51 protein-coding genes and 1 riboswitch (2 of these 52 cut by a window edge) are annotated in these 56,602 nt (G+C 65.6%); of the genes, 25 read left to right on the top strand and 26 right to left on the bottom strand.

What is annotated here, in order from left to right; all coding sequences use genetic code 11:
- The 6 genes from N4G42_RS01330 to N4G42_RS01305 form a co-directional block, all read left to right on the top strand.
- Nucleotides 1-895, top strand: the 3' portion of a protein-coding gene (locus tag N4G42_RS01330) for a Bug family tripartite tricarboxylate transporter substrate binding protein (protein WP_056057208.1). The gene continues 95 nt to the left of window position 1, outside the view; 895 of the gene's 990 nt are visible here — the last part of the coding sequence; the start codon falls outside the window, past its left edge; the stop codon is at nt 893-895.
- A 123-nt stretch (nt 896-1,018) separates the two neighbouring features.
- Nucleotides 1,019-2,746: an acyl-CoA dehydrogenase family protein gene (locus tag N4G42_RS01325; protein WP_260665877.1), complete on the top strand. Its 1,728-nt coding sequence runs from the start codon at nt 1,019-1,021 to the stop codon at nt 2,744-2,746.
- Between the two features lie 423 nt (nt 2,747-3,169).
- Nucleotides 3,170-4,885, top strand: a complete 1,716-nt coding sequence (locus N4G42_RS01320) for a tannase/feruloyl esterase family alpha/beta hydrolase (RefSeq protein WP_260665876.1) — start codon at nt 3,170-3,172, stop codon at nt 4,883-4,885.
- 569 nt (nt 4,886-5,454) lie between these two features.
- A complete protein-coding gene (locus N4G42_RS01315) occupies nt 5,455-6,345 on the top strand; it encodes a sce7726 family protein (protein WP_260665875.1) in 891 nt (296 codons plus the stop codon).
- On the top strand, nt 6,345-7,280 hold the full coding sequence (locus N4G42_RS01310) for a sce7725 family protein (RefSeq protein WP_260665874.1): 936 nt from the start codon (nt 6,345-6,347) through the stop codon (nt 7,278-7,280). Before N4G42_RS01315 ends, N4G42_RS01310 begins: the two co-directional genes overlap by 1 nt.
- A gap of 158 nt (nt 7,281-7,438) precedes the next feature.
- Nucleotides 7,439-8,302: an RES family NAD+ phosphorylase gene (locus N4G42_RS01305; RefSeq protein WP_260665873.1), complete on the top strand. Its 864-nt coding sequence runs from the start codon at nt 7,439-7,441 to the stop codon at nt 8,300-8,302.
- 315 nt (nt 8,303-8,617) lie between these two features.
- Here N4G42_RS01305 and N4G42_RS01300 read toward each other — a convergent pair whose 3' ends face one another.
- A complete protein-coding gene (locus tag N4G42_RS01300) occupies nt 8,618-8,860 on the bottom strand; it encodes a hypothetical protein (RefSeq protein ID WP_260665872.1) in 243 nt (80 codons plus the stop codon).
- Nucleotides 8,861-9,193: 333 nt separating this feature from the next.
- On the bottom strand, nt 9,194-10,366 hold the full coding sequence (gene pobA / locus N4G42_RS01295) for a 4-hydroxybenzoate 3-monooxygenase (RefSeq protein WP_260665871.1): 1,173 nt from the start codon (nt 10,364-10,366) through the stop codon (nt 9,194-9,196).
- Between the two features lie 103 nt (nt 10,367-10,469).
- Between pobA and N4G42_RS01290 the strand changes: the two genes are divergently transcribed.
- The 3 genes from N4G42_RS01290 (at nt 10,470) to N4G42_RS01280 (ending at nt 12,290) form a co-directional block, all read left to right on the top strand.
- Nucleotides 10,470-11,351, top strand: coding sequence for a helix-turn-helix domain-containing protein (locus tag N4G42_RS01290; RefSeq protein WP_260665870.1), 882 nt, complete (start codon nt 10,470-10,472; stop codon nt 11,349-11,351).
- Between the two features lie 94 nt (nt 11,352-11,445).
- Complete coding sequence (locus N4G42_RS01285; RefSeq protein WP_260665869.1) at nt 11,446-11,823, top strand: VOC family protein; 378 nt, start codon at nt 11,446-11,448, stop codon at nt 11,821-11,823.
- Between the two features lie 38 nt (nt 11,824-11,861).
- A complete protein-coding gene (locus N4G42_RS01280) occupies nt 11,862-12,290 on the top strand; it encodes a VOC family protein (protein WP_260665867.1) in 429 nt (142 codons plus the stop codon).
- Between the two features lie 8 nt (nt 12,291-12,298).
- On the opposite strand, the gene N4G42_RS01275 is transcribed toward N4G42_RS01280, so the two are convergent.
- Nucleotides 12,299-12,748, bottom strand: coding sequence for an Lrp/AsnC family transcriptional regulator (locus tag N4G42_RS01275; protein WP_260665866.1), 450 nt, complete (start codon nt 12,746-12,748; stop codon nt 12,299-12,301).
- Nucleotides 12,749-12,849: 101 nt separating this feature from the next.
- Between N4G42_RS01275 and N4G42_RS01270 the strand changes: the two genes are divergently transcribed.
- Entirely contained in the window at nt 12,850-13,470 is a 621-nt protein-coding gene (locus N4G42_RS01270) for a LysE family translocator (protein WP_260665865.1), read from the top strand.
- 101 nt (nt 13,471-13,571) lie between these two features.
- Nucleotides 13,572-14,111 carry an EVE domain-containing protein gene (locus N4G42_RS01265; protein WP_260665864.1) on the top strand — a complete coding sequence of 180 codons (540 nt, stop codon included), beginning with the start codon at nt 13,572-13,574 and terminating at the stop codon, nt 14,109-14,111.
- Nucleotides 14,112-14,685: 574 nt separating this feature from the next.
- On the opposite strand, the gene N4G42_RS01260 is transcribed toward N4G42_RS01265, so the two are convergent.
- The 13 genes from N4G42_RS01260 to N4G42_RS01200 all read right to left on the bottom strand — a co-directional run bounded on the left by N4G42_RS01260 (nt 14,686) and on the right by N4G42_RS01200 (nt 30,829).
- Complete coding sequence (locus tag N4G42_RS01260) at nt 14,686-15,396, bottom strand: hypothetical protein (protein WP_260665862.1); 711 nt, start codon at nt 15,394-15,396, stop codon at nt 14,686-14,688.
- Nucleotides 15,397-15,558: 162 nt separating this feature from the next.
- Nucleotides 15,559-19,314: a molybdopterin-dependent oxidoreductase gene (locus N4G42_RS01255; RefSeq protein WP_260665861.1), complete on the bottom strand. Its 3,756-nt coding sequence runs from the start codon at nt 19,312-19,314 to the stop codon at nt 15,559-15,561.
- A complete protein-coding gene (locus N4G42_RS01250) occupies nt 19,311-19,817 on the bottom strand; it encodes a (2Fe-2S)-binding protein (protein WP_260665860.1) in 507 nt (168 codons plus the stop codon). The genes N4G42_RS01255 and N4G42_RS01250 overlap by 4 nt, the downstream gene beginning before the upstream one ends.
- 21 nt (nt 19,818-19,838) lie before the next feature.
- Nucleotides 19,839-21,011 carry an ABC transporter substrate-binding protein gene (locus N4G42_RS01245; protein ID WP_260665859.1) on the bottom strand — a complete coding sequence of 391 codons (1,173 nt, stop codon included), beginning with the start codon at nt 21,009-21,011 and terminating at the stop codon, nt 19,839-19,841.
- Between the two features lie 120 nt (nt 21,012-21,131).
- Entirely contained in the window at nt 21,132-21,857 is a 726-nt protein-coding gene (gene pncA / locus N4G42_RS01240; RefSeq protein WP_260665858.1) for a bifunctional nicotinamidase/pyrazinamidase, read from the bottom strand.
- A 75-nt stretch (nt 21,858-21,932) separates the two neighbouring features.
- Nucleotides 21,933-22,676: an ABC transporter ATP-binding protein gene (locus tag N4G42_RS01235; RefSeq protein WP_056743121.1), complete on the bottom strand. Its 744-nt coding sequence runs from the start codon at nt 22,674-22,676 to the stop codon at nt 21,933-21,935.
- A gap of 2 nt (nt 22,677-22,678) precedes the next feature.
- Nucleotides 22,679-23,461, bottom strand: a complete 783-nt coding sequence (locus tag N4G42_RS01230) for an ABC transporter ATP-binding protein (RefSeq protein ID WP_056742258.1) — start codon at nt 23,459-23,461, stop codon at nt 22,679-22,681.
- Nucleotides 23,458-25,365 carry an ABC transporter permease gene (locus N4G42_RS01225; protein ID WP_260665857.1) on the bottom strand — a complete coding sequence of 636 codons (1,908 nt, stop codon included), beginning with the start codon at nt 25,363-25,365 and terminating at the stop codon, nt 23,458-23,460. The genes N4G42_RS01230 and N4G42_RS01225 overlap by 4 nt, the downstream gene beginning before the upstream one ends.
- Before the next feature lie 176 nt (nt 25,366-25,541).
- Nucleotides 25,542-26,753 carry an ABC transporter substrate-binding protein gene (locus N4G42_RS01220; RefSeq protein WP_015012054.1) on the bottom strand — a complete coding sequence of 404 codons (1,212 nt, stop codon included), beginning with the start codon at nt 26,751-26,753 and terminating at the stop codon, nt 25,542-25,544.
- Nucleotides 26,754-26,833: 80 nt separating this feature from the next.
- Nucleotides 26,834-27,418 carry an amino acid synthesis family protein gene (locus N4G42_RS01215; RefSeq protein ID WP_063461058.1) on the bottom strand — a complete coding sequence of 195 codons (585 nt, stop codon included), beginning with the start codon at nt 27,416-27,418 and terminating at the stop codon, nt 26,834-26,836.
- Between the two features lie 55 nt (nt 27,419-27,473).
- Nucleotides 27,474-28,115, bottom strand: coding sequence for an amino acid synthesis family protein (locus N4G42_RS01210; RefSeq protein ID WP_110960508.1), 642 nt, complete (start codon nt 28,113-28,115; stop codon nt 27,474-27,476).
- 21 nt (nt 28,116-28,136) lie between these two features.
- Nucleotides 28,137-29,057: a UPF0280 family protein gene (locus N4G42_RS01205; protein ID WP_260665855.1), complete on the bottom strand. Its 921-nt coding sequence runs from the start codon at nt 29,055-29,057 to the stop codon at nt 28,137-28,139.
- 152 nt (nt 29,058-29,209) lie between these two features.
- On the bottom strand, nt 29,210-30,829 hold the full coding sequence (locus N4G42_RS01200; protein WP_260665854.1) for a 6-hydroxynicotinate reductase: 1,620 nt from the start codon (nt 30,827-30,829) through the stop codon (nt 29,210-29,212).
- 175 nt (nt 30,830-31,004) lie between these two features.
- Here N4G42_RS01200 and fdxA point away from each other — a divergent pair, with 175 nt between their 5' ends.
- The 4 genes from fdxA to N4G42_RS01180 all read left to right on the top strand — a co-directional run bounded on the left by fdxA (nt 31,005) and on the right by N4G42_RS01180 (nt 34,201).
- The gene (gene fdxA / locus N4G42_RS01195) at nt 31,005-31,334 is read left to right on the top strand and encodes a ferredoxin FdxA (RefSeq protein ID WP_056057161.1); all 330 of its coding nucleotides are present in this window, start codon (nt 31,005-31,007) and stop codon (nt 31,332-31,334) included.
- Between the two features lie 66 nt (nt 31,335-31,400).
- Nucleotides 31,401-32,177 (top strand): ferredoxin--NADP reductase, encoded by a 777-nt coding sequence (locus N4G42_RS01190; protein ID WP_056742273.1) that lies wholly within the window; start codon nt 31,401-31,403, stop codon nt 32,175-32,177.
- Nucleotides 32,178-32,228: 51 nt separating this feature from the next.
- Entirely contained in the window at nt 32,229-32,945 is a 717-nt protein-coding gene (locus N4G42_RS01185; RefSeq protein ID WP_056742275.1) for a TetR/AcrR family transcriptional regulator, read from the top strand.
- Between the two features lie 68 nt (nt 32,946-33,013).
- Entirely contained in the window at nt 33,014-34,201 is a 1,188-nt protein-coding gene (locus N4G42_RS01180; RefSeq protein WP_260665853.1) for an amidohydrolase family protein, read from the top strand.
- A gap of 84 nt (nt 34,202-34,285) precedes the next feature.
- Here N4G42_RS01180 and N4G42_RS01175 read toward each other — a convergent pair whose 3' ends face one another.
- Together N4G42_RS01175 and N4G42_RS01170 are read right to left on the bottom strand one after the other, a co-directional pair.
- Nucleotides 34,286-35,080 (bottom strand): glycine zipper 2TM domain-containing protein, encoded by a 795-nt coding sequence (locus N4G42_RS01175; RefSeq protein WP_260665852.1) that lies wholly within the window; start codon nt 35,078-35,080, stop codon nt 34,286-34,288.
- Nucleotides 35,081-35,396: 316 nt separating this feature from the next.
- The gene (locus N4G42_RS01170) at nt 35,397-36,401 is read right to left on the bottom strand and encodes a YihY/virulence factor BrkB family protein (RefSeq protein ID WP_409557786.1); all 1,005 of its coding nucleotides are present in this window, start codon (nt 36,399-36,401) and stop codon (nt 35,397-35,399) included.
- Between the two features lie 301 nt (nt 36,402-36,702).
- On the opposite strand from N4G42_RS01170, the gene N4G42_RS01165 reads away from it, so the two are divergent.
- The 4 genes from N4G42_RS01165 (at nt 36,703) to N4G42_RS01150 (ending at nt 41,374) form a co-directional block, all read left to right on the top strand.
- Nucleotides 36,703-37,476, top strand: a complete 774-nt coding sequence (locus N4G42_RS01165; RefSeq protein WP_056742279.1) for an SDR family oxidoreductase — start codon at nt 36,703-36,705, stop codon at nt 37,474-37,476.
- A 146-nt stretch (nt 37,477-37,622) separates the two neighbouring features.
- Nucleotides 37,623-39,314 carry a long-chain fatty acid--CoA ligase gene (locus N4G42_RS01160; RefSeq protein ID WP_260665851.1) on the top strand — a complete coding sequence of 564 codons (1,692 nt, stop codon included), beginning with the start codon at nt 37,623-37,625 and terminating at the stop codon, nt 39,312-39,314.
- A 106-nt stretch (nt 39,315-39,420) separates the two neighbouring features.
- Nucleotides 39,421-40,590, top strand: a complete 1,170-nt coding sequence (locus tag N4G42_RS01155) for a serine hydrolase domain-containing protein (protein ID WP_260665850.1) — start codon at nt 39,421-39,423, stop codon at nt 40,588-40,590.
- A gap of 241 nt (nt 40,591-40,831) precedes the next feature.
- A complete protein-coding gene (locus N4G42_RS01150) occupies nt 40,832-41,374 on the top strand; it encodes a shikimate kinase (protein ID WP_056057143.1) in 543 nt (180 codons plus the stop codon).
- Nucleotides 41,375-41,526: 152 nt separating this feature from the next.
- Here the strand turns inward: N4G42_RS01150 and N4G42_RS01145 are convergent, their stop codons facing one another.
- The 3 genes from N4G42_RS01145 to N4G42_RS01135 form a co-directional block, all read right to left on the bottom strand.
- Nucleotides 41,527-41,889, bottom strand: coding sequence for a hypothetical protein (locus tag N4G42_RS01145; RefSeq protein ID WP_146185468.1), 363 nt, complete (start codon nt 41,887-41,889; stop codon nt 41,527-41,529).
- 109 nt (nt 41,890-41,998) lie between these two features.
- Nucleotides 41,999-42,469, bottom strand: a complete 471-nt coding sequence (locus N4G42_RS01140) for a penicillin-insensitive murein endopeptidase (protein WP_082522291.1) — start codon at nt 42,467-42,469, stop codon at nt 41,999-42,001.
- Between the two features lie 157 nt (nt 42,470-42,626).
- The gene (locus N4G42_RS01135; protein ID WP_260665848.1) at nt 42,627-43,556 is read right to left on the bottom strand and encodes a LysR family transcriptional regulator; all 930 of its coding nucleotides are present in this window, start codon (nt 43,554-43,556) and stop codon (nt 42,627-42,629) included.
- A 160-nt stretch (nt 43,557-43,716) separates the two neighbouring features.
- On the opposite strand from N4G42_RS01135, the gene N4G42_RS01130 reads away from it, so the two are divergent.
- On the top strand, nt 43,717-44,118 hold the full coding sequence (locus tag N4G42_RS01130) for a RidA family protein (RefSeq protein ID WP_260665847.1): 402 nt from the start codon (nt 43,717-43,719) through the stop codon (nt 44,116-44,118).
- 75 nt (nt 44,119-44,193) lie between these two features.
- On the opposite strand, the gene metH is transcribed toward N4G42_RS01130, so the two are convergent.
- From metH to N4G42_RS01115, 3 genes are all read right to left on the bottom strand, one after another.
- The gene (gene metH, locus N4G42_RS01125; protein WP_260665846.1) at nt 44,194-46,947 is read right to left on the bottom strand and encodes a methionine synthase; all 2,754 of its coding nucleotides are present in this window, start codon (nt 46,945-46,947) and stop codon (nt 44,194-44,196) included.
- A 20-nt stretch (nt 46,948-46,967) separates the two neighbouring features.
- A riboswitch (S-adenosyl-L-homocysteine riboswitch) is annotated at nt 46,968-47,067 on the bottom strand.
- A 41-nt stretch (nt 47,068-47,108) separates the two neighbouring features.
- On the bottom strand, nt 47,109-47,864 hold the full coding sequence (locus N4G42_RS01120; RefSeq protein ID WP_409557785.1) for a hypothetical protein: 756 nt from the start codon (nt 47,862-47,864) through the stop codon (nt 47,109-47,111).
- 91 nt (nt 47,865-47,955) lie between these two features.
- On the bottom strand, nt 47,956-48,408 hold the full coding sequence (locus N4G42_RS01115) for a PACE efflux transporter (protein WP_260665844.1): 453 nt from the start codon (nt 48,406-48,408) through the stop codon (nt 47,956-47,958).
- 74 nt (nt 48,409-48,482) lie between these two features.
- On the opposite strand from N4G42_RS01115, the gene N4G42_RS01110 reads away from it, so the two are divergent.
- Nucleotides 48,483-49,424 (top strand): LysR family transcriptional regulator, encoded by a 942-nt coding sequence (locus N4G42_RS01110; protein ID WP_260665843.1) that lies wholly within the window; start codon nt 48,483-48,485, stop codon nt 49,422-49,424.
- Between the two features lie 33 nt (nt 49,425-49,457).
- Here N4G42_RS01110 and N4G42_RS01105 read toward each other — a convergent pair whose 3' ends face one another.
- Nucleotides 49,458-50,294 carry an MBL fold metallo-hydrolase gene (locus N4G42_RS01105; RefSeq protein ID WP_260665842.1) on the bottom strand — a complete coding sequence of 279 codons (837 nt, stop codon included), beginning with the start codon at nt 50,292-50,294 and terminating at the stop codon, nt 49,458-49,460.
- 98 nt (nt 50,295-50,392) lie between these two features.
- Between N4G42_RS01105 and N4G42_RS01100 the strand changes: the two genes are divergently transcribed.
- Nucleotides 50,393-51,382, top strand: a complete 990-nt coding sequence (locus N4G42_RS01100) for a GlxA family transcriptional regulator (RefSeq protein ID WP_260665841.1) — start codon at nt 50,393-50,395, stop codon at nt 51,380-51,382.
- 315 nt (nt 51,383-51,697) lie between these two features.
- Nucleotides 51,698-52,609 (top strand): PPK2 family polyphosphate kinase, encoded by a 912-nt coding sequence (locus N4G42_RS01095; RefSeq protein ID WP_056057123.1) that lies wholly within the window; start codon nt 51,698-51,700, stop codon nt 52,607-52,609.
- A 57-nt stretch (nt 52,610-52,666) separates the two neighbouring features.
- Here the strand turns inward: N4G42_RS01095 and N4G42_RS01090 are convergent, their stop codons facing one another.
- Nucleotides 52,667-53,419 (bottom strand): hypothetical protein, encoded by a 753-nt coding sequence (locus tag N4G42_RS01090; RefSeq protein WP_260665840.1) that lies wholly within the window; start codon nt 53,417-53,419, stop codon nt 52,667-52,669.
- A 282-nt stretch (nt 53,420-53,701) separates the two neighbouring features.
- Here N4G42_RS01090 and N4G42_RS01085 point away from each other — a divergent pair, with 282 nt between their 5' ends.
- Together N4G42_RS01085 and N4G42_RS01080 are read left to right on the top strand one after the other, a co-directional pair.
- Nucleotides 53,702-55,009 (top strand): Glu/Leu/Phe/Val family dehydrogenase, encoded by a 1,308-nt coding sequence (locus N4G42_RS01085; protein WP_056057120.1) that lies wholly within the window; start codon nt 53,702-53,704, stop codon nt 55,007-55,009.
- Nucleotides 55,010-55,304: 295 nt separating this feature from the next.
- Nucleotides 55,305-56,602: the 5' portion of a class I adenylate-forming enzyme family protein gene (locus N4G42_RS01080; protein ID WP_260665839.1), read on the top strand. Its footprint extends 391 nt past the window's final position; only the first 1,298 of its 1,689 coding nucleotides appear in the window; its start codon is at nt 55,305-55,307; its stop codon lies off the right edge, out of view.

Genomic DNA, 56,602 nt, shown 5'->3' with positions numbered 1-56,602 from the left:
GGTGAAGGTGTACTTCGGCTTCCCCGCCGGCAGCTCGGGCGACACCGTGGCCCGCCGCGTGGCCGAGAAGTGGGCTGGCAGCGCGTTCAGCAAGAACCCTGGCGTGGTGGAAAACAAGCCCGGCGCGGGCGGCCGCATTGCGCTGGAGACGCTCAAAGCTGCGCCCGCGGACGGCTCGGTGCTGGCCGTGGCACAGGTGTCGGCCCTGGCCAACTACCCGCACATCTACAGCAAGATGAACTACACCGACAAGGACTTCGCGCCCGTGTCGATCGCAGCCATCATGCACCACGGCCTGGCCGTGGGCCCCATGGTGCCCGCCAGCGTGAAGAACGTGAAGGACTTCCTGGCCTGGGCCAAGGCCAACCCCAAGGACGCCAGCTACGGCTCGCCCGGCGCGGGCTCCACGCCCCACTTCCTGGGTGCGCTGCTGGGCATCAACAGCGGTGTGGACCTGCGTCACGTGCCCTACCGTGGCTCCATCCCTGGCGTGACGGACGTGGTGGGCGGTCAGGTGGCGGCCATGGTCACGCCACATGGTGACTTCATCGCCAACTACAAGGCCGGCAAGCTGCGCATCCTGGCCACCTCGGGCCCCAAGCGCTCCATCTACGTGCCGGATGTGCCCACGTTTGCCGAACAAGGCTTTCCTGAGCTGACCACCGAAGAATGGTTTGGCTTCTACGCCCCGGCCGCCACGCCCAAGCCGGTGATTGCTGCTGCCAACGCCGCCATCAACGCTGCGCTGAAGGAAAAGTCGGTCATCGACAGCCTGGCCATCGTGGGCCTGATGCCCCATGGCTCCACCCCTGAAGAACAGGCCCGCTGGCAAAAGGCCGAGTACGACAGCTGGGGTCCGCTGATCAAGAAGATCGGCTTCACCGCAGAGTCCTGATCCCTCCTGCGCCGCAGTTCCGGACTGCCCCCAGTCCGGGCTGCCGCATGGCAAAAAATACAAGAAATCAGCCGCTAGCGCCCATTCAATCAGCGCAGACAGCTACCAATAAGAGAGCACACCATGCAAGCCCGCCAGACCCTTGCCGACATCCAGCACCTGCTGACCACCGTGCTGAAGGCGCCCACGCGCTGGCAGGGCCTGGCGCCGTTTGCGGATACCGACGGCGACCTGGCGGCCCAGGTGCTCGACAAGGCGGCCAAGTTTGTGGACAGCGCCATCGCCCCGCTGCAGCGCAGCGGCGACGAAGAAGGCTGCCGCTTTGACGGTGGACGCGTGCACACCCCCGCAGGTTTTCGCGATGCGTACCAGGCCTTCTGGCAGGCGGGCTGGCCGTCGCTGTCTTGCGCGCCCGACGATGGCGGCCAGGGCCTGCCTGCGGTGCTGGAGTGTGTGCTGTTTGAATGGCTGGCCGGCGCCAACCACGGCTGGACCATGGCGCCCGGCCTGCTGCACGGCGCATACGAGTGCATCAAGCACCACGCCAGCGATGCCCTGAAGGCGCAGTACCTGGAGAAGGTCGCCACCGGCGAATGGCTGGCCACCATGTGCCTGACCGAAGCCCACGCAGGTAGCGACCTGGGAATGGTGCGCACACGCGGTGTGCCCCAGCCCGACGGCAGCGCGCGGGTGAACGGCAGCAAGATTTTTATCTCCGGCGGCGAACACGATCTGACGGACAACATCGTGCACCTGGTGCTGGCGCGCCTGCCAGACGCACCGGCGGGGCCCAAGGGCCTGTCGCTGTTCCTGGTGCCCAAGGTGCTTCAGGATGGAACACGCAACGCCGTGGTCTGCGAGCGCATCGAAGAAAAAATGGGCCTGCACGGCAGCCCCACCTGCGTGATGCGCTTTGACGACGCCACCGGCTGGCTGGTGGGCGAGCCCAACAAGGGCCTGAACGCCATGTTCGTGATGATGAACGCTGCCCGCTTGCACGTGGGCCTGCAAGGCATTGGCCTGCTGGAGGCCGCGTGGCAAAAGGCCAGCGCCTACGCCGCAGAGCGCCGCCAGATGCGCGCGCCCGGCGCCAAGGACACCAGCCTCATTCAAGACCACCCCGCCATCCGCCGCATCCTGCACACACAGCGCGCCTGGATCGACGGCGGCCGCGTGCTGGCCTACCACACGGCCCTGCAACTCGATGTGGCCAAACACAGCACCGACGCGGGTGAACGCGCCGCCGCGCAGCGCTGGTGCGCGCTGGTCACGCCCGTGCTCAAGGCTGCACTCACCGACCAGGCCTTTCACGGCGCCAGCGCCTGCCTACAGGTGTTTGGCGGCCACGGCTATGTGCGTGAATGGGGCATCGAGCAGATCGTGCGCGACGCGCGCGTGGCCATGATCTACGAGGGCACCAACGAGATCCAGGCCATCGACCTGCTGGTGCGCAAGGTGCTGGCCGATGGTGGCCAGGGCCTGGCAACGCTGCTGACCACACTGCCCGGCGCAGCCCCCAGCGCCGCCGCCAGCGCTCGCCGCCATGCCCTGGTGGAGATCACGCAGACCCTGGCGATTGCCGCCCAGTCCGACCCCGAACTGCCCTACTGGGCGGCCGACGACTACCTGCGCGCCGTGGCGCTGGTGCTGCTGGAATGGGCTTGGGCCCAGATCGGCCCCGCCCGCCCCCACCGCGCGGACCAATCCACGGCCGCCACAGACCGCTGGACCACACCCGCCCAGGCCTTCGCCCAGTGGGTGCTGCCCGAATTCGACCTGCGCACCACCATCCTGCGCCAGCGCATTGCCCAGGCGTTTGAATTCAGACCCCAGGAGGCCGCAAGCGCATGATTCATATGCACTAGCAGCTCCTGATTCAGTAGCAAAACACAAGCTTCATCCATCTCCCTCCCACAGCGTGTTGAGGCCACGTTGCGGGTTCTAGAGAACCTGTTCAGAACCTTTTAGGGGATCGCATTGGAGTGCAATCGGGATGAGTGGATGCTTCGGATGCGCTGCATGGGCTCGTGCCCATGCAAGCAGCCGGGGCTTCCAATCGCCCGATTTCACTCCAACCCTTCGGGCAAGTGCCTTGCCGGGCGGTCTGCGGCGTTGCGGCGCTTGTTGATAGCCGAGCTATCAACTGCGTACCGCGCCTTGCATCCCATCCCGGCAAGGTACTTGTGCGACCCCGAAAAGGTTTTGAACAGGTTCTAACGCCTCAAAAAAACCACTGGAGACAACACCATGCGCTTGAAGATGAGAAGAAACCGGATGCGTGCCCACCACCCCCTGGCACTCTCGGCCGCAGCCGCCGCCTTGCTCATGGGCTGCGGCGGCTCGTCCGATGCCGCCCTGCCCCAGCTCTCCGCGGCCACCCCCGCCACACTGCAGTCGTGCGCCACGCTGGCCAGCAGCCTGGCGTTGCCCGACACGCGCATCACCTCGGCCGAGCAAGTGCCCGCCGGCCCGCTGACGCTGCAGGGCGTGACCACCCAGGCGCCCGCGCACTGCCTCGTCAAAGGCAAGATGAAAGAGCGCACCGGCCCCGTGGACGGCGCCAGCTACGCCATTGGTTTTGAAATGCGCCTGCCCGTGGAGTGGAACGGCCGCTTTCTGCACCAGGCCAACGGCGGCCTGGACGGTAGCGTGGTCACCGCGCTGGGCTCGGTCAGCGGCGCCGCACCCGTGGCACCCGGCCTGGTGCAAGGCTTTGCAGTGCTCAGCTCTGACGCAGGCCATGGCGCACCCACCCCCTTCTTTGGTGTGGACCCGCAGGCGCGGCTGGACTACGGCTACCAGGCCGTGGGCACCCTCACCCCCATGGCCAAGAACCTCATCAAGAGCGCCTACGGCAAGGCGCCCGACCGCTCGTACCTGGCCGGCTGCTCCAACGGCGGCCGCCACGCCATGGTGGGCGCATCGCGCTATGCCGAGCAGTACGACGGCATCCTGGCGGGCAACCCCGGCTTTCACCTGCCCAAGGCCGCCACCACGCAACTGTGGAAGGCCCAGCAATACGCCAAGGTGTCCACCAAAGACGCCACCACCGGGCTGCCCGACCTGACCACCGCCGTGAGCCCAGCCGAGTTCAAGCTCATCAGCAGCAAGATCGTCGCCAAGTGTGACGCGCTGGACGGCGTGGCCGACGGCCAGGTCAACGACGTGGCCGCCTGCCAGGCCGCCTTCAACCTGCAGACCGACGTGCCCACCTGCACCGGCGCACGCGACGGCAGCTGCATCACCAGCGAGCAAAAGGGCGTGCTGGCCAGCATCTTTGCCGGCCCCAAGAACAGCAAGGGCGAAGCGCTGTACACCGGCACCTGGTTCGACCCCGGCGTTGCGGGCGCCAACTTTGCGTCGTGGCACTTTGGCTCGCCCGCCACGCGTGACGCCGGTGCGGTGGCCTTCATCTTCACCTCACCCCCATCCACCGTGGCAGCGTTCACCGCCATCCCCGGCATGCAGTACGCGCTGAACTTCAGCATGGAGACGGACTACCCCAAGATGTTCGCCACCACCGCGCAATACGCCGAGTCACCCTGGTCGTACATGACCCCGCCCAACGAAGCCGACCTGAGCGCCCTGAAGAACCGGGGCGCCAAGATGATCGTCTTCCACGGCGTGGCCGACGGCGTGTTCTCGCCCATGGACACCGCCAACTGGATGGACCGCCTGCAGGCCAACCACAGCGGCAAGGCCGACGCCTTTGCCCGCCTGTTCCTGGTGCCCGGCATGAACCACTGCTCCGGCGGCCCCGCCACCGACCAGTTCGACATGCTGGCCCCGCTGGTCGCCTGGGTGGAACAAGGCAAGGCCCCCGACAGTGTGACGGCGAAAGTGCGCGGCGCAGGTGCCAATGTGGTCAACACCGAGCTGCCCGCCAGCTGGTCTGCCAACCGCACCCGTCCGCTGTGCGTGTACCCCAAGGTGGCACGCTACAACGGCACGGGGGATGTGGAGAGCGCAAGCAGTTTCAGCTGCAAGTGATAGGGGATTGAAAGTGAAGAGCCCGGCGTGTGCCGGGCTCTTTTCTTTGGGCAAATGGGTGAACGAGAGCGTTGCTTCGTGCGGCCCCGAAGGCTCCAGACTTTTCGACCCGAGTTACACACTAGTGAGAAGCGATTCGCGCAGATTCGTTAGCGGCTTTGTACCGTTTGCAGTCATCCGATACGTTGGCGCCTGCTTCTGCAACAATTGAAAAGCGATAGTCCTTATCCCCAGCGGACTAACCCCGCGATAGTGGCGGCAACCAGCGATGCGGCAGCAATTCATCGACCCGACTGGCCTACAGCTTGGATAAGAAAGGGGCCCGTATTACGACTGCTCCAATACAATGACAATGCTGTGAGGGCCAGTCTATCCCGCGCGAATTCGGCCGCACTTGATTGAACCTACCGTCTGGAGAAAGATATGAAGTTCAGTTTGGTGCAAGTCAGAAAAACGGAGTTTAAGTTGACCAGAGAACGGGTTATGAAATGGCCTGGGTACGTGACTGGCGCTTGTTCCAGACGCCCTCGTTACGTCGCAGATCTTCTCAGGCGACGAGGCCTCATGCTATGACGACGGCCGCCAAAAATCTCTCCGCTATCTCCCGACTTTTTTCGTCAACTGTGCTCCGAGAGCTCGCGGAAAAGGGGCGTTCGCCACTCTTTGCGCGTCTACTGGCAGACAGCGGATTGATGGACACGCAACTAGCAGCCGGGACAGTAGGCGCATGTTTTGAATCCGCTTTTGCAGCTTTGAGAAAAGCTGGAGGGCGGGATGAATACGTTTACAAGTCTGCGCTAACGCACAACATCCTGCTTGGTCGTCATTCGTTAGGCACAGCGAGTCTTCTTACGGAATTTCGTGCTGGTTTGTGCAAGGCTGACGTGGCGATCCTCAACGGTACTTCGACAGTCTACGAAATCAAATCTGAGCGTGACACCTTGAGTCGGCTTGAAAATCAGGTGCAAAACTATCGGAAAGTGTTCGCCAAGGTTTACGTCGTCGTCGCCGAGCCGTTCATTGACCAAGTGCTTGAACTGACAGATGTTGATGTCGGCGTTATGTGTCTGGCGCGTTGGAACAGGGTGAACACTGTTCGCGAGGCCGTTGACCGCGCGGACGCTGTTTGCCCAACTACGATTTTTGACTCACTGCGATTGACTGAGGCAATGATGATCTTGGAAAGTTGGGGAGCAACAATTCCCGACTTGCCTAATACAAAAATTCGCGAAGCCCTAAAGCAGCAATTTGTATTGTTACCGCCTCAGTTCGTCCATGCAGAAATGGTCCGCGTGCTGAAAGACACTCGTAGTCTTGCCTCTCTTAGTGATTTCGTTGATCAACTTCCACACTCATTGAAGACGGCAGCGTTGTCCACAAGGCTGCGCCTCAAAGATCATCAGCGATTGCTGACAACTCTGAGTACACCAACACACCAAGCAATGGAGTGGGCTTTCTGATGTATTACCCCTATTTCCGTGGCAAGCAATTCGAACTAATCGCCATTCGAGAAAGTGCAATCGTCCTAGCCCAGTCAAACTTCTGCCCGATCATTGAGCCTGTCCGGGAAACTCTCAACGGTCTCCACAAGACCTTAACTGAAATCTGTAAGGTGCATGGAAAGGCTATCGTGATAGTCAATCCGTTGCATGGGGACCATTCTGAGGATGGCAAAGAAATCACGGACCTGCTTACGGAAGAGTATCTGGACAAGCCAGGCGTATCAGCCGGTATTCTGCTTCGGGCAAACATGACGCCAGCAGACGCGCTCGCTTGTTATCAGAAACACTTGGTCCATCAGCCTATGTTCATACATGCGGGGTTTACGGAGGCACGTGCGTTCGCGGAATTGCTTGGAGAAAATTTGCCACAGACCCGACACGCTTTCGTCGAAGCGCATTGCGGCAAGCTTTACCGTCGGCATTACGACGGTTGCTTTCGAGTTCTGATTCGCGATGGTTTCCGCAAAAGGAAGAACGCAGACCACCCGCCGTTAGAGGAATTCTCTGATCTTCATGTGACCTACCCAGACGAAGGCATGAATGGCTTCGGCGACTTCCTTACCGTCGGAGACGATTATTCGGAAGGTGGTGGACCAGCGTATGCCGTTGCAATCCATCTAACGTTCATCGAGCCAAAGAAGGATGATGCAATGTACATCTACCACTTCGTCTCAACAACACGAGATACGCCAACCGATCCCGCCGGCAAGTTTGGACAGGCATTGGAAAAGCTAGTCGATAAATACAGCAGCGGCACTTCCAATCTGTACGATACTTCCGCGATTCAGGAGCTTCTAGAGCTACACGACAAAGGCCACTTCCCGGGCCTCGGCGTCGTGAAAAAACTTTCGATGAAGCATCACATCGAAACGATCGCTACTTACCTTCGCTAGATTCCATGCCTTCGTACTGCGGCGCGGAGTGTTTTGGTGACCATGGTCTGCGTCGGAGCGTCATCCCGTCTCGTACAAACGTTCGTGGCCAATGCGACTTTTGCAAAACGGCTGATGTCGATCTAGTCGAACCTGGGACCTTGGCAGCGGAGTTCGAGATGCTCACTAGCATCTATGAGCCGGATCCAGATGGAAAGTTGTTGGTGGAATGGTTGAAGGAGGATTGGAGCCTCTTTCCGAAGCTCGACCTTGCCAATGCGAAGAGCCTTCTTGCGGAAGTGCTGGACGATGGGGACATTGTGCGTAGACTCTTTTCTCCGTCCCAAGCTTTCAAATCGGAAGGGCTGGCGGCGTGGACTACGCTGAGAGACGAGCTTATGTTCAAGAACAGGTACTTTCTCGATGAGGCCCTGGACAAAGATCGCCTCAGCGTTCTGTTGTCTCACTTGACGACAAGCGAACTTCCGCATGCTTGGTATCGCGCGCGAATCACCACTTCTGAGGCAGGCTTCACCATTGATCAAATGGGCGCTCCCCCGCGAGAGCTTGCAAGCCACGGTAGAGCGAATCCCTCTGGGATTCCATATTTGTACTTGGGCTCAGCGCCTGACACGGCGATCGCGGAAATTAGGCCGCACACGGGTGAAATTGCTTCTGTCGCTCGGTTCAATCTTGAAGGGAACATCACGGCAGTAGACCTTCGTAACCCCCGTGGGTTGGTGTCTCCGTTTCTATTGCAGGATGCGAGCGAAGTTGGTCGTATGCGCGCCGACGTTCCATTTCTAGAAAGACTTGGAAGCGAGCTGACAAGACCTGTTCTCCCAAGGAGTGCAGCTATCGACTACCTGCCCAGCCAGTATCTTTGCGAATTTATCAAGAAGATTGGGTATGACGGGGTTATCTACCGGAGCTCAGTCAGCGACGGAATCAACCTCGCACTTTTTTCACCTGCGAGGGCAGTTGCAGACGACGTCTGCCTCTATGACGTCCAACGCGTTTCAGTGGTGGTAGGAGCCCGTTAAACGCTATTTGGATTTGGCGTGAAGATACGAGATGGCATTGACCGCAATGAGGTTCAGCTCTGCGCTTGAATGCGGTCGTATGGTTGGGTTACTCGAATGACAGCTGCCAGCCTGATGCAGCCGCCCCAGAAATACCTGCTTTACCGCGAGTCTTTCCTTACGTCCGCAGTGGCTCAATTCACGCCATCGATTGCCAATCGGCACACAGCGCTGAGGTCCCGCTAAACGATAGCCTTGGCAAGGCTGTAACCTGAGTTTGGGTGATTTGTACCTAGTTGGGTCGTGCAGCCCAGACCATCACGGGTCATCAGCCGCCTACTCCAGCGTGCCCGGCGAGCGTTCAGTCGGCATTTGTGATCTGCTGGCTTCTTCTTTTTCCTTCTTCCCCTGGTCGTAATGCCACTTGATGGCAAAGAACATGCCAGTGCCGAACACGGCCACCTTGAACACAATGAAGACTATCGGGACCCAATCCATCTTTGGTGGCTTTCCTGGTTGTTGATGGGCACCCACTACCGTCAAGTGCAGTGCCTCAAAACGCTGCGTCAGCAGCTTCATCGTGTTCAAGCCATCGTCGAATTGCACATCGACACCACGGGGCAAATGATCTGAAAACTTGATGCGATGCTATCGGGCCCGCCGTGCGGGCGTAAGCATCAGTTCTGCCTAAATTTTGCGTAGCAGATGAATATTGCCGTGCGGGGCGGCTGCATGAAAAGCGGCGTTGGAATGAGGTTCGCATGGAGCCGCAGTGCGCAGGCCGTAGGGCGCGCCGCGTGAGCAGACGGAGCGCCACTTGCACACAACGCCGACCGGGCACATACAAAAAAGACCTGCATGAGGGAACCCCATGCAGGCCTTTGATTGGGTGTCAGTGCTATTGCTGGGTGACTAGAACGGCAACCCCACATAGTTCTCCGCCAACGACCCCAGCGCCTTCTCGGACGAGAACAGGTACGCCAGGTCCGTGTCCTGCAGCTTCTGGTCGTAGGCCAGCGACCCGGGGAAGGTGTGCAGCATGGTCGTCATCCACCATGAGAAGCGCTGGGCCTTCCACACGCGGGCCAGGGCCTTCTCGGAGTATTTGTCGAGGCCAGTGCTGTCGCCATCCTTGTAGTGCGCGACCATGGCGTGGTACAGGTAGTAGATGTCCGACGCCGCGCTGTTCAGGCCCCGCGCGCCGGTGGGCGGCACGATGTGGGCGGCGTCGCCCGCCAGGAACAGGTTGCCGTAGCGCATGGGCTCAGCCACAAAGGAGCGCAGGGGGGCTATGGACTTTTCGATGGATGGGCCGGTGGTGAGCTGTGCGGCCACCTCGGCGGGCAGGCGGCGTTTCAGCTCGGCCCAGAAGGCCTCGTCGGACCAGTCTTCCACGTTGTCGGTCAGCGGCACCTGGATGTAGTAGCGGCTCAGCACCTGCGAGCGCAGCGAGCACAGCGCAAAGCCGCGTTCGTGCTTGGCGTAGATCAGCTCGGGCGAGACGGGCTTGGTGCGCGAGAGCACGCCCAGCCAGCCGAAGGGGTAGACCTTTTCGTATTCCTTGAGCACGTCGCGTGGGATGGACTTGCGGCTCACGCCGTGGAAGCCGTCGGCGCCGATGACGAAGTCGCAGTCGATGCGCACCACCTCGTCGCCACTGCGGTAGGTCACGTACGGGTTGGCGCTTTTGAGGTCGTGCGGTTGCACGTCTTCGGCGTTGTGGATGACGATGCCCTTCATGCGGTCGCGCGCTTCGTACAGGTCGCGCGTCAGCTCGGTCTGGCCGTACACCACAACCGAGCTGCCGCCGCTGTACTTGTGCAAATCGACCCGGTCCATCTTGCCGTCGTGGGCAATGATGAAGCCGTCGTGGATCTCGCCTTCCTTGTCCATGCGCTCGCCGCATTGGGCCTCGCGCATGAGTGCGGCAAAGCCGTGCTCCAGCACGCCGGCGCGGATGCGGCCCAGCACGTATTCGCGGCTTTGGCGCTCCAGCACGATGGTGTCGATGCCCTTGAGGTGCAAGAGCTGCGAGAGCATGAGGCCTGAGGGGCCTCCGCCGATGATGCAAACCTGGGTTTTCATGGTGTCTCCTGTAGTGGTTGGTGCGTTCATGACATTGATCAAACGGACCACCCAAAGATACGTGGCACAGTCGCCGCGTTGAATGGACGGATGGAGCCAGAACATGCACTTTTCGAACATCGGAACCATCCACTCGTACAGCCTGTTCGGCGAGTCGCAGCACCTGCCCGATGTGCTGCACTGCGAGACGATTGCCGAGCGATCGGCGCTGCACGACTGGGAGCTGGCGCCGCACCGGCACACGCGGCTGCACCAGGTGCTGCTGATCACCTCGGGCGGGGGCGTGGCGCACCTGGATGGCGAGCGGATTGCGCTGTTTGCCGGGGCGCTCATCAACGTGCCGCAGGGGCATGTGCACGCATTCCGCTTTACGCAGCACACGCAGGGCTGGGTGGCCACGCTGGCGGACGAATTGATGGACGAGATTTTTGTGCGCGTGGGCGATGTGCGCCGCGACCTGGCGCGGCCCGCCGTGGCGCCTGCGCCGCCACAGCTGCACCAGGCCATGGGCCAGGTCTGGCAGGAGTTCTCGGGCCGGGCCAAGGCGCGTGCGCTGGTGCTGCGGGGCCTGAGCGCCACGCTGCTGGGCTGGGTGGCGCGCGCGATTGAAGACCACAGCCCGGGCGACGCGGCAGCCCCAGAGTCCAGCCTGGTGCAGCGGCTGGAGGCGCTGATCGAGGCGCATTTTCTGGAGCACTGGCAGGTGGCCGACTACGCGCGGGCGCTGGCTGTGTCGCCCACGCACCTGAGCCGCGTGGCGCGGGCCGCCACGGGCGTGTCGGCCCAGCGGCTGATTGAGGCGCGGCTGATGCGCGAGGCGCGGCGCAACCTGGCCTACACCCACCTGGGCGTGGCCACGATTGCCTACACGCTGGGCTATGCCGACCCTGCGTACTTCACCCGCGCCTTCACGCGCGATGCGGGGCTGTCGCCGCGCGCGTTTCGGGCGCAGGTGGCGGCGTCGGCGCCCGCTCCGACAATGTGATGCGGGGTGACAGGCTGCTGACACTCCGCTGTCAGCAGCCCCCGCTCACCATCGGGGCTTCTTACTTTCGTTCTTTCACACACAAGGAGCCCCCATGAAAAACGCCATCGCCTGGTTTGAGATCCCCACCACCCAGCTGGACCGCGCCCAGGCCTTTTACGAGGCCGTGCTGGGCCAGCCCATGCGCCGCGAGAACATGGGCCCGAGCGAAGGCGCCGTGTTTGCCTACGACCCCGAAGCCGATGGTGCAGGCGGCGCGCTGATGATGGGCCCCACGGCGCCCCAGGTGTCGGGCAGCGGCACACTGGTGTACCTGGACGCATCGCCCTCGCTCGACGCCGCACTGGACCGCGCGGTGGACCAGGGCGGCCGCGTGGCCCTGCCGCGCCAGGCGCTGCCGCCGGGCATGGGCTTCTTTGCGCACATCCACGATCTGGATGGCAACCGCGTGGGTCTGCACGCGCTGGCTTGAAGCCACAACGCACCGACGGTCTACGAAAGGAGCACAGCATGGAAGCGCAAGAAATCCACCGGGGCAGGTTGTTTGACCATGTGCAGCTGGTCGTGCGCGACCTGGCGGTCAGCCAGGCCTTCTACACGGCGGTGCTGGAGGCCCTGCAGGTGCCCATGGGCGGGGCGGACGAGGGCTACTTCTGGGCGGACGAGCTGTTTGTGTCGTCGGCCGACAGCCCTGCAGCGCAGGGCCATCTCACCGGCCGCCACCACCTGGCGTTTCAGGCCCGGGACCGGGCGATGGTGGATGCGTTCTACCGCGCCGCGCTGGCCCACGGCGGCACCAACAACGGCGCGCCGGGCGAGCGGGCTTACCACCCCGGCTACTACGCCGCGTTTGTGCTGGACCCGGATGGCAACAACATCGAGGCGGTGTTCCATGGCGACGCGCAGCGCAGTGCGGCGTCGGTGAAGATCACGTTCTGAGGGGTGGGTCAGTCCGCCTTCGGGCGGGCCAGGCCACGCAGCGGGATGGGCGTGGAGAACACGATGGACGTGCGCGTTTCGCCATAGCCGTTGATGTCGCCCAGAAAGCGCTCCAGATCGGGCAGGTCGCGCGCCACGACCTGCATCACATACGAGTCGTTGCCGCTGACGTGGTGGCATTCGAGCACCTGGGGCGACTGGCGCAGCTTGTCGATCAGCGCCTTCTTGCCGGGCTGCGGCACGTTGATGCCCACCACGGCGCGCACGCCGTAGCCGACCTTGGCGGGGTCGATGTCGGCATGCACGCCGCGCACCACGCCCGCCTCTTGCAGGCGGCGCAGGCGTTCCAGCGTAGCAGGCACCGACAGGCCCACGGCCTCGGCCAGTTCCTTGAGCGAGGCACGGCCATCGGCCTGCAGCGCGCTGATCAGGCGCCAGGCTTTGTCATCGACTTCCATACAAGCCTTTATCGATTGGCACAGAAAAAACCGAAACCAATTTCTGGATTCGCCGAATTTTCTGCATTCTCCACCGCCAGCCGCCGCCCTAGCATCGGTGCATGGACTTGAACTCACTCACCGTGTTTCTGCAAGCCGCCGTCATCGGCGTGCTCATCGCGGCCCCTGTGGGTCCCATTGGCCTGTTGACGATGCAACGCACCCTGGAGCGGGGCCTGGCGGCCGGGCTGGCCACCGGCCTGGGCGCCGCTGCGGCCGATGCGGTGTATGGCGCCGTGGGCGCCTTCAGCGTGCGCTGGCTCATCGATGGGCTGACGCAGGCCAAGACGCCACTGGCGCTGGGCGGCGGCGCACTGCTGCTGGTGCTGGCCTGGCGCACGTGGCACGCGCCGGTGGCCCACACCGCAGCCCCGGCCCGCGATGCGCGGGGGCTGCTGGGCCTGGCGGCCGGCACGTTTGCGCTGACGCTGGCCAACCCGGCCACCATCGTGTCGTTCATGGCGGTGTTTGGCTCGCTGGGTGGCGGCCGGCCCAGCCTGCCGTCTCCGCTGTGGATGGTGGCGGGCGTGCTGGTGGGCTCTGCCGCCTGGTGGCTGCTGCTGACCGGCGCGATTGCCTACCAACGGCAGCGCTTTACGCCCGCCTGGCGCCAGCGCATCAACCGGGCGTCGGCCCTGCTGCTGGGCGGGTTTGCACTGTGGCAGTGGGGGCAGTTGGTCTGAGGGGCCGTGCGGTACTGACAGAGATGCTGCAGAGGTACTGACACTGCGGTGTCAGCAGCACGCCCGCACCATCGGTGGCTTCTTTGACCAGGAGCTCTCTCATGACCGACGCCGTGCTGCAACACCCTCTTTGGCCGGATGCCGCGCCTGCGCGCAGCGACATGCCTGTGCCGGCAGCGACCTCTGCGGCCGCCACGCGCCGCAACTGGATCGCCGTGGCCTGCGCCCAGCACGCTCGCCGGGGCTGCGCCACGCCGAGCGCGGGCTACATGCAGGTGTGCCATGGCAAGGTGGCGCCGCTGCAGCGCATACACCCCGGCGACCGCGTGGCGTACTACGCGCCGACGGTGACCATGGGGGGCAAGGACCGGCTGCAGGCGTTTGTCTCCATCGGCATCGTGTTGCCGGGCGCGCCGTATGCGTTTGACATGGGCAGCGGGTTTGTGCCGTCGCGGCGGGATGTGGCCTATGTGCCTGCACGTGGGGCGGCGATTGCGCCGCTGCTGGACGCGCTGGAGTTTGTGGACGACCGCCAGCGCTGGGGCAGCAAGTTCCGGTTTGGGCTGTTTGCCGTCAGCGACCACGACATGCGCCTGATTGCGCAGGCGATGCAGGCCGAGCTGCAGTTACTACATTTTTGATAGCTATTCAGGCAATCAGTACTAGCGCATCCGGCCCAAAAGGCTTCAAAAGGGCTCCGAACAGCCCGCAGGCAAGCGTCAGCACACCGCCATCAGCGTGTCCACCACCCGGCGTTGGGCGGCGGTCAGGGCGGCATAGCCTTCACGCAGCAGTCGCAGCACGATCGCGTGGATTTCAATTTCGCTAGCGGGCATGGTCTTCTCCTTGAACGGCAACAGTGGGCGGCCGCCGCAGGGGCTGGCCGATGACATGGGCGCCAGCCACGACAAAAAGAGGCGGGCGACCGGGCCTGCCCCACCATGGACCAAGCCCCGATGCCACTGTGCCGAGGAGGCGGCGCAGGCGGTGGCGCGATAAACGGGGAAGTTCGCGGGCTTTTTGGCGCGCCGCTCTGCAGCCAAAAAGCCTAGGGACCCTCTGCACGAATCTCGCAGGCCAAGTGAGCGCAGCGGATCGGGAGGGGCTGCAAGGCGCAAAACGCAGCAATAGCCGTAGCTATTGCGAGTATTTGCAACGCGGCAGACCGCCCGAGCCCGCTGATGCACACGGCGCGCTGGTTCGTGCAGAGGGTCCCTAGGGCGAGGTGGCCCCGGGCACGTAGGCGTCGATGACCGGCGGCTCGCTGTCCCCCGCAGCGGTGCGGGCCAGCTTGAACCAGGTCCAGGTCTCCACATCGGGTGCGTCGTAGCTGCCGTAGGACTGCCCACCCCACGAGAAGTAAGAGCCCTTGTTGCCCGTGCTGAGGGTGCGCTTGCCCACGGCCAGCCCGCCATCCTTGAGCAGCGCCAGCCTGAAACCCTGCAGCACGCCCGAGGCCCCAGGCTCTTTGTCCGGCGACACGGTCTGCGGGACCAGGTCGAGCATGCCGGAGCTGCAGCGGGCCTGCGCGCCGCTGTAGGTGACGAGGCTCCACTGCCGGGTGAGCGAGGTGCGCACGTTGCGCGCGCGGTTGACGGTGCGCGTGCGCAGCGTGGTTTCGCCGCGCTGCTGCTGCACCCAGACCTGCATCTCCGGCGAGCCGGTGAAAAACGGCAGGCTGCCCCGCACACCACCGGGCTCCACCGGCGGCCAGGCGTACACCCCTTGCAGGGACGGGCAGCCGAACCAGCTGCTCTGCACGGGGCCAAACGCCGGGGGCGGCTTGGGCGACCCCTGCACATCCGGCCCGCAGGCCGTGAGGGCCAGGCAACACAGGGCCAGCGTTGCGGCGCCGCCGATGCGCTGCACGCGCCGGTGCGGGGTGCGCAAAGCGCTGTGCGATGGCAAGGGAGCGGCAGCTGTCATGGTGTCAGGGCGGTGGTGCAGCCCGATTGTCGGGCCGAACACTGCACCTACGGTCGCTCTGTTTTTGATAGCAGTTTGCGCATATTCCACTATCGCCTCAGCACCAAAAGGCTCCAAAACCGTGCTGACGATCGCCCAGAGGGGGTCTGCGAGATCGCCAGGCTACGGATGTGCAGGCCCCGCCCGCACACGGGCCAGCGCCTCGGGCACATCGCGCCACGCCGGGCGGCCGGGGGCGTAGCGCTGGCGCATGTAGCCCGCCAGCTCGGTGATCTGCGCGTCGCTGAGCACGTGGCCAAAGCCGGGCATGAAGCCGATGTCCCGCGCGGCGGGCTCGCGGATGCCGTGCACGATGACCTGCAGCAGGTTGTCGGGCCGGTCGCTGTGCAAGTTGCTGTTGAGGGCCAGGGGCACGTTCACGCCCAGCAGGCGCGGCCCAGCGCCGTCGTGGTGGCAGGCCGCGCAGGCGCCATCGAACAGTCGCTGTGCCTGGCCGGGCTGCGGGGCCAGCGCGGCGGCCTGGGCCACGGCGGCTTGGGCGCGCTGCTGGGGGTCAGGCACAGGCTGTGTGGCAGGCTGGGTAGCCGTGTCCGTCGCGGTGAACGAGGCCAGGTAGCTTGCCATGGCGCGGATGTCTTCGTCCGGCAAGTGGGCCAGCTCGCGCACCACGGGCGCCATGGGGCCGGAGGCACTGCCGTGCTGCGGGCTGTTGCCGTGGCGCAGGTAGCCATACAAAGAATCGGCCGTCCAGGGCACGGGCGCCTTCGACAGGCCGGTGAGCGCAGGCGCCTCCCAGCCATCCACCATGGTGCCCGAGAGGAACGCAGCCCCGCCCAGCTCGGCGCCCAGCGCATTGCGCGGCGTGTGGCAGGCGCCGCAGTGGCCCACGCCCTGCACCAGGTAGGCGCCCCGGTTCCATTCAGGGGGGCGGGTCGGGTCCGGCTGGAAAGGCGCGGCGTCGTGGAACAGCGCGTTCCAGCCCGCCATGAGGGGGCGCACGCTGAACGGGAAGGTCAACTCGGTCTTGGGCACCTCGGCCCGCACGGCGGGCTGCGCCATCAGGTAGGCGTACAGCGCGGTCAGGTCGTCGTCGCTCATCTTGGCGAACGAGGTGTAGGGGAATGCGGGGTACAGGTGTTTGCCATCGCGCGAGATGCCTTCGCGCATGGCGCGCTGGAAGGCGCTGAAGGACCACTGGCCGATGCCGGTCTTGGCGTCGGGCGTGAGGTTGGTGGTGTAGACCTTGCCGAATGGCGTTTCCATGGCGCGGCCACCCGTGTTGGGCGTGCCGCCCGGGGCGGTGTGGCACACCACGCAGTCGCCCGCAGCGGCCAGCAGGCGGCCGCGCTCGATGGTGGCGGCGTTGTAGACCGACGCGCCCGCCGTCTGCACCACGGGCGCGATGGAGGGGCGCCAGCCCAGCAGCGCGGCACCCATGGCGATGCCACCGGCAACCAGGGCCAGCGCGCGGGCCCAGGGACTGCGTTTGGCGGGCCATGTGGCGCCGGCGGACACCGTGGGTGCGGGCAGCTCCAGCGTGGGCAATACCTCGGCCTGCTCAGTGGGTGCGGTGCTGCCTGCAGCCGCCTCGCCTGCGCCACCGGGCAAGGGGTTGAGCCCGGCACGCACCACCTCGGGCGTGAACGGCGGCGCGCGAAAGCGCACGCCTGTGGCGTCAAAAATCGCGTTGGCAATCGCTGCTGTGCCCGGCACGGACGACGACTCACCCGAGCCCAGCGGCGCCTCGTCCTGCCGGGGCATGTGCATGACCTCGATGACAGGCACCTCACGGAAGCTCAGGATGGGGTAGCTGCCCCATTCGCGGTTGTCCACGGCCTGCTTGACGGGCTCGAACGTCACCTGCTCCTTGAGCGCGCGGCTGGTGGTCTGCAGCACGTTGCCGTGCACCTGCTGCTCCACGCCGGCGGGGTTCACCATCAGGCCCGCGTCGTGCCCCACCACCACGCGGCGCACATGCACCTCTCCAGTCTTTTTGTTGACCTCCACATCGGCCACCCAGGCCGCCCAGGCGGCGCCAAAGCCGGGCCATTTGCTGTGGATGTAGCGGGCATAGGCAAAGCCCTGGCCTTGGACCCACTCACCTTTGTTGTCACCCTCCAACGGGCGCTGCTGCGGGCCGGTGCGGCGAATCCAGCCCGCCTTTTCGGCGGTGGCCTGCACCAGCTCGGCGGCGCGCGGGTCGTTCAGCAGCTGCAGGCGGAAAGCGACCGGGTCCACACCCGCAGCAGTAGCCAGTTCGTCCACATAGGATTCGTGCGCAAACGAATTGGGCAGGGCCGACACGCCCCGCAACCACGATGCGCGCACGATGGGCGGCATGTCGTTGACGGCCACGCGCAGGTTGTCGTACTGGTAGGGCGGGCGCGCAGTGCGGTCGCCCATCTCGTAGGCCTGGGCCACGGGCTCGATGGTGCGGGTGAGCAGCAGGGCCAGCGTGGGCGCGCCGTTGGACGGGTAGGACGTTTCGAAGTCGTACGCCGCCACGGTGCCATCGGCCTTGAGCCCGCCGCGCACCTGCATGAGCTGTGCCGTGCCCTTGGGCTCCCACAAATGCTCCTGCTCGCGCGTGAGCTGCACGCGCACCGGGGCGCCCACGGCGCGCGAGAGCAGCGCCGCATCGGCCGCTACATCGTCGGCACCGTTGCGGCCATAGCAGCCTGCGGCCTCCATGCGGATGAGGTCGATGTCCACATCGGCCAAGCCCATCAGGCGGGCCAGGTCGGCGCGCAGCACATGGGGGTTCTGCGTGCCCGCCCACACCGTCATGCGCGGGCGGCCCGTGCTGTCATCACTGCGCCATTCGGCCACCGCGCACGATGGGCCGATGGAGCCATGCATCTGGTACGGCCACACATAGGTGCGTGGCATGGGCTGGCCGTCGGTAGAGAGCGCAGCCAGGGCACCCTCCACATCGCCCTCGTCCACCAGGCGGCGCTGCGTGGCGGGGTTGGCACGGATGGCCTGCTCCAGCGCCTCGGCGCTGTCCTGGCGCGGGAAGCCGGGCCAGTCCTTCCAGCGCACTTTCAGATCGCGCAGCGCCTGCTCGGCCTGCTCCTCGCGCTCGGCGACGATGCCCACAAAGTCGCGGATCACCACCACGGCGCGGATGCCGGGGATGTGCGCGATGGACTGCTGGTCTACCGATTCGAGCGTGTTGCCGATGAAGTCGCCATGGTCGGCCCCCGCATACGGCGGGCGCACCACGCGGCCGTGCAGCATGCCGGGCACGCGCATGTCGTGCACAAACACCAGCTCGCCACTGACCTTGGCAGGGATGTCCACACGCGGCACGGACTGGCCGACCACGGTGTAATCGGCGGCGGCCTTGGTGGTCGTGGCATCCACCAGCTCCAGCGTGGTGTGTGCGCCCGCCAGCAGAGCGCCGTAGGCCACGTGGCGCGACGGGTCTGAAGTGACCTGCACGATCCCCGCACGCACCTGCATTGCCTCCACCGGCACGCCCAATCGCTCTGCGGCCTGGGCCACCAGCCAGTGGCGCGCCTGCGCGGCAGCGATGCGCAGGGGCTTGGCGTGGATCTGGATGGAGGCACTGGCGATGGTGGCGCCCTGGTTGGGCGCGCGGGTGGTGTCGCCCAGCACCATGTTCACCTGCGCCAGCGGCACGTCCAGTTCTTCGGCCACGATCTGCGCGAGGGCGGTGCGGATGCCGGTGCCCAGGTCCACATGGCCGTTGAGTGCGGTCACGCTGCCGTCGTCCCACACGGCGATCAGTATCTCCACGCCCTCGGCCGGGTTGCCCGCCACCAGGGCGGGCTGGCCCTTGACGGGCGGTGGTGCGGGCGGCGGGTTGCGCACCACCAGCAGCACGCCCTGGGCGGCATGGAAGTCGGCGCGGGTGAGCGGGCTGTGGTCGCGCAGGGGTGGAGGCGTGTTCATGCCTGGGCCTCGCGCATCAGCACTGCCGCGCGCAGCACGGCGCGGATGATTTCGACATGCGTGCCGCAGCGGCACAGGTTGCCCGACAGCTCGCGGCGCACTGCCGCTTCGTCGGGGTCAGGGTTGCGCTCCAGCAAGGCCACGGCCATCATCACCATGCCGCTCAGGCAATAGCCGCACTGCGCGGCCTGCTCATCCACAAAGGCCTGCTGCACCGGGTGAAGCCCTTCGGTGCGGCTGCAGCGCCCGGGCAGCCCTTCCAGCGTGGTCACCTCGCGACCTGCCACGCCCTGCGCCGGGATCACGCAGGCCCGCGCGGCAATGCCGTCCACCAGCACCGTGCACGCACCACACTGCCCCAGGCCACAGCCGTATTTGGGGCCGTTGAGCGACAGGTCATTGCGCAACACGTGCAGCAGCGTGGCGCCGGCCAAGGTGCTCTGCGGCAGGGCAAACGGCTGGCCATTAACGACGACCGGGGAGAGTGAAGCGGGCGCGTGCATGTCTCGGTGGGTTGTTCTCAGTCAACGTCGCAGCGACCCGCTGCGCGTGTACATCTCCAGGTCCACAAAGTTGGAGCCATTGTGGTTGCCCGGGCCGTACACCAGCGGAAAGTCGCCGATCTTGGTGGTGCCCATGTCTTCCATGGCCTTGATGAAGCCTTCACGCGTGAGCGCTTTGCCTGCGCGCTTGAGGCCCTCCACAAACACGCGCGCGGCGATATAGCCCTCCAGCATGGTGTAGCTGTCGATCTTTTCGCCCGCGTCCGCGCGGTCCTTGCGGTAGTCGGCCACGATGGCCAGGCGGCTGGCCTGCGGCGACGGCACGATGCTGGCCGTGACCAGCCCTTCGATGCCGCCGTTCAGGCGCTGCGCAGAGCCCGGTGCGTCGGTGATGCCCACCGAGATGGTGTACAGCGGCGATGCCGCACCCGCCGCCCGGTAGTCGCGCAGGAACACTTCCACCATCTTGCCCGCCATGATCATCACCACTGCGCCCGGCTGGGCCTTGGTGAGCTGCGCGACCTGGGGCTTGGCGTCGGTGGCGGCGATCTCCATGGGCACGGAATCGACCACCTTGACCTTCAGGCCCTGGGCGATCTGCAGGCAGGTGTCGAGGTTGGATTTGCCGAACGCGCTGTTCTGGTAAATGACGGCGATGTTGTTGATGCCCAGCGTGGCGAGGTGGCCCACGATCTTGCGCAGCTCGGTCTCGTAGCTGGCGCGCACGTGGAACAGGTAGCGGTTGTGCGTGGTGCGAAACGAGGTGGTGCCCACCAGCGGCGCGAACATGGGCACGCCCGCCTTCTCTGCCAGGGGCATGGCGGCGATAAGGTTGCCGGTGGCCACATAGCCGATCAGGGCGAAGACCTTGTCTTCGTCAATGAGCTTGGCGGTATTTTCGGCCGTCTTCTTGGGCTCGTACGCGTCATCGTGCGACACCAGCTCCAGCGTGCGCCCGTTCACGCCGCCGGTCTTGTTCACCTTGTCGAACGCCAGCGCAATGCCGGCCTTGTAGTCCACCCCGAAATCCTTGGCCGGGCCGGTGAACACGGCCGACTGGCCTACCTTGATGCGGGTGTCCGTCACCCCGGTCTCGGCAGCAGCCGGGCCCGCGGCCCCCAGAGCAGCGGCGGCCAGGGCCGTCAGCACCACACGGCGGTCGATGCTGCCCTCCTCCATCCCACGACATTTCATGAAACGCTCCTTACATCAAAGGCGCAAGTTTCCCTGCAAGCGGAGCGGCTGCGCAACCATTTCTGCGGGGTGTTGTGAATCCGTCAAACCCCGGCGCCGAAGCACCGGGGCGGTGCGCCGTCAGGCGACATCGATGTCGCTGGACTGGATGCGTTTGACGCCCTTAGCCTTCATGTTTTTCCAGGCCGCATCGAGCGATCCGTTGAGGTCAATGGCGCGGGTCGCATCTTCGACCACATAGGTTTCGAAGCCCAGACGTTTGGCGTCCAGCGCCGTCCAGGCCACACAGAAGTCGGTGGCCAGGCCCGTGACAAACACGGTCTTGATGCCACGCTGCTTGAGGTAACCCGCCAGGCCGGTGGAGGTCTTGCGGTCGGCCTCTTCAAAGGCCGAGTAGCTGTCCACATGCTGGTGAAAGCCCTTGCGCAGGATGACCTGGGCCTTGGGCACCTGGAGGTCCTTGTGCAGGGCGGCATCGTCGGTGCCCTGCACGCAATGGTCGGGCCACAGCACCTGCTGGCCGTAACTCAGCTTGGTGGTTTCAAACGGCTTCTTGCCCGCGTGAGCACTGGCAAAAGAGGCGTGGCCCTGGGTGTGCCAGTCCTGCGTGACCACCACGTTTTCAAATGCTGCGGCAATGCGGTTGATGACGGGCACCACCTCATCCCCCTTGGCCACGGGCAGCGTGCCGCCCGGGACAAAACAGTTCTGCACATCGACCACGATGAGCGCCGCTCGCTCACCGGGTTTGATCTTGCCTGCCGCCCAGCTGGCGGGGAAGCTGGCCCCGGCCACGGTGAGCGCGGCCGATTGAAGAAGAAAGCGACGACGTTGCGCAGTTTGCATGGTGAACACTCCGGTTGGGAACGCACTGACACATCGGCCATGGCCCGGTAGGGCCAGGGCCGGGGAACTTCTGCTTCACACGCTGAGGTAGGCGCGCCGCACCTCTTCGTTGGCGGCCAGCTCTTCCATGCTGGCCTGGTAACGGATCTGGCCCTTTTCGAGCACATAGGCGCGGTCGGAGACCAACTCGGCAAAGTGCATGTTCTGCTCCGACAGCAGGATGCTCACACCCTGCTCTTTCAGCTCCAGGATCATGTGCGCCATCTGCTCCACGATGACAGGCGCCACACCTTCAGAGGGCTCGTCCAGCAGCACCAGATAGGGGTTGCCCATGAGCGTGCGGGCCACGGTGAGCATTTGCTGTTCGCCGCCGCTCATGCGGCCGCCCGGGCGCTGGGGCATCTCACCCAGGTTGGGGAAGAGCTTGAACAGGCGCTCGGGCGTCCACACCGGGGCGGCTGTGCCATCGGGCCAGGTGCGGGCGGGTTGGCGGCCCACTTCCAGGTTCTCCATCACCGTGAGGTCGGTGAACACGCGGCGGTCTTCCGGCACAAAGCCCAAGCCCAGGCGGGCAGCGTCGTGCGGGTCGGTTCTGGACAGGTCCTTGCCCATGAACTGGATACTGCCCTTGCGCTTGGCCAGCATGCCCATCAGCGTCTTGAGCGTGGTGGACTTGCCTGCGCCGTTGCGGCCCATCAAGGCCACGACTTCGCCCCGGCGCACGTCCAGATCCACGTCGTACAGGATTTGCGCGGCACCGTACCAGGCCTGCAGGCCCTTAGCCTGGAGCAGCAGTTCTTTGGGGTTGTGGGTCGTCATGGTCATGCCGCCTCCGCATTGGCTGCGGCTTTCTTCTCAAACGTCTTGCCGGTGCCGAAGTAGACCTCCTGCACCTTGGGGTGGTCGCGCAACTCCAGCGGCTTGCCCTCGGCAATCAGCCGCCCGCGCGCCAGCACGATCATCCGGTCGGCATAGGCAAACACCACGTCCATGCTGTGCTCGGTGAACAACACCGCCATATTGCGGTCGATCACCAGCTGTTTGGTCAGCGCCATGAGTTCGTTGCGCTCCTTGGGCGCCATGCCGGCGGTGGGCTCGTCCATGAGCAGCAGCTTGGGAGCGTTGGCCATGGCAATCGCCAGCTCCACACGCTTCACATCGCCATAGGCCAGCACGCTGCAGGGCCGGTCGGCCTGCGACTTCATGCCCACTTGGTCGAGCAACGCCAGGGCTTCCTCGCGTTTGTGGTCGGCAGCCCTGCGCCATAGGGAGAACAGCAGACCGTCGTTGGAGATCAGTGCCATCTGCACGTTCTCCACCACCGTCAGCGATGCAAAGGTTTCGGCGATCTGAAAGGTGCGGCCCACCCCCATGCGCCAGATGTCGCGGGGCTTGCGGCCCACCAGCTCCTGGCCGTTGAGTTGGATGGAGCCTGCATCGGCAGGCAGCTGGCCGTTGACCATGTTGAAGGTGGTGGACTTGCCCGCGCCGTTGGGGCCAATCAGCGCCAGCAGCTCGCCAGCCGCCAGTTCGAAGTGGATGCCATCCACCGCCTTGACGCCGCCAAACGATTTGCCCAGACCGGTGACTTTGAGGAGGCTCATGCTGCGCCCTCCTTGGTGTTCTTGGCGTCGCGCATGTTGTCAAAAATCTGTTTGATGGTGCCAGCGATGCCCTGCGGAAACAGCAGCACCAGGATGAGGATGATGGCGCCCAGCATGGCGCGCCAGTAGTCGGTGTTGCGCGCCACGGTGTCGTGCAGCCAGGTGAAGGTGACCGCACCCACCACGGGGCCCGCCAGCGTCTGGATGCCGCCGAGCAGCACCATCACCAACCCGTCCACCGATTTGCCCACGGCCAGCGACTCCGGCGAAATGCTGCCCTTGGAGAACGCATACAGCGCCCCTGCCAGCCCTGCAGCCGTGCCCGCCACCACAAACGCCGCCCACTGCATGCGCTTGACGTCGATGCCGATGGCGTCGGCGCGCAGCACAGAGTCGCGCCCCGCGCGCAGCGCATAGCCAAACGGCGAGAACAGCACGCGGCGCAGCCACCACACCCCTGCCCCCACCAGTGCCAGCGTGAGCCAGTAATACATGCGCTTGTCTGCCAGCCAGGCCGCAGGCCAGACACCGGTCAGGCCGTTGCTGCCCCCCGTGAAACTGTCCCACTGGTAGGTGATGGCCCAAGTGATCTGGGCGAAGGCCAGCGTCAGCATGGCGAGGTACACGCCCGACAGCCGCACTGCGAACCACCCGTAGACAAACGCCCCGGCCGCCGCCACCAGCGGCGCCACCACCAGTGCGATCTCCATCGGTAGCCCAAGCGAGCGCACCAGCAGGGCCGCGCCATAGGCGCCCAGCCCGAAGTAGGCGGCATGGCCGAAGGAGTGCATGCCCGCAGGCCCCATGATGAAGTGAAGGCTGGCCGCAAACAGCGCTGCGATCAGCAGGTCAATCAGCAACACCGTGGTGTACGGCGACTGCGCGGTCAGCAGCGGGGCTGCCGCCAGCAGCAGGCCCAGCACGGCGGCCGCCACCAGGTAGACCCTGCCAGGCCGACGCAGCGGCTCCTCCTGCATGCCCACGTAGCGGCTGGGCGCCTGCGGCCTGCCGAACAGGCCCCACGGGCGCCAGACCAGCACCACCGCCATCACCAGAAAATCCACCACCAGGGTCAGCTTGGAAAACGAAACACTCAGGCCAAACACATCGACCACACCCAGCCAGATGCAGATGGCCTTGATCTCGGAGATCAGCAGGGCGGCGGCATACGCGCCCGGGATGGAGCCCATGCCGCCCACCACCACCACCACAAAGGCGGCACCGATGGTGTGCAGGTCCATCTCCAGCGTCGCGGGCTCGCGCGGCAGTTGCAGTGCGCCACCCAGCCCGGCCAGCATCGCGCCCAGCGCAAACACGGCCGTGAACAACCAGGCCTGGTTGACGCCCAGGGCGCTCACCATCTCGCGGTCTTGTGTGGCGGCACGCACCAGCGTGCCAAATCGGGTGCGCGTGAGCAGCAGCCAGACCGCGCCCAACACCAGCGGACCGACCACGATGAGGAACAGGTCGTAGGTGGGGAACTGCCGCCCGAGCAGGCTCACGGAGCCTGAAAGGCCCGGCGCGCGCGGGCCCAGCAGTTCGTCGGGGCCCCAGAGCCACAGCACCGCGTCCTTGATGACCAGCACCAGGGCAAACGTGGCCAGCAGCTGGAACAGCTCGGGCGCCTTGTAGATGCGGCGCAGCAGCACCACCTCGATCAGCGCCCCCAGCACGCCAACGATCAGCGCGGCCAGCGGCAAGGCCACCCAGAAGCCCAGCGCACCGCTCAGGCGCTCGACCAGCGAGTACGCGACGTAGATGCCCACCATGAAGAACGAGCCATGGGCAAAGTTCACGATGCGGGTCACGCCAAAGATCAGCGACAGACCCGCCGCCACGAGGAACAGCGACGACGCGCTCGCCAGCCCGTTGATGAGCTGAACGATGAAACCCGAAAAACTCATGTTCAATAAACCCTGTAGGGCCTGTTCACACTATTTTTGCCAGCGCGAAGGCCATGAAAGAAGCCGGCCATGCCCCAGCCGACACCAGCCAGCACCCGCAGAATTTGCCTGTGCCGGGCTGTCGGTAGCGTCTGCCGGGACCGAGGCGCGGCAGGCGCCTCAGACCTCAGAGGGAATCAATCAGCGCTTCGTGACTTCTTCACGTCGGCAGCGGACGGCTGGTACTTGGCATCGGCACCATCCAGGTAGACGTAATCCACCATCACGCCCTTGCCGCCTTCGTTCTTGGTGCGACCGACAAATGCGCCCATGGTGGCCTGATGGTCTTCAGGCCGGTAGGTGATCTTGCCGAACGGGGTGTCCACCTGCAGTCCCTTGAAGGCAGCGACCAGCTTGTCGGTGTCGGTGCTCTTGGCTTTGGCAATACCGGCCGCAGCCGACTTGATCATGCTGTAGCCCACCACCGAACCCAGGCGCGGATAGTCCTTGAACTTGGCCTGGTACGCCTGCTCGAACGCCTTGTGTGCGGGGGTGTTGATGCCGTACCAGGGATAGCCGGTCACCAGCCAGCCGTTGGGGGCCTCGTCTTTCAGGGGGTCCATGTATTCGGGCTCGCCCGTCAACACGCTGACCACCTCGATGCCCTTGAAGAGGCCGCGCGTGTTGCCTTCGCGCACGAACTTCGACAGGTCCGCGCCAAACAGCACATTGAAAACGGCGTCGGGCTTGGCATCGGACAGCGCTTGCACGACACTGCCGGCGTCCACCCGGCCCAGTGGCGTGGCTTGCTCGGCCACAAACTCCACGTCGGGCTGGGCGGCCTTGAGCAGTTGCTTGAACGCCGCCACGGCAGACTGCCCGTATTCGTAGTTGGGGTAGACCACGGCCCAGCGCTTTTTCTTCATCTTGGCGGCCTCGGGTACCAGCATGGCGGCCTGCATGTAGGTGCCGGGACGCAGGCGGAAGGTGTACTGGTTGCCACCCTGCCAGGTCATCTTGTCGGTCAGCGGCTCGCCCGCGAGAAAGAAGAACTTCTTCTGCTTTGCAAAGTCGGCCACTGCGAGGCCGGTGTTCGACAGGAAGGTGCCAGCCAGCACATCGACCTTCTCGCGCGACACCAGCTCTTCGGCCACGCGAACAGCGTCGCCGGGGTTGGCGTTGTCGTCGCGCGTGATCAGTTCGATCTTCTTGCCATTGACGCCGCCCGCAGCGTTGATCTCATCGACCGCCAGCTCCATGCCCTTCTTGTAGGGCTCCAGGAAAGCGGGCTGCGCCTTGTAGCTGTTGACCTCGCCAATCTTGATCACGCCCTGGGCAAAAACAGGGGCCAGGGTAAGGGCCAATGCAGCCGCAGCCGTGGCACGCATGAGGTTTCGTCGCATCGTCATGGGGAGACTCCTGAAGGATGGTTGGAGAGAGATCGAACGGGGGTGAGACAGGACAGGTGTGTGTTGTACGCGCGCCGGGCTCAGCGCAGGCCGTCAACGCCTTTTATTTCAGAGGCCGTGAGGCCGCCGACACGTGGCAACGGCCGCCCGCTGTCGGTCACGACAACGGCCACCACGATTTCATTGGCCCGCGGGGCATCGGCTACACGGGCTTCCATGGCGTCGAAATGGCTGCGCACGTAAGCCGCATCCTTGTGGCCCAGGGGCACGTCGATGGCCGTGCCGAGGCCGCCCATCTTCTTGCTGGATGGGACCAATGCGGCACCCTTCTCGACAGCCACACGCAGCGGTGCGCCCAGCTTGGGGTGGAGGATGGCGGCGGCGTGCTCCAGCTCGCCCGCCTCGCCCACGATGGCGGCCTTGCCGTAGCTGTGCGCATCGCCCGGGGCAATGCCCAGGGCCTGCACGCAGCGGGCGCCCAGAAGGCCTCCCAGCTCCTCACCGATGGCGATGAGTTCGTCCAGGTTTTCCACATAACGTCCGGCAAAGGGGTTCTCGATCACGGCCATAGCCAGCGCCTTGCGCACCGGGGGCTGAACGTCACGCCCCATTTCCACGCGGACCTCGTCGGTCTGGACGATGATCTTTCGAATCTTGGCTGGCATTTTTTGGCTCCTTGGGATCTTGTCTTGTTCGATGGTGTGCGGGTCGGCGGGCGGCTCAGCGCAGGCCGTTCCACTGGCTGATGTCTGCGGCCTTGAGCCCTCCGACGCGGGCGTGGATGCGCGGGCCCGTGGTCATGGCAAGTATGAACACGATCTCATCAGCGGATGGCGCGCCCGGAACACGCACTTCGATCGCGTCGAAATGGCTGCGTACGTAGCTGGCGTTGATGTGGGTCAGCGGCACATCCAGCGCCGCACCGGGGCCGCCCACCTTCTTGGTGGAGGGCACGATGGACAGCGCATTCGCGGGCTGCCCCGTCTTCTCTTCGGCCTGGCCCTTGGCGTAGGCGTTGCGGTCGCCCTTCCAGCCCAGCAGTTCGCGCATGGCGTAGCCGCCGGGCACATGCCACAGCGCGCCGTGTTCCAGCTCACCCGCCGCGCCCACGATGGCGCCCTTGCCATAGGTCTCGATGCGCTCGGCGGGTACGCCCATGGCCTTCAGGAGGCGCTGGGCCATGTCCAGCCCTACGTCCTGCAGCGCGTCCATCATGGGGAGGATGTCGGGCTCGTACCGGCCCGCAAACGGGTTGGTCAGCACCGCGCCGATGGCACCACGCAGCAGCGGCACATCGGCCACCGGCCCGAACTCGTGCCGGATTTCCTCAAGATGGGTAAAAACGCGTCGTATCTGGATCATTCTGGAGACCTGTGCATTTCGTTAAGCAAATACTGAACCAACTTCCGATTCCACCGCCGGATCCCGGGGCCATACCGCATCCGCCAACGCCTGGGGCGCCGAGGTCGCCACGAACTGCCCCTGGCACGCCAGCAGCGCAAACCACAGCAGGCCGCTGGACTGCAATTCTTGCGCTTTTTGCAGCCCCTGGTGCAATGCCCGGGCCACCAGCTCCCTGGGCAAGGCAGGGACATCCACGGTGACTGGAATGGCCCCCAGGTCACTGTCGTCCCGCACCTGCCACGCGGGCCTGCGCACGATCCGCGCATCGGCCACATCCACCGCGTTGGCCACGATGGTTGCGGCCGCATCGGCCTGCGCCGCCGAACGCGCCAGCACCGTCACGCTGTCCGCAATGCCCAGCGACTGGCTGCGCCCCCTCCAGCCGCTGGTGGCCACACCGCGCACTGGCATGGCGCTGTCGATGCGGATCTGCCCATCCAGCACCAAACCGTTGCGCAACTGTGCAGCATTCAGTGCGGCGATGTCAGCGTACACCCCCACCGTGACCGACTGGCCGGGCGCCAGGTGCAGCGCAATGTCGCCGCCGTTGTTGACCCAGGCGCGGTCTATGCCCGGCTGCTCGTAGCAGGCCAGAATCTCCTGCGCCACTGAACCCGCCACCGCCGCCATCGATGTGATGAAGCCTGCGCGGTAGGGACTGCAGGCGGCCCACATGCGGCGCGCCACCACGCCCTGCAACGTGCAGTGCGCACCCACCGGCGCCCGCAGGCCGGGGAGTTCATTCACCAGCTCCTGCAGCAGCCCTTCAAAACGTTGCCAGGCGCGTTCGTGCGCCTGGGCCACGGCGTCGCGCGCCCCTTCGGCCTGGAGGATGAGGTCCATCGGACCATGCTGGAAATGCCAGCGGCCATCGGACAGGAGCTTGCGAGCGGCTTGCATGTGCGTTTCAGTACTCAACGCAGGGCGTACCGCCCGCAGCCGTAAACACCGGCGCGGCCCCCGCCAGAGACGCCGAGCAAGGGCCGCCCCGCAGCGAGGGTGTCGTCCCCCTGGAGGGGGAAGGCGCGAAGCGACTCAGGGGGTGTTTCATATCAACCCAGCAGAGGTGGGCGACCCAGCGGCCACGGATTGGCGGCGGGCAAGGTCTGCCACACGCGCGCCTGCGGTGCACCATCGTTGTGCCACGCACCGCGCTCCAGCACTTCGCGCAGGCTGCGGATCTGTTCGGTGTGCCCGCCCAGCGCTTCGTAGTCCGCACGGCGCATGCTGAACTCGATGGGCGCCACGATGGCGGGGGTGGGCACGGTGCCAAAGCTGTTGTCCGGCATGCGCAGCACGTCGGCCATCACGGTGATACCGCCGCCCGGCCATACATAGGCAGGGGCACCGCCACAGGTCACGTTGACCAGCGCGTTCTTGATGGAGCGCGTGAGCAGCACCGGGTTCTCGGTCACTCCTGCGCGCAGACTGCCGCCAGCACCGCCGAGGAAAAGCACGGACGCCAGCGAGGGCTCGCAGTTTTCGCCGATGCGGTCCACGATACGGCGCACCTCGGCAGGCATCTCGGATTCAACCGGATGGAGTTGCTCGTCCAGCACGTACCAGGAGGCATGCTCGCCGGTGGTGGAGGTCATCAACAAGCGCAGCCCCGGCCAGGCCACGGATTCGTCCCAGCCCTCGATGATGGACAGCGGGTCGGCAATGTCGGTGCCGCCCCAGCCGGTGCCCGGGTTGGCCACCTGAAAGTAACGGCCCGGTGTGGACTTGCGCCCGCGCATCTGGATGCCCGAAGGCTTCATGTCGAGGCAACGGCCCGCCTGGTGCTCGGTGAGCACGCCGGTGATGTGGTCATCCACCACCACCACCTCGTCCGCATGGCCGAAGAACTGGCGCGCAAAGATGCCAATGGCCGCCGAGCCGCAGCCCACGCGCATGCGCTGCTCGGCCACACCGTTGACGATGGGCGCACGCCCCGCCTGGATCACGAGCTGCGAGCCGCCGTCGATGGTGAACTCCACCGCCTGCTTGTTGCCCAGCGCCTGCATCATCTCGGCGGTGATGCGGCCTTCTTTCTTGGTGCCACCCGTGAGGTGGTGCACACCGCCCAGCGACAGCATCTGCGAGCCGTACTCTGCCGTGGTCACATGGCCCACCACCTCGCCCTTGCAGCGCACGTTGGCCTGCTCGGAGCCTAGGAAGCGGTCGGTGTCGATCTTCACCTTGAAGCTGCAGTAGCTGAAGATGCCCTCGGTGACCACGGTGACCATGTCCACGCCATCGGTCTGGGAACCCACGATGAAGGGCGCCGGCTTGTAGTCGGGGTAGGTGGTGGACGAGCCCACGCCCGTCACGAACACCTCTTCAGACAGCAGCAGGTCACCGTTCCATGTGGGTGCTGGAGCCACTGCGGTCTCAGCGTCTTGTGCAGCCGGAGCGCGGCCCGCAAACGGCACCAGCGCGGCCTCGCCCACCTCCAGGGTCTTGCGCAGCAGCACCACCGGGTCCAGCCGCACGAGCACGCCCGCGTGGTTGGCATAACGGTCGCAAGCCCCTGCGCGGCCTTCGGAAATCTGGCACAGCACCGGACACGCATTGCACTCGACTTTGGCAGCGTTCATGCGCTCGTTGCGGGGCCGGGCGCGCTCGAGCACCTGCGGCAGATCCGGCGCATCCATGCCAGGTAGCCCGTCGGTCTTGGTGTGTTCAGTCATCGTGGCGGCCCATTCATTGCATTGTGGCAAGTGCTTGTACGCGCATTGCATTTTGTGTAGCATTCACTTAACTTAAATGTTGTGAACACTACATTCGATGTCAATGTAGCGGAATCAACCAGACTCTGCAATGGTGTTTTTGCGCCCCCAAAAATGGTGCATGAGGAGCCCCAAAATGACGCACGTTGTGACAGACGCCTGCATTCGGTGCAAGTACACCGACTGCGTCGATGTGTGCCCTGTCGATTGCTTCAAGGAAGGGCCGGAATACCTGGTCATTGACCCGGACGAATGCATCGACTGCGCGGTGTGCATTCCGGAGTGCCCGGCCAACGCCATCTATGCCGAAGACGACCTGCCCGAAGGCATGGAAATCTTTCTGCAGTTCAACAAAAAGCTGGCGCCCACGCTCCCCACAATCACCAAAAGAAAAGCGGCTTTGCCAGATGCGGAACAATGGAGGGTTGTGAGCCACAAGCTTTCAGGCCTGAACATTGCGCTGTAGAGCGCATGGGGCCCTGCTCTTCAGCCAAATTCCTTATTTGCTTCCAACTTTTCCATCTAACGCACCATGAGCGCCTTTCTTGACGAACGCGTCCTGACGGTCCACCACTGGACGGACCGCCTTTTCTCCTTCACCACCACGCGCGACACCGCGCTGCGCTTCTCCAACGGCCATTTCACGATGATTGGCCTGCGCGGCGAAAACGGCAAACCCCTGCTGCGCGCCTATAGCATCGTCAGCCCCAACTACGAAGAGCACCTGGAGTTCCTCTCCATCAAGGTGCCCGACGGCCCGCTGACCTCGCGCCTGCAGCACATCAAGGTGGGCGACACCATCGTGGTCGGCAAGAAGCCCACAGGCACCCTGCTGATCGACTACCTGCTGCCCGCCAAGCGGCTGTACATGCTCTCCACCGGCACGGGCGTGGCCCCGTTCCTGAGCTTGATCCGCGACCCCGAGACTTATGAGAAGTTCGAGGAAGTCATCCTGGTGCACGGCGTGCGCGAGGTGAAGGAGCTGGCCTACCACGACTACATCACGCAGGAGCTGCCACAACACGAGTTCCTGGGCGAGATGGTCACCAAGCAGCTCAAGTACTACCCCACCGTGACGCGCGAGCCTTTCAAGCACCAAGGCCGTGTGACCACCGTGATCGAAAACGGCCAGATGGCCCGCGACCTGGGCCTGCCCGCACTCAACCCCACCGAAGATCGCGTGATGATCTGCGGCAGCCCCGAAATGCTGCGCGACCTCAAGCACATGATGGAAGAGCGTGGCTTCAAGGAAGGCAACACCACGAAGCCCGGCGACTTCGTGATCGAGCGCGCGTTCGCAGAGCAGTGATCCCCCGGCGGCCCCCTTACCGGGGGCCCGCCTCATCCACCAGGACCCGCCATGTCTGCCACTCCCACCAAGACCCGGACCGCGTCCCCCCGCGCCGCATCCGCCCGCAAGACGGGCGTGCGCGAGCAGGCCGCACAGACCACGCGCGACAACATCCTGAAGGCGGCGACCAAAGTGTTCGCCCGCTACGGCTACGAAGGCGGCAGCGTGGAGAAGATCTCCAAGGCGGCCAAGTCGTTCGACCGGATGATCTATTACTACTTCGGCAGCAAGGAAGGCCTGTTCATCGAGGTGCTGGAGGAAACCTACCGGCGCATGAACGATGCGGAGTCCAAGCTGGACCTGGACACCGCCAAACCGGTGGAGGCGCTGCAGGCGGTAATCCGCTTTGTGGTGGGCTACTACCGCAAGAACCCCGAGTTCATCACGCTGCTCAACACCGAGAACCTGCACAAGGGCAAGCACATCTCCAAGTCGATGCGCGCCCGTGAATACTCGTCGCCCGCCATCGAGGTGATCCGCCGCGTGCTCGAAAGCGGCCAGGCGCAAGGGCTGTTCCGCAAGGACGTGTCGGCGCGCGATGTGTACCTGCTGATCGCCGCCACGGGCTACTTCTACATGTCCAACCGGCACACGCTGTCGGCCTTTCTGGGCGAAGACCTGGAGACGCCCGACGCGCTGGCGCACTGGGAATCCTTCGTCATCGACAGCGTGCTGCGCACCGTGGCACCCGGCCCCAGCCTGCCCAAGGGCAGGGCAGCGGCCTGAATCAACAAGAGATTTTTCCCTGCGGGGTGCCGCGTGGTGCCCCGCCCACCACCCCACGAGGAGAATCCATGGCAGAAGCAGCAGCAGGCGGCAAATCGGGCAAGGTCGTCATCCAGAACATCGGTCTTTTGTTGTCGGGCGACCTGGACCACCCCATCCTCGACGCCGACACCATCGTGGTGAATGACGGCCTCATCGTGGCCGTGGGCCGCTACAAGGACTGCAATACCGACCACGCCAACACCGTGATCGACGCACGCCAGACCTGTGTGGCGCCGGGCCTGATCGACAGCCATGTGCACCCCGTGTTTGGCGACTGGACGCCGCGCCAGAACCAGATCGGCTGGATCGACTCGACCATGAATGGCGGCGTGACCACCATGGTCTCGGCCGGCGAGGTGCACCTGCCCGGCCGGCCCAAGGACATCGTGGGCCTGAAGGCGCTGGCCATCACCGCGCAGCGCTCGTTCGACAACTTCCGCCCCGGCGGCGTGAAGGTGATTGCAGGCGCCCCGGTGATCGAGAAAGGCATGACCGAGCAGGACTTCAAGGACCTGGCCGACGCGGGCGTGACGCTGCTGGGCGAAGTGGGCCTGGGCTCCGTCAAGGCGGGCTACGAGGCCCAGCAGATGGTGGCCTGGGCGCGCAAGCACGGCATCCAGAGCACCATCCACACGGGCGGCCCGTCCATCCCGGGCTCGGGCCTGATCGACAAGGACGTGGTGCTGGAGGCCGATGCCGACGTGATCGGCCACATCAATGGCGGCCACACCTCGCTGCCCTGGAAGCATGTGTGCGAGTTGTGCGAGAAGTCGTCGCGCGCCATCGAACTGGTGCACAACGGCAACGAGAAGATCGCCATCCAGGCCGCGCGGGCGGCCATCGAGCTCAAGTGCCCACACCGCGTGATCCTTGGCACCGACGGTCCGGCCGGCTCGGGCGTGCAGCCGCTGGGCATGCTGCGCATGATTGCGCTGATCTCGAGCTTTGCCGACATCCCCGCCGAGCTGGTGTTCTGCTTTGCCACGGGCAATACGGCGCGCATCCGCAACCTGAACTGCGGCCTGATCGAGGTGGGCCGCGCGGCGGACTTTGTGTTCATGGACCGTGCGCAGCACACTGCGGGTGCCACGCTGCTGGAGAGCGTGCAGCTGGGCGACATCCCGGGCATTGGCATGGTGATGATCGACGGCCTGGTGCGCTGTGGACGCAGCCGCAACACGCCGCCTGCGACCGAGATCCCAGTGGTGCTGTAACCCGCCAACCAGCCACCAGCAACCAACAGCGACAAAAACAAAAGCCCGCATTGGCGGGCTTTTGTTTGGAGGGAAGCGACGGGCTCAGTAGGTGTCCGACACCCGCACCGCACCTGGCTGGGGCTGTGGCTGCGCATAGGGGTCTGCAGCACGGGCCGAGCCGCCCTGGTCCATGCGGAAGCCCTTGCCCTGCAGCACCACGGGCGTGCCCACGGCGGTGGGTTCAGCGCGCTGGAAGTGGCGCAGCGAGCCATCCTCCATTCGCACGGCGACCTGGTACACGGTGGTCGTGCGCGTGCGCTCTTCCACCTTGTGGCCCACATAACCACCGCCCACAGCGCCCAGCACGGTGGCAGCGGTGCGGCCGCTGCCCTTGCCGATCTGGTTGCCCACAACGGCGCCCAGCACACCACCGGCCACGGCCCCTACGCCCGTGGCGGGGGCGGCTTGTTGAACGGCCTGCACCGATTCGACACGGCCGCAGCTGCGGCACACAGGGGCTGCAGCGCGCACGGGCTGCGCAGCGCCCCCTGGGGCCATGCCACCCGCCACGTCACCGGATCGGCCTGCGCTGCCGCCGGTCTGCGGACGGTAGTTTGCTCCGCTATTCATAGCACTCTGGGCAGATACAACCGGCGCTTGGGCCCGTTTTTCTTCAATGATCTCGGATTCGGGCGTGCGGGGGGCCGCCGCCAGGGTGGCGGGGGCTGTCGCATCGGCTGCTGCCGAGGGCGTACGGTTTTGCATCACCAGAGTGGCGCCCAAGGCCAGCACGCTCACGCCCAGCGCGCCAATGGCCGCCCACATCCATTTCAGGGCTGGTCCGGCGGGGGCTGCTGCGGGTACGGGCGAGGCAGGAGAAGAAACAGTCAGGTTCATGGTCATGTCCTTGTTCATGTCGGAGAAATCCGCACGGGGCGGCAGGTAGATGTGCGCTGCACGCCCGCTACGGAATGGGGCCGTGGTGTTTCAACGGCCTGGATGGTGCAAAGGTACACAGCGGGGGGCGCTGCGGTGTGGCCGGTTTGTAAGCGGCAGTAAGCAGCGGTAAACCACCTTGGCCAGCACTTGCGGCGCCAGGCCCCGCATATGGGCCCTGCCCGCACGGCCCGGCGGCGCAACGGGCACCATCGCAGCGGCCCGAACGATCCGGGCGCCGCGCTGGCCCCCGCTTGTTGTGCGCTGTTGCCAACATTTACAGCTCCTGCACCCGCGCGCGGGCCGCGGCCGTCCACCGGGCCCAGCCCGCCGGTCGGCGTGGCCCGGGGTGCAAGGCCTGCTCCAGCGCCTGGGCGCAGCTGGCAGAAAACAGCAGGATGGCCGATGAAAAATAGATCCACATGAGCAGCACCACCAGCGAACCCGCCGCACCATAGGCCGACACCACGGCTGCTGTGGACAGGTACCACGCCAGCAGCTGCTTGCCGACCGTGAACAGTGTGGCCCCCACCACGGCGCCCATCACCAGGTAGCGCAGCGACGGCTTGGGGCCCGCGCCGATGCGCATGAGCCCCACAAACAGGGCCACCGCAAACCCGAAGGCAATGGCTTCGTTGACGACCTGCAGCAGCGGTGCCAGGGGCGCCAAGGTGGGCAGGTGTGCCACGGTCAGCCGCTCTCCCGCCCAGCCCGCCAACAGGTGGATCAGCGTGGACAGCGCCAGCGACACCATGAGCAAAAAGCCCAGCGCCAGCACATAGGCCAGCCCCCGCAGCCGCAGCGACGCCATGCGCCACCACGCGGCCCGCTGGGGCGGTGTGTAGCCATCCCGGCGCCACAGCCGCTCCAGCGCCGACTGCAGCTCCACAAACACCCCGGTGGCGCCCGAGACCAGCACCACAAAACCGATGGCCGATGCCAGTCGCCCCTCGGACGGGGCCTGGGCGCTGGCCATGGCCTGGCGCACCACATCGGCCACCTGCTGGCCCATCACCGACTGCACCTGGGCAACCAGGCTGCTCTCCAGGTAGCTGCGGTCCACCCACCAGCCCAGCACGCCCACCAACAGCAGCAGCAAGGGCGCCAGGCTGAGCATGCCGTAGAACGACATGGCCGCGCTCATGCGCAGCCCATCGGCGTCCAGCCACATCTGCGCGGCGCGCCAGAACGGCTGCACCAGGCGCCACAGCGGCTGCAGGGGCTGGGCCATGCGGGCAAGCCAGGGGGTGGTTGTCGCCAGGGGCGGGGAAGACTCGTTCATCCCCCGCGAGCGTAGGGCCGGGGCGCTCATCCGTCCATCCGCCGTGGCCGCAAGCGGGGGTAGGCGCCATCCCACACGCAGCGAAAAAAGCGGCAGCGCACAGAGTTTCAAAGGTGACAGTGGCGGTTTTACACCGGGCGGACGCGGGACTAGCATGAAGCGCTGACCGACCAGCTTGCACGGCGGCCACCGTCGCCTTCCCTGCACCCCTTCGCCCCACCCGGCGCGCCACGAGCCACCGGGACCCGGGATCGGGTATTCATTCACCTTCACCCTCTCTCTGCACGAAAGCGTTTTTTCCATGAGCGTCAAGCAACTCTTCGATCTCACCGGCCAGGTCGCCCTGGTCACCGGCGGCTCGCGCGGCCTGGGCCTGCAGATGGCCGAGGCCCTGGGCGAAATGGGCGCCAAACTCGCCATCACCGCGCGCAAGGCCGATGAGCTGGCCGAGGCCAAGAAGCACCTGGAGGCGCAGGGCTACGAGGTGCTGACCGTGGTAAACGACCTCCAAAAGACCGAGGACATCCCCGGCCTGGTGGACCAGGTGGTCGAGCGCTTTGGCACCATCGACATCCTGGTCAACAACGCGGGCGCCACCTGGGGCGCCAAGGCCGAGGACTACCCCGACGCCGCCTGGCACAAGGTGATGGACCTGAACGTGAGCGCCCCGTTTTTCCTGTCGCGCGAAGTGGGCAAGCGCTGCATGATTCCGCGCGGCAAGGGCTCGATCATCGTCACGGCCTCGGTGGCCGCGCTCAAGGGCACGCCCCCGGGCATGAACACCATTGCTTACAACACCTCCAAAGCCGCCGCGCTGCACTTTGCGCGCACGCTGGCGTCCGAATGGGGGCACTACGGCGTTCGCGTCAATGCGATCTGCCCCGGCTTCTTCCCCAGCAAAATGGCCAGCGGCCTGATTGAAAAGCTGGGCCCTGCGATGATCGAGCGCACGCCCCTGCGCCGCATTGGCGGCGAAGAGGACCTCAAGGGCGCGGTGGTGTTCCTGGCGTCCAACGCCTCGCGGCACATCACGGGTGAAAGCATCGTGGTGGACGGTGGTGCCAGTTTGATTTGAGCCCCCTGAGGCGCTGCGCGCCTTCCCCCTCCGGGCGACGGCGGCCTTTGCTGCGGGGCGGCCCTTGCTGGCCGTCCCTCGCCTGGGTTACGCCCTGTTTTGCCCGGCTGGTACCCTGCACGAACCAACCCAGCGTTCCGTAACCCATGTCCGACCGCCACCTCGCCCACTGGCCGCCCGGCCTGTCGCGTCACCTCACGCTGCCGCAGACGCACCTGTTTCACAACGCCGAGGTGTCGGCCGCACGTTACCCGAACAAGCCCTTTCTGGTGTTCTACGACACGCTGGTGACCTTCCGCCAGTTCCAGCAGCAGGCCGAGCACATCGCGGGCTTTTTGCAGCAGGTGTGTGGCGTGAAGGCGGGCGATCGCGTGCTGCTGTACATGCAGAACAGCCCGCAGTGGATTCTGGCGTTCTACGGCATCCTGCGCGCCAACGCGGTGGTGGTGCCGGTGAACCCCATGAACCGCACCGACGAGCTGCGCCACTACGTGCACGATAGCGGCGCCACCGTGGCCTTTGTGCCGCAGGATCTGCATGCGCAGGCCCAGCCTTTGGTGGATGCTACTGGCGGCGAAGGCAAGCTGAAGCACCTGATCGTGGCCGCCTACAGCGACTACCTGCAGGTGCCCACCGAGCTGCCCGTGCCCGCTTTCGTCAGCGCTCCGCGCCAGACGATTGATGCCCCCGGCGTCACGCTGTGGAGCGACATGATGGCGCAGCAGCGCACCCCAGGCCCCATCACCACCGGGCCCGACGACCTGTGCGTGATGCCCTACACCTCGGGCACCACGGGCCACCCCAAGGGCTGCATGCACACGCACTGCAGCGCCATGAGCACGCTGGTGGGCGGCGTGCAGTGGTTTGCGCGCACGCAGGATTCGACCTACCTCGCGGTGCTGCCGCTGTTCCACGTCACCGGCCTGTCGGGCAGCATGAACGGGCCGCTGTTTGTGGGCGCCACCGTGGTTGTGCTGCCGCGCTGGGACCGTGACGCCGCCGCCCAGCTCATCCAGCGTTACCGGGTCACCATCTGGCAGGCCATCTCGACCATGGTGGTGGACTTTCTGGCCAACCCGCGCATCGCCGACTACGACATCAGCAGCATCCAGGCCATACGCGGCGGCGGCGCGGCCATGCCCAAGGCCGTGGCGCAGCAGCTGAAGGACCTGACCGGTCTCGACTACGTGGAGGGCTACGGCATGTCCGAGACCATGGCCGCCACCCACATCAACCCGCCCCACCGCCCCAAGCCGCAGTGCCTGGGCATCCCGGTGTTCGACGTGGATGCGCGCGTGGTGGACCCGGCCACGTTCGCCGAACTGCCCCCGGGCGAGATTGGCGAGATCGTGGTGCATGGCCCCCAGGTCATGCAGGGCTACTGGAACAACCCACAGGCCACTGCCGACAGCTTTGTGACGCTGGACGGCAAGCGCTTTCTGCGCACCGGCGACCTGGCGCAGGTGGACGAGGACGGCTACTTCTTCATGGTGGACCGGCTCAAGCGCATGATCAATGCGTCGGGCTTCAAGGTCTGGCCCGCCGAGGTCGAGGCCATGATGTACGCCCACCCTGCCATCCAGGAGGTGTGCGTGATCGCCGCGCACGACGAGCGCCGGGGCGAGACGGTGAAGGCCCTGGTCGTGCTGCGCGACGCCTTCAAGGGCCAGGTGAGCGAGCAGTCCATCATCAACTGGAGCCACGAACACATGGCCGCCTACAAAAGCCCGCGCATCGTGCAGCTGGTGGACAGCCTGCCCAAGTCCGGCACGGGCAAGGTGCAATGGCGCGAGCTGCAAGAGCAGGAACGCAGCCGCGCGGCCAATGCGCCCCCCTGAAGCCACCATGGAAGGCCTGCGTCATACGCTCTGTTTTTGATAGCTACCAGCGCAATATGCACTAGCGCTACCAGCCAAAATCACCTGAAACCTACTTCCCACTGCCATGAACCCCACCGCCCTCGCCCGCCTGCGCTCCGTGCTGCAAACCCATGTGGACCAGGGCCTGCTGCCCGGTGCCGTGGCCCTGGTCCACCACCGGGGCCACACGGTGCTGCACACGGCGGTGGGCCACCAGCGCCCGCCCGTCGCCGGATCGGCGGTGCCCGCCATGGCGCCGGACACGTTGTTCCGCATTTATTCCATGACCAAGCCCATCGCCTCGCTGGTGGCGATGATGCTCATGGAAGAAGGCCGCCTGCTGCTGTCGCACCCCGTGGCGCACTACCTGCCCGCGTTTGGCGGCCAGCGCGTGTACGACGAAGCCACCGGCACCACCGCCCCCGTGCAGCGCGAGGCCACGGTGCACGACCTGCTGCGCCACACCGCCGGCCTGAGCTACGCATGGGAGGCCGGCACCGTGCCAGACGCCTACCGTGCCGCCCGCGTCGGCTCGCGCCGCCACAGCAATGCTGACCTGGTCGCGGCACTGGGCCCCTTGCCCCTGATCCACCAGCCTGGCACCCGCTGGGAGTACAGCCGCGCCACCGACGTGCTGGGCGCGGTGCTGGAGGTGATCGAGGGCGAAAGCCTGGGCGCCATCCTGCAGCGCCGCGTGTTCGGCCCGCTGGGCATGCACGACACGGGCTTCTCGGTGCCCGCCGCCCAGCAGCACCGCCTGGCCGAAGCCTTTGAGCGCGACCCGCAGACCGGCATCGGCATGCCGCTGATCGACGTGACCGCGCCGCCCGTGTTCGAGTCGGCCGGTGGCGGGCTGGTGTCTACCGCCAGCGACTACGCACGCTTTCTGCAGCTCATGCTGGGCAGGGGCACTGCCCCCGGGCAGGACGGCCCCAGCGGCCTTGGCGCCCCCGTGCACCTGCTGGGCCGCGCCACGGTGGACTTCATGACCGCCGACCACCTGGGCAACCTGCCCGTGGCGGGCGACATCCTGCCCACCGGCTATGGCTTTGGGCTGGGCGTGGCCGTGCGCACCGCCACGGGCCAGGCCACCCGCCCCGGATCGGCCGGGCACTACAGCTGGAGCGGCTTGGGCGGCACCTTCTTCTTTGTGGACCCGGCAGAAGACCTGTTTGCCATCCTGCTCACGCAGGCGCCCGGCCAGCTGCGGTATCTGTGCGAGCTGTATCCGGCGCTGGTGTACGCCGCACTGTGACTAGGACACCCCCCTGAGCGGCTTCGCCGCTTCCCCCCGCTCTCGCGCTGCGCGCGGGCAGGGGGACGACGCCCTCGCTGCGGGGCGGCCCTTGCTCGGCGTCCCTCGCTGGGGTCGCGCCAGTTGCAACCGCTGCGCATGGCAACAGGGCCCCGGCTTACACTCAACGCCCAGTCACGGCACGCGACACAGCCCCACCCGCAGTGCGCAAGCCCGTCCCCCAGACCTCTTTCTTGAACTTATGCAGATTCGCTGCGCACTGGTCGGCATGCCCGGCTCGGGCAAATCCACCGTCGGCCGGCAACTGGCCCACCGCGCGGGCGTGCCCTTCATCGACCTGGACCACCGGCTGGAACAGACCCTGGGCACCACCATCCGCAGCTTCTTCGAGGCCGAAGGCGAAGCCCGCTTTCGCGACATCGAATCTCAGGTGCTGGCCGACGTGGCCCAGCAGCCCGGCGGCATGGTCCTGTCCACCGGCGGCGGCGCCGTGCTGCGCCCGGAGAACCGCGAGGTGCTGCGCCAGTTCGGCAATGTGCTGTACCTGCGCGCCTCGCCCGAAGAAATCTTCAAGCGCGTCAAACACGACAAAACCCGCCCCCTGCTGCAAGGCGGTAACCCCATGGACAAGCTGCGCGACCTCTACGCCCAGCGCGACCACCTGTACCGCGAGACCGCCCACTACGTGATCGAGACCGGGCGGCCTTCGGTGCACACGCTGGTCAACATGGTGATGATGCAGTTGGAGATGGCGGAGAGTGCGGGTGGGGCGGACCCGGGCTAAAGCGAAAAATGCCTTGGTGCAACCCTGATCAAAGGGCTTAGGCGGTTTTGGAATGGGCCAGGCACGGACAACCCACCGCGGCCATGCATCCGCATGCGTCCTGCCTAGCGGAGAAAACGCCCCCTATTGAGCAGCAGGTCGTCTGGCCTTACTCAACAGATATTGCCGCCGATGCTTTTCCCGTCTTTCAGATCAAAGCCGAAATAGCAGCTGTAGTCGGATGGGGAATAGCGAATGCACTGAAGGCGGTCACGGACTCTTGCACGCGTTTTCGGGTCGGACCCACACTCACTCTTCACGTCGGGCCCCATGCGGTCAAACAAGTCGCGTGCAGCTCTACCCTGCACATGGAATGACACTTTGGCGTCTTGGGCTGTGGGTGCTGCTGGATCGCCCAAACCTCCAGAGTAAATTGCCATTTGCGCATTGACTGGCTTGAATTCAAATGCCCAGTCTGCGGCTATCGCGCCTGCACACATAAGCAATACTCCGATAACCGCAACACCTTTTCTCATTCCTAAGCCTTTACTTGTTTATATAGAAACATGGAGTATTTATCTTGGCCCGTGGCAGCACTTATTAATGAAACGCAACCAGTCGCCCGAAATCAATACTCGGGAATGATCAAATTCGCACTTCCACATGCAAATGGTCATCGTGTCCATTCATATAAGTAGCATTGGCAATTTTGGGATCATTGAATCCAACCTTTTTTACCATGCCAGTCTGCCAAATTAAATTTACTAACCTTTGCGTCGCGGCTTGGTCGTAGTCTTTGCTAGACCAGCGGACGGGCTGCTTCAGCCCATCCTTGCGAATGGGACGAATATCGACCTCCAGACCGCTTCTGTGGCTAGCATGCGGTGGAAATTTTTTTCCTTCGGCCAAACTGATGTTACCAATGCCGATTTTTCGCTCTTCTGTGATGCTCCAGCCATGCTCAAGTTTGAAAATGAAATTCAGCATTTGCACATGGGCATATTGCCCTCTTCCACCGAAAGGAGTTCCATAGGTGTAATAGCCAGATTCCTCCGGCATTTGAGGCAGCATGAAAAATCCGCGTTTATCCTGAGGTACTGGTGAAGAATCTGTCATTTATACAACTCCTTTTTGCGAGCGATTGTATGAATGCGCTCTTTAAATCAGATAACTGTTTCCAACTCTTACAGCGCACACTATGGGTGCTGTAGGCTGGTACCAACAGGCATGCCTCTTTCTCTTCACGAACAATTCCATCGGACCAAGGTGCGTCTTATGGGGCCCTCGAAGAGCGATGAATCGGCGCATGCAGCGCCATCAACCCCGCCACCCATTCGATAAACACCCGCACTTTGGCGCTCACATGCCGCTGGGGTGGGTAAGCCACGTACAGCGGCATCGGCTCCAGCGTCCAGTCCTGCAGCAGGGGCACCAGCTCGCCAGCCGCCACGTGGGGGCGGGCCATGTAGTCGGGCAGCCAGAGCACGCCCAGGCCCGCCAGGCCTGCGGCCAGGTAGGCGTTGCCGTCGTCCACAGCGCAGATGTCGTGGCCTTGGGCGTGCACATGTTCGGTGCCGCGGCGCATCTCGAAAGGCAGAGGCTGGCCGGTGCGCGCCCACAAAAAACCCACGGTGCGGTGGTGCGGTCCTTCCAGCGCCTGCGGGTGCTCGGGCGTGCCCGCGCGCTGCAGGTAGCTGGGGGCGGCATACACGCGCAGTTGCAGGTCGCCCACATGGCGTGCGACGAGCGCCGGGTTGGAGAGGGCGCCGCCGCGCACCACGCAGTCCACGTTGTCGCCCACCATGTCCACGGGGCGGTCGCTCACGCCCATGTGCAGGAGGATGTCGGGGTATTGCGCGTGGAACGCGGGCAGCGCGGGGATGAGGACCAGGCGCGCCAGGGGGCTGGGCACATCCACCCGCAGGCGGCCCCGAGGCGCCGCGGCGGCGGTGGAAACGCTGGCATCGGCATCGTCCAGGTCGGCCAGCAGGCGCACCACGCGCTCGTAGTAGGCAGCACCATCGGGCGTGACCTGCACGCGCCGGGTGGTGCGGTGCAGGAGCTTCACGCGCAGGCGCGCTTCGAGCTGCTGCACCAGCTGCGTGACGGTGGTGCGGCTCAGGTGCAGGGTGAGGGCAGCCTTGGTGAAGCTGCCGGATTCCACAACGCGGGCAAAGGCCTGCAGGGCGTCAAAACGGTCCATGGCGTACAGGTAGTTGAGGCGTGCCGAAAGGGCGGCGTGCCCGTCATTGTTTGGTGATCAGGAACAGTGGTGCACAGATTAGCCGGTTTATCAAAACAACGCGCGCTTCTACAGTGCCTTTTCATCGCAATCATCTGCCCTGCAGAACGAAAGGAATCCCATGCTCCACCGTGATGTTGTCTTCCCCGCAGGCCGCCAGGCGCTGTACGAGCGCAACCGCTATTCGCCCGCCGTGCGCGCCAACGGCTTCTTGTTTGTCTCGGGCCAGGTGGGCAGCCGCGAGGATGGCTCGCCCGAGCCCGACCTGAAAGCCCAGGTACGCCTGGCGTTCAGCAACCTCAACGCCGTGCTGCACTCTGCAGGCTGCACGTTTGATGACGTGGTGGACGTGACGATGTTCGTGGTCAACCCGGAGGCGAACTTCGCGACCGTCTGGGGCATCGTGCCCGAGTTCTGGGGGGAGGCGCCCTACCCCACGCTCACCGGCATCGGGGTGACCTGGCTGTACGGATTCCAGTTCGAGATCAAGGTGATCGCGAAGCTGCCTAGCTCTAAGGGCTGATGGGCCGGGACATTTGAATCAAACAGGCTTTCAGCGCTTATCGAACAAGCGCTGGAAGCTATTCAATTCATAGCATCACAGGTTCGGCGCCAGCAGCCGCTCCAGCACCTTCTCGTCCATGCCCCGGCGCTGGGCCATGTCGTGCAGTTGGTCTTCGCCAATCTTGCCCACGTTGAAGTACACGCTGTCGGGGTGGCCGATGTAGAAGCCGCTCACGCTGGCGGCGGGCATCATGGCCAGGCTTTCGGTGAGCGACATGCCGATCTCGCCAGCCTGCAGCACGCGGAACAGGTCGGTCTTGGCGCTGTGGTCGGGGCAGGCGGGGTAGCCGGGCGCGGGGCGGATGCCCTGGTACTTCTCGGCAATCATGTCGTCGTTACTCAGCGCTTCACCGGCAGCGTAGCCCCACAGGTCGGTGCGCACGCGGTGGTGCAGGGCTTCGGCAAAGGCTTCGGCCAGGCGGTCGGCCAGGCTCTTGAACATGATGGCGGAGTAGTCGTCCAGCGCGTCGATGAAGGCCTTTTCTTTCTTCTCGATGCCCAGGCCCGCCGTCACGGCAAACATACCGGCGTAGTCGGCAATGCCGCTGGACTTGGGCGCCACAAAGTCGGCCAGGCAGCGGCTGGGGCGGGTCACGCCGTCGATGGTGTGTTTCTCGGCCTGCTGGCGCAGGCCGTACCAGGTCATGGCCACTTCGGTGCGGGTGTCGTCGGTGTAGAACTCGATGTCGTCATCGTTCACGCTGTTGGCGGGCAGCAGGGCCATCACGCCGCTGGCCGTGAGCCACCGGCCTTCGATGATCTTCTTGAGCATGGCCTGCCCATCGGCAAACACACGCGTGGCTTCCACGCCCACGATCTCGTCGGTGAGGATGGCGGGGTACGGGCCGGCCAGGTCCCAGGTCTGGAAGAACGGGCCCCAGTCGATGTACTTGGCCAGCTCGGCCAGGTCGAAGTTCTTGAACACGCGGCGGCCCAGCGCGCGGGGCACGGCGGGCTGGTAGGCCGACCAGTCGATCGGCGTCTTGTTGGCGCGGATCTTGGCCAAGGGCCACAGGGGTGTGGCCTTTTTGTTGGCGTGCTGGGTGCGCACCTTGTCGTAGTCGGCGTTCAGCTCATCCACGTAGCTCTGCACGCCGTCGCCCAGCAGGCTTTGCGCCACGCTCACGCTGCGGGACGCATCGGGCACGTAGACCACAGGGCCTTCGTAATGCGGAGCGATCTTGACGGCGGTGTGCACGCGGCTGGTGGTGGCGCCACCGATGAGCAGCGGGATCTTCTTGATGCGGAAGTGGTCGTCCTTCTGCATCTCGCCGGCCACGTACTGCATCTCTTCGAGGCTGGGGGTGATCAGGCCCGACAGGCCCACGATGTCGGCCCCCTCGACCTTGGCGCGCGCCAAAATCTCGTGGCAGGGCACCATCACGCCCATGTTCACCACCTCAAAGTTGTTGCACTGCAGGACCACGGTGACGATGTTCTTGCCGATGTCGTGCACATCGCCTTTCACAGTGGCGATGATGATCTTGCCCTTGCTGCGCACATCACGCCCTGCCAGTTCGTCCTGGCGCTTTTCTTCTTCGATGTAGGGGATCAGGTGGGCCACGGCCTGCTTCATCACGCGCGCGCTTTTCACCACCTGGGGCAGGAACATCTTGCCCGCGCCGAACAGATCGCCCACCACGTTCATGCCGTCCATGAGCGGGCCTTCGATCACGTGCAGCGGGCGCCCACCCTTGGCCAGGATGGCGCGGTAGGCCTCTTCGGTGTCTTCGGTGATGAAGTCGGTGATGCCATGCACCAGCGCGTGCGACAGGCGCTCGCCCACGGTCTTGGGGTGCTCGGGCGTTCCGCGCCATTCGAGCTTCTTGCTCTCGTCCTTGGCGCCGCTCTTGGCGGTTTCGGCGATCTCCACCAGGCGCTCACCCGCGTCGGGGCGGCGGTTGAGCACCACGTCTTCCACACGCTCACGCAGCACGGGCTCCAGGTCGTCGTACACGCCCACCATGCCCGCGTTGACGATGCCCATGTCCATGCCCGCCTGGATGGCGTGGTACAGGAACACGGTGTGGATGGCCTCGCGCACCGGGTCGTTGCCGCGGAAGCTGAACGACACATTCGACACACCGCCCGACACCTTGGCGCCCGGCAGGTTCTGCTTGATCCAACGCACGGCCTCGATGAAGTCGACCGCGTAGTTGTTGTGCTCCTCGATACCGGTGGCCACCGCAAAGATGTTGGGGTCGAAGATGATGTCTTCGGGCGGAAAGCCCACCTCATCGACCAACACGCGGTAGGCACGTTCGCAGATCTCGATCTTGCGCGCGTAAGTGTCGGCCTGGCCCACTTCGTCAAACGCCATCACCACGGCCGCAGCGCCATAGCGCTTGACGAGGCGCGCCTCGTGCTTGAACTTCTCCACGCCCTCTTTCATGCTGATGGAGTTGACGATGCCCTTGCCCTGGATGCAGCGCAGACCGGCTTCGATCACCTCCCACTTGGAGGAGTCCACCATGATGGGCACGCGGGCGATGTCAGGCTCGGAGGCGATCAGCTGCAGGAAGCGCACCATGGCGGCCTTGCTGTCGAGCATGGCCTCGTCCATGTTGATGTCGATGACCTGGGCGCCGTTCTCTACCTGCTGGCGCGCCACGGCCAGGGCCTCTTCGTACTGGCCGTTCAAGATCATGCGCGCAAACGCCTTGGAGCCGGTGACGTTGGTGCGCTCGCCGATGTTGACGAACAGCGTGCCCTCGCCGATGGAGACGGGCTCCAGGCCGGACAGCTTCATGGGGGAGATGGACGGGGCAGACACGGACATAGGACTCACCTGTGCAGGGGCAGCAGAAAAACAGGTGAGCGTCGTTGCGGTGGGGCTTGAATAGCTTTTGGGTACCCAAGCCTGACGGCCCCGTCGTGGTGAGAGGCCGCTGCAACGCTCCTTGGGCAGATGCGGATTTTACCGGGTGATACGAGCTGGCGTTCGCCGCATCAACGCACCGGCAGGAATTGCAAAAAGGTACCGCCCACAATGCCCTGCACGTAACTGATGGCAGCGCGGCGGTACTTTTCGGTGGTGAACGCGGCCAGCAGGTCCAGCCGCGCGATGATCTTGCCGAACTCGCGCTCGAAGCTCAGGTTGCGGCCCTGCTGGCCGATCTCGTCGGCCAGTAGCAGGGGCTGGCCTTGGGGGTTGCGGCGCTGCGCCAGCAGCCACACGGCGGTCTCGACGTTGCGCGCGGCGTTGTAGAGGTGCTGGGCATCCATGCCGTCGAGCAAGAAGAACTCGGTCTTGCCGCCGTGGGCGGTAACGATCATGTCGGCCGTGGCGTAAATGAAGGCCGCCACGCGGTCGCCTGCGAACTCGGGTGCCAGGGCAAGCGCCATGGCGGCGATGTCGCGGCGGCCCTGCAGTGGGGCCCAGGGCTGGCGCTGCAGCACGGCGGTGCGCAGCTGCTCCAGCGCCTGTTCGCGGCTGGTGGCGGCGCCCTTGCGCCATTCGCCAGGGTTGCGGCGGTAGAGCTTATCGGCCAGGCGCAGCAGGCCGTCCAGGTTTTCCTGCATGGCCAGGGTGGCCATGCGGTTGGCATCGGACTGGGCCAGTTCGGCGGCATGGGTGGGTGCACCTTTCACCTCGCCGCGCGGGGTGGGGGCGTTGCTGGCACAGCCTGCCAGCACGCAGCAGGCCGCCATGCCAGCCCACCGACCCCGCAAACCCCGCAGCAGCAATAAAAACGGCCCTCGCATGGGGCCGATTATGGGTGGCGGCTGAGCGCCCCAGCCCGCCGGCGAACGGCGGTTGACATTGTTTGAAGAAGCGCGCTCGGGGCTGTTGTTACTACGCCGCCATGGCCGACGCGGGCAGGCCGAACAGGTGGTCAAACACCCAGTTGAAGACAAAGGTGTAACAAAGGAAGAACACGATAAGCCCCAGGTCCATCACGAACGCGTGCCACAGGCTCACGCCAAACCACCAGGCAAACAGCGGCACCAGCGTGAACACCAGGCCGCCCTCGAACCCGATGGCGTGCGCCACGCGCCGCGCCACGCTGCGCCCGCGCACGGGCTGGCGTGCCTCCCAGCGCTCGAACGCCCAGTTGAAGACGATGTTCCAGACGATGGCGATCACCGAGGCTGCCACCGCCACCACGCTCGAATGCCCCGCGCCCTGGCCCGTGAGCAGCGCCAGGCCCACCGTGGCGGCGCCGATGGCGATCAGCTCGTACAGGGTCACGTAGATCACGCGGCGCTTGACGCCTTGCAGGCCAAAAAAAGTGGGTGTCTTGTCCATGGCCAGTACTTTATATTCGCCTCACTGACATATAAAGTCAGCTTGTTTCAGTTTTATTGATAGATTAAACCGCCATGGCCTTCAACTCTGACAGCGTGCAGGTGTTTCTGACCGTGCTCGACCACGGCTCGTTCTCGGCCGCCGCGCGGGCCTTGTCGCGTGTGCCGTCGGCCGTGAGCATGACCATCGCCCACCTGGAGGCCGAGTTGGATGTGCAGCTGTTTGACCGCAGCGGACGCGAGCCCCGCCCCACCGCCGCCGCCCGCGCGCTGGAGCCCCAGGCCCGGCTGCTGGCGGGCCAGCTGCAGCAGCTCAACGCCCAGGCGCTGGCGCTCACCCAGGGGCTGGAGGAGCGGCTCACGCTGGCCATTGCGCCCGAGCTGCTGGCCTCGCGCTGGACGGAGGCGCTGGCGGCATTGGCGCAAGAGCACCCGCTGCTCCAGATCGAGGTGCTGGCCGCGCCGCAGGTGGATGCGCTGGCGCTGCTGCACAGCGGCCGCGCGCAGCTGGCGCTGGTGTTCGAGCGGCCCAGCATCGACGGGCGCGAGGGCTTTCAGGAGGTGGGCACCGAAACCCTGGTGGCGGTGATGGCGCCGCAGCACCCGGTGCTGGTGGCCGCCCGTGCCGCCGCCCAGGCACGGGGTGCCCCAACGAAGGACGCCATGCTGCGCGAAGAGCACCTGACCACCACGCGCCAGATCGTGGTGGCCAGCCGCGACTTGGCACAGACCGACCCGCGCTTTGTATTTGCCCGCCACCACTGGCGCACCGACAACCACCTGGCCGCGCTGGGCCTCATCGAAGCCGGCCTGGGCTGGGGCTGGCAGCCGCGCGCGCTGGTGCAGTCACGCATCGAGGCAGGGCGGCTGGTGGAAATGCCGTTCGAGAACCTGAGCAACGGCACCGCGCTGTGGGTGGACGTGGTGTGGTCCAAGGAGCGGCCGCTGGGCCTGGGCGCTGCGCGGTTTGTGGCGCTGATGCGGGACCAGCGGGCGCTGGAGGCCGAGCTGGCGTGATTTACGGCCTTTTTGGGCGGTAGCGCTAGTCGATCATGCTGTTGTAGCTACTAAATTCATAGCATTACTTTCGACGGTGGGCCCGGGGTAGTGCCGACACTCGCCGTCCTCGGGCACCCACAGGCGGTGCGCCCACCCGCCGCGCTGCGCCAGGGCGTGCACCTGGGCACGGGTGGTGGGGCAGTGGTCCAGGGCCTCCAGGTGGTTGACCACCACGGCGCCCGTCGTCAGTGCGGCAGCCTGTGCGACCTCGGCGGCGTCCATCAGGATGTCCGCGCCCAGGTCGAACCGGGCGCCACCGGCGGGCAGCACGGCCACACCGGGGTGCAGACGCCGCAGGCAGTCGCGCACTGGGGGCGTCAGCACCGTGTCGCCCGCCAAGTACACGCTGGGCTCGCCCGGCAGCTCCAGCAGGTAGCCGTGGCCGTGCTCCATGAAGCGCGCCACCCAGCCCCGGCCGTGGGTGCAGGCCACGGGCGTGACCTGCCCGCCCAGCGCAAAGGGCTGGCGGCCCTCGCCCGCCAGCGGCAGCACCTTCAGGCCGCGCTGCGCCAGGTAGGCAGCGTCGCGCGGCATGCACAGGACGGGAATCTGGCGCTCGCGCAGAAACTGCTTGCCCGCGCGGTCCAGGTGGTCAAAGTGCCCACGCTGGCAATGGGTGATGAGCGCGTGGGTCACGCGCTGCAGCGCCGCGTCGGCCTCGGCGGGCAAGTCCACCAGAGGGTTGCGCTGGCGCCGGGTGCCCAGGTAGCGCAGCGCGGGCAGGCTGCCCCGGGGCGCGAGCATGGGGTCCACCAGCAGGCCGACCGGGCGGCCCGCGTGCTGGAACTCCAGCAGGACGGTGGCATTGCGCAATTGGGTGATGAGCATGGGGGCTTTCAGTGGGAAGGGGGTGTTGCCATTGTTGAAAAGCAGGCCTCCCCCGAAAATGGCGCAGATTGACAATTTCTTTCCGTTTTAAGCCACCCATGGTTTCACCGACCTCTCCACCCCAGCCGCCCCTGCGCGTGGCGCTGCTGCTCTACCCGGGCTGCATGCCCGCCGGCCTGTTTGCGGCGGCGGACATGGCACGCGCCGCCAACCTGCGCGCGCAGGCCAGCGTGATGGACATCTGCTGGGCGGGCGTGGACCTGTCGCCCGTGCCCACCTGGCAAGGCCCTGCGCTGGCCCCCACCGTGGCGCTGCAGCATGCCGAGGCCGATGTGGTGCTGGTGCCGGGCCTGTGGCTCTCGTCGCCCGACCAGCTGCAGGGGCCGCTGCAGCAGCTGGCCCCGGTGGTACAGGCCTTGCGCGCGCTGCCCCGGCGCACCCAGCTGTGGAGCTACTGCGCGGGCGTGGTGCTGGCGGCTGCCAGCGGGCGGCTGCGCGGCCAGGGCGCCACAGCCACCTGGTGGTTGCGTGCGGCGCTGGAGCAGCAGTTTGCGCCGGTGGACTGGCGCTTTGACGAGCCGCTGGTGGCTGGCCCCACCGCCACCACCGCCGCCGGGGCCAACGGCTATTTGCCGCTGATGCTGCACGCGCTGGCCGCGCGCCTGCCGCCCCAGGCATTGACCGACCTGCAGGAGCTGCTGATGCTGCCCCGCCCCCGCACGGCGCACCCCGCATTTGCCGGGCATGACCTGATGACGCTGGCCGACGCCGACCTGCGCCGCGCCATGCTGTGGGTGCAGCGCAGCCCCGCCACCGATCTGCGACTGTCTGCGCTGGCCCAGGCGCTGGGCCTCTCGCCCCGCACGCTCGCGCGGCGGGTGCAGGCCCACACGGGCCTGACAGCAGCCTTATGGATGCGCCGCATCAAGTTGCGCCAGGCCAGCGAGGCGCTGTGCGACACGCCGCTGCCGCTCAAGCGCATTGCCGAAGACCTGGGCTTTGCCAGCGAGGCAGGGCTGCACCGCGCGTTCCGCCAGGCCACGGGGCAGACGCCGCTGGCCTACCGCATGGCACATGGCGCGCGCTAAGGGATCCTCTGCACGAATCGAGCGGCAAGTGGGCGCTGCGGATCGGGATGGGCTGCAAGTCGCAAAACGCAGCAATAGCCGCAGCTATTGCGAGTATTTGCAACGCCGCAGACGGCCCGAGACCGCAGCTGCACACGGCGCGGTGATTTGTGCAGAGGGTCCCTCAACGGCTCCTGCGCCAATTTTCAAGCCCAATCTGCCCCAAGCGCTAGTGAATCATGCGCAATCAGCTATGAACTTGATAGCATCATGTTTTCGTAGAAGAGGAGACCGCGCCCGCGCTGCTGACGTACGATGGCCCATCGAGGAGCCCGCATGAACCACCCGTTTCACAGCAGCAACAAAGACGTGGCCCAGCGCTGGTCGCAGTGGCAGCCGGACGCGCCGCAGCACGACGACGAGAAGCGGACCGACGGCCAGCCCGAGCGGCGCAAGGCCGGCAAACACCGCCGCACGGTGGCGCTCAAGGACTTTGATCCGTCGGCCAAGCCGTTTTCGCTGGGCGACAAGCTCAAGGACAAGGCCGCCACCGAGTCGATTGCGCAGGAGCTGGACACGCTGCAGAACCTGTTCTACGCCGACAAGCGCTACAAGCTGCTGGTGATCCTGCAGGGCACGGACACGGCCGGCAAGGACGGCACCATCCGGGGCGTGTTTGGCCGCATGAGCGCGCTGGGCGTGCACGCCGTGGGCTGGAGCGCCCCCACCGAGGCCGAACGTGCCCACGACTACCTGTGGCGCATCCACCAGAAGGTGCCCGGCGCGGGCGAGATCACGGTGTTCAACCGCAGCCACTACGAGGACGTGCTGGTGCCCGCCGTGAACGGATGGATCACCCCCGAGCAGCACCACCAGCGCTTTGGCCACATCAACGACTTCGAGCGCATGCTCACGCACACCGGCACCATCGTGCTCAAGTTCATGCTGCACATCAGCGCTGACGAGCAGCGTGAACGCCTGCAGGAACGCCTGGACGACCCGGCCAAGCACTGGAAGTTCTCGATGAGCGATATCGAGGCACGCAAGCAGTGGAGCCAGTACCAGAAGGCCTACGAAATGCTGCTGGCCGCCACGCACACGCCCTGGGCGCCGTGGACCATCGTGCCTGCCAACTCCAAGACCCACCGCAACCTGATGATCGCCACTCTGGTGCGCGAGGTGCTCACCGGCCTAGACCTGCGCTACCCGCCGGGCGACCCAGCGCTGCAGAAGATCCGCATCGAATAGGCCCCACACCGCTGCGGACGCGGCAGCGGGCGGCGCGGAGCCAGGCTGCGCATGCCATCACTGGCCCGACGGGCATTCGGGGATGCGGCCCCAGGCGTCGCCGCAGAAGTTCTGCCGTGTGCGGGTGAGGCAGCTCGCGCGCGACAGCTCGTTGCTCATGGCCGCGCACTGGGCCAGCGCACCGCGCAAGCGGGCCAGGCTGTCGCCGGGCGACGGCGCGGGCGCTGCGGGCGGCGGCCACGGTGCGTTGTCGGCCGGTGCCACTGTGCGTGGCTTGCCGGTGGCAGGCAGCGATGCCGCATCGGCCACGCGGGGCGCGGTGACAGGCGTGAAAGGCGGCGCAGAGGCCGCAGATGCAGACGACGGTGCAGCAGCGGCACTGTCTGGTGCGGACGCAGCGGCTGCCGGGCGTGCGCGTTCGGATTCAATGATTTCCTCCACCGGCTCGGGGCGGGAAGGTGCAGACTCCGCAGTGCCTGCGGTGCCGGGCACTGCGGCGGGGGCTGCGACGGCCGGGGCCTGCTGCGGGGGCGGCACGGCATCGGGCCGACCCAGCAGGTACCAGGCCGCAACGCCCGCCACCACCAGCAGGGCCACTGCGGCGCCTGCGTAGGCCATGGTCGGTCGCTGGCGCGCCGGGCCCGCAGCAGGATGCTCGTCGTCATCGAACACAAACTCCATCGGCGCCGGTGCAGCGGGGGTGGCGAGGTTGGCCTCTGCCTCCAGGGGGTGGGCGCACTTCACGCGCCAACGCGCCGTAGGGTGGTTGGGCGCTTGGCACTGCGGGCAGGCGGTGTAGGTCACGCTCATGGGATTTCCCTCTCTTTTTTCATTGGCCCGGCGGTCCGGTGTGTGCCCGGTGCAGCGCCTGGTTCTGTGCCGGGCTGGCCGAGTCTAGGCGCAACGGGCCGCCCGGCAAGGTCCAGGCCCACGGGTCGCTACCCGGCCGGTAGATTGCCGCACTGCAGCATGGGACAGGGTTGCGCACAACTATGCATCAAATGCATAACCCACAAACACACCGGCCTTGGACAGTGCCCGGGCCGAGGCATAAGCTTCGCAGCCTGAACTGATCCCACAAGGAAATTCACCATGTCAAACCCCGTCGGCGCCCCCGCCGCACAATCCCACCCCCTGCCCTCGTACCTGCAGGCCGACCACCTCGGCCCCTGGGGCAACTACCTGCAGCAGGTGGACCGCGTCACCCCTTACCTGGGCAGCCTGGCGCGTTGGGTGGAAACGCTCAAGCGCCCCAAGCGCATCCTGATCGTGGACGTGCCGATCGAGCTGGACAACGGCACCATCGCCCACTACGAAGGCTACCGCGTGCAGCACAACCTGAGCCGCGGCCCCGGCAAGGGTGGCGTGCGCTTCCACCAGGACGTGACGCTGTCGGAAGTGATGGCCCTGTCGGCCTGGATGTCGGTGAAGAACGCGGCGGTGAACGTGCCCTACGGCGGTGCCAAGGGCGGCATCCGCGTGGACCCCAAGAAGCTGTCGATGGGTGAGCTGGAGCGCCTGACGCGTCGCTACACCAGCGAAATCGGCCTGCTGATCGGCCCGTCCAAAGACATCCCTGCACCCGACGTGAACACCAACGGCCAGATCATGGCCTGGATGATGGACACCTATTCCATGAACGTGGGCGCCACCGCCACCGGCGTGGTCACCGGCAAGCCCGTGGACCTGGGCGGCTCGCTGGGCCGTGTGGAAGCCACCGGCCGTGGCGTGTTCACCGTGGGCGTGGAAGCCGCCAAGCTGACCGGCCTGGCGCTCGACGGTGCCCGCGTGGCCGTGCAGGGCTTTGGCAATGTGGGCGGCATTGCCGCCAAGCTGTTTGCCGAAGCGGGTGCCAAGGTGGTGGCGGTGCAAGACCACACCGGCACCATCTTCAACAGCAAGGGCGTGGATGTGCCCGCCCTGCTGGCGCATGTGAAGACCCGTGGTGGCGTGGGCGGCTTTGCCGGCGCCGATGTGATGAAGGCCGAAGAGTTCTGGGGCGTGGATTGCGAGATCCTGATCCCTGCCGCGCTGGAAGGGCAGATCACCAAGGACAACGCGGGCCAGATCAAGGCCAAGCTCGTGATCGAAGGCGCCAACGGCCCCACGACCACCGAGGCCGACGACATCCTGCACGACAAGGGCGTGCTGGTGCTGCCCGATGTGATCGCCAACGCCGGTGGCGTGACAGTGAGCTACTTTGAGTGGGTGCAGGATTTTTCCAGCTTCTTCTGGAGCGAGGACGAGATCAACGCCCGCCTGGTGCGCATCATGCAAGAGGCCTTTGCGGGCATCTGGCAAGTGGCGCAAGAGCACAAGGTGAGCCTGCGCACTGCCACTTTCATCGTGGCCTGCCAGCGCATCCTGCACGCCCGCGAAATGCGCGGCCTGTATCCATAAGCCCACGCCCGCCCCACCGGCCCGCCCCTTACCCGGGACGGGCCGTCACACCACCGCCAGCCGCTGCGATCCAGCCCTGGCGGTTTTTCTTTGCCCAGGCCTTGCGCAGCCACCGTGGCTGTTGCGCCGTGGCGACGCAGCAAGCGCGCACAACGGCCGTTCAAGGCCCCAGAACGACCGCGCAGCCGCCGCAGAAACCAAAAGATACGCACACATACAAATGGTGATCTTTCCCCCGGACCTTGCGTGAAAAACTGCCTGGACTTCGCATTCACGCCGTCTTCGGGAGATTCTGGTGGCCCTTCCATCCCTGCGCAGCCTGCTCGCGCGCTTTCTGCTCAGCCGCCTGCGCACCGCGCGCTCCGTGGCCCGTCTGGCGTACCGCCTGCACCCCCACAAACCCGCGCTCATCGACCGGCGCGGCACCCTCACCTATGCGCAGTTGCAGGATCGCGTGTACCGCCTGCAGGCCTGGATGCAGGCCCAGGGCGTGAAGAAAGGCGATGTGGTCTTCACCTGGCTGCCCGAGACCGGTGAGCAGTACGAAACCCGCCTGGCAACGTTTGAGAATGGCACCATCTTTGCCAGCTTTCACAAGCACCTGCCGGCCGAGGCAGCGCTCACGACCATGGGCCGCGTCAAGCCCACCGTCTTCATCCACGACCCGCTGCTGAGCACGCCCATCCTGCAGGCCGTGCGCGAGCAGCTGCCCGGCTTGCGCGTGCTGGCGCTGGGGGATGAATACGAGCGCGCCCTGGCGCAGCAGACCCCCTCTGCGGGAACGGCCGATGTGCACGAAGACGATGTGTTTGCGCTGCACATGACCTCGGGCACCACGGGCCTGCCCAAGTCCATCGGCTACAGCAACCGCAAGTACCTGGACAGCGTGCGCCTGATCTCGCGCGCCATCGACTTCAAGCCGCCCGCCAACGGGCCGGACGTGAACATGCTGGGCCTGCCGCTCACCGGCCCGGGCTCGGGCCTGGTGCTGCCTACGCTGCTGGCGGGTGCGGCGTTGGTGATGCCCGAGGACTTCCGCGCCACCACGCTGGCCGGGCTGATCCAGAAGCACCGCGTGTCGCGCGCTTTCCTGTCGCCCTCGGCCATCATCGACCTGCTGGACGAGCCCACGCTGGGCCAGTACGACCTGTCGTCGCTGACCCATGTGCCCTACGGCTCGGAGATGATGCCCGCGCCCAAGATCGCCGAGGCCATCCGCCGCTTCGGGCCCATCTTCCAGCAGGGCTACGGTTGCCTGGAGGCCCTGCCCCCCATCACCTGGTTGCTGCCCCACGAGCATGTGGACGCGCAAGGCAACCCGCTGGGCAACGACATCCTCTCCACCGTGGGCCGCGTGATGCCGGGCGTGGACGTGGTCATCCGCGACGAGCAGTTTGCGCCGCTGCCGCTGGGCCAGATGGGCCTGATCACCGTGCAGACACCGGTGCGGTTTGACGGCTACTGGCTGGACCCGGAAAAGACCAGCGAAACCCTGCGCGACGGCTGGGTGGTGATGGGAGACCTGGGCTACTTCGACGCCGCCGGTTACCTGCATGTGTTGGGCCGCAGCGCCGACCGCGTGGTGCGCAATGG

It is taken from the genome of Acidovorax sp. K2F, from assembly GCF_025246485.1.
Taxonomy (GTDB): Bacteria; Pseudomonadota; Gammaproteobacteria; order Burkholderiales; family Burkholderiaceae_C; genus Acidovorax; species Acidovorax delafieldii.
This window is presented reverse-complemented; position numbering and strand designations above follow the sequence as displayed.

Bases quoted from the DNA above. Each gene is read 5' to 3' on its own strand.
- N4G42_RS01205 (WP_260665855.1), bottom strand. From the start codon at position 29,057: ATGCAAGCCGCTCGCAAGCTCCTGTCCGATGGCCGCTGGCATTTCCAG.
- N4G42_RS01300 (WP_260665872.1), bottom strand. From the start codon at position 8,860: ATGAAGCTGCTGACGCAGCGTTTTGAGGCACTGCACTTGACGGTAGTG.
- N4G42_RS01095 (WP_056057123.1), top strand. From the start codon at position 51,698: ATGAACCACCCGTTTCACAGCAGCAACAAAGACGTGGCCCAGCGCTGG.
- N4G42_RS01145 (WP_146185468.1), bottom strand. From the start codon at position 41,889: ATGAGAAAAGGTGTTGCGGTTATCGGAGTATTGCTTATGTGTGCAGGC.
- N4G42_RS01305 (WP_260665873.1), top strand. From the start codon at position 7,439: ATGCTCACTAGCATCTATGAGCCGGATCCAGATGGAAAGTTGTTGGTG.
- N4G42_RS01170 (WP_409557786.1), bottom strand. From the start codon at position 36,401: ATGAACGAGTCTTCCCCGCCCCTGGCGACAACCACCCCCTGGCTTGCC.
- N4G42_RS01090 (WP_260665840.1), bottom strand. From the start codon at position 53,419: ATGAGCGTGACCTACACCGCCTGCCCGCAGTGCCAAGCGCCCAACCAC.
- N4G42_RS01215 (WP_063461058.1), bottom strand. From the start codon at position 27,418: ATGCCAGCCAAGATTCGAAAGATCATCGTCCAGACCGACGAGGTCCGC.
- N4G42_RS01245 (WP_260665859.1), bottom strand. From the start codon at position 21,011: ATGAAATGTCGTGGGATGGAGGAGGGCAGCATCGACCGCCGTGTGGTG.
- N4G42_RS01200 (WP_260665854.1), bottom strand. From the start codon at position 30,829: ATGACTGAACACACCAAGACCGACGGGCTACCTGGCATGGATGCGCCG.
- N4G42_RS01315 (WP_260665875.1), top strand. From the start codon at position 5,455: ATGACGACGGCCGCCAAAAATCTCTCCGCTATCTCCCGACTTTTTTCG.
- N4G42_RS01260 (WP_260665862.1), bottom strand. From the start codon at position 15,396: ATGACAGCTGCCGCTCCCTTGCCATCGCACAGCGCTTTGCGCACCCCG.
- N4G42_RS01180 (WP_260665853.1), top strand. From the start codon at position 33,014: ATGGCAGAAGCAGCAGCAGGCGGCAAATCGGGCAAGGTCGTCATCCAG.
- N4G42_RS01325 (WP_260665877.1), top strand. From the start codon at position 1,019: ATGCAAGCCCGCCAGACCCTTGCCGACATCCAGCACCTGCTGACCACC.
- N4G42_RS01310 (WP_260665874.1), top strand. From the start codon at position 6,345: ATGTATTACCCCTATTTCCGTGGCAAGCAATTCGAACTAATCGCCATT.
- N4G42_RS01265 (WP_260665864.1), top strand. From the start codon at position 13,572: ATGACCGACGCCGTGCTGCAACACCCTCTTTGGCCGGATGCCGCGCCT.
- N4G42_RS01280 (WP_260665867.1), top strand. From the start codon at position 11,862: ATGGAAGCGCAAGAAATCCACCGGGGCAGGTTGTTTGACCATGTGCAG.
- N4G42_RS01190 (WP_056742273.1), top strand. From the start codon at position 31,401: ATGAGCGCCTTTCTTGACGAACGCGTCCTGACGGTCCACCACTGGACG.
- N4G42_RS01275 (WP_260665866.1), bottom strand. From the start codon at position 12,748: ATGGAAGTCGATGACAAAGCCTGGCGCCTGATCAGCGCGCTGCAGGCC.
- N4G42_RS01255 (WP_260665861.1), bottom strand. From the start codon at position 19,314: ATGAACACGCCTCCACCCCTGCGCGACCACAGCCCGCTCACCCGCGCC.
- N4G42_RS01270 (WP_260665865.1), top strand. From the start codon at position 12,850: ATGGACTTGAACTCACTCACCGTGTTTCTGCAAGCCGCCGTCATCGGC.
- N4G42_RS01235 (WP_056743121.1), bottom strand. From the start codon at position 22,676: ATGACGACCCACAACCCCAAAGAACTGCTGCTCCAGGCTAAGGGCCTG.
- N4G42_RS01155 (WP_260665850.1), top strand. From the start codon at position 39,421: ATGAACCCCACCGCCCTCGCCCGCCTGCGCTCCGTGCTGCAAACCCAT.
- N4G42_RS01115 (WP_260665844.1), bottom strand. From the start codon at position 48,408: ATGGACAAGACACCCACTTTTTTTGGCCTGCAAGGCGTCAAGCGCCGC.
- N4G42_RS01110 (WP_260665843.1), top strand. From the start codon at position 48,483: ATGGCCTTCAACTCTGACAGCGTGCAGGTGTTTCTGACCGTGCTCGAC.
- N4G42_RS01085 (WP_056057120.1), top strand. From the start codon at position 53,702: ATGTCAAACCCCGTCGGCGCCCCCGCCGCACAATCCCACCCCCTGCCC.
- N4G42_RS01160 (WP_260665851.1), top strand. From the start codon at position 37,623: ATGTCCGACCGCCACCTCGCCCACTGGCCGCCCGGCCTGTCGCGTCAC.
- N4G42_RS01165 (WP_056742279.1), top strand. From the start codon at position 36,703: ATGAGCGTCAAGCAACTCTTCGATCTCACCGGCCAGGTCGCCCTGGTC.
- fdxA (WP_056057161.1), top strand. From the start codon at position 31,005: ATGACGCACGTTGTGACAGACGCCTGCATTCGGTGCAAGTACACCGAC.
- N4G42_RS01130 (WP_260665847.1), top strand. From the start codon at position 43,717: ATGCTCCACCGTGATGTTGTCTTCCCCGCAGGCCGCCAGGCGCTGTAC.
- N4G42_RS01210 (WP_110960508.1), bottom strand. From the start codon at position 28,115: ATGATCCAGATACGACGCGTTTTTACCCATCTTGAGGAAATCCGGCAC.
- N4G42_RS01285 (WP_260665869.1), top strand. From the start codon at position 11,446: ATGAAAAACGCCATCGCCTGGTTTGAGATCCCCACCACCCAGCTGGAC.
- N4G42_RS01100 (WP_260665841.1), top strand. From the start codon at position 50,393: ATGGTTTCACCGACCTCTCCACCCCAGCCGCCCCTGCGCGTGGCGCTG.
- N4G42_RS01140 (WP_082522291.1), bottom strand. From the start codon at position 42,469: ATGACAGATTCTTCACCAGTACCTCAGGATAAACGCGGATTTTTCATG.
- N4G42_RS01225 (WP_260665857.1), bottom strand. From the start codon at position 25,365: ATGAGTTTTTCGGGTTTCATCGTTCAGCTCATCAACGGGCTGGCGAGC.
- N4G42_RS01105 (WP_260665842.1), bottom strand. From the start codon at position 50,294: ATGCTCATCACCCAATTGCGCAATGCCACCGTCCTGCTGGAGTTCCAG.
- N4G42_RS01320 (WP_260665876.1), top strand. From the start codon at position 3,170: ATGCGTGCCCACCACCCCCTGGCACTCTCGGCCGCAGCCGCCGCCTTG.
- N4G42_RS01135 (WP_260665848.1), bottom strand. From the start codon at position 43,556: ATGGACCGTTTTGACGCCCTGCAGGCCTTTGCCCGCGTTGTGGAATCC.
- N4G42_RS01185 (WP_056742275.1), top strand. From the start codon at position 32,229: ATGTCTGCCACTCCCACCAAGACCCGGACCGCGTCCCCCCGCGCCGCA.
- N4G42_RS01250 (WP_260665860.1), bottom strand. From the start codon at position 19,817: ATGCACGCGCCCGCTTCACTCTCCCCGGTCGTCGTTAATGGCCAGCCG.
- N4G42_RS01220 (WP_015012054.1), bottom strand. From the start codon at position 26,753: ATGACGATGCGACGAAACCTCATGCGTGCCACGGCTGCGGCTGCATTG.
- pncA (WP_260665858.1), bottom strand. From the start codon at position 21,857: ATGCAAACTGCGCAACGTCGTCGCTTTCTTCTTCAATCGGCCGCGCTC.
- N4G42_RS01290 (WP_260665870.1), top strand. From the start codon at position 10,470: ATGCACTTTTCGAACATCGGAACCATCCACTCGTACAGCCTGTTCGGC.
- N4G42_RS01230 (WP_056742258.1), bottom strand. From the start codon at position 23,461: ATGAGCCTCCTCAAAGTCACCGGTCTGGGCAAATCGTTTGGCGGCGTC.
- pobA (WP_260665871.1), bottom strand. From the start codon at position 10,366: ATGAAAACCCAGGTTTGCATCATCGGCGGAGGCCCCTCAGGCCTCATG.
- N4G42_RS01150 (WP_056057143.1), top strand. From the start codon at position 40,832: ATGCAGATTCGCTGCGCACTGGTCGGCATGCCCGGCTCGGGCAAATCC.
- N4G42_RS01120 (WP_409557785.1), bottom strand. From the start codon at position 47,864: ATGCGAGGGCCGTTTTTATTGCTGCTGCGGGGTTTGCGGGGTCGGTGG.
- N4G42_RS01175 (WP_260665852.1), bottom strand. From the start codon at position 35,080: ATGAACCTGACTGTTTCTTCTCCTGCCTCGCCCGTACCCGCAGCAGCC.